Source organism: Nostoc sp. DedQUE07, from assembly GCF_034530975.2.
Classification (GTDB): Bacteria; Cyanobacteriota; Cyanobacteriia; order Cyanobacteriales; family Nostocaceae; genus Nostoc.
The window spans coordinates 1-45,104 of sequence record NZ_JAVRCC020000058.1; the positions used below are offsets into that span (position 1 = coordinate 1).

Sequence of the window (45,104 nt, forward strand, 5' to 3'; positions counted from 1 at the left end):
AATTGGTTTACAAATTGCTGCTACTGTACCTCATAAGCTCCGAATATGCTGTATTTACAGCAGCAAAACTCTGGTAATTAGCTACAAAACCCCAAAAAAAGGCAGATTTTGTGTATGCTCTGTGACTAAGTGCCTTAACAATACCTTCCGGGAGTAAACATGGAACGCGCTATCTCTGCGTTGGGAATTTTAGTTTTTCTCAGTATATCCTACGCCTTCTCTGTTAATCGTCGTGCGGTGCGTTGGCGCATAGTGGCATGGGGTTTGGGATTGGAGTTTGCATTTGCACTTGTGATTCTTAAAACTCCTTGGGGTTTAAATGTGTTTAAATCTCTGGGAGATATTGTCGGTCAATTTTTAGCATTTTCTGATGTTGGGGCAAAATTTGTCTTTGGAGAAAATTTTAAGGATCATTTCTTTGCCTTCCAAGTGCTGCCGACAATTATCTTTTTCTCTGCCTTCATTAGCGTCTTGTATTACTACGGTATTTTACAGCGAGTCGTAAATGTGGTGGCGTGGATAATGATGAAAACAATGAAAACATCAGGTTCTGAATCTTTATCCTGTGCGGGTAACATCTTTTTGGGGCCAACAGAGGCGGCGCTGATGGTTAAACCTTATATAGCGAATATGACGCAATCAGAACTCCATGCCGTGATGACGGGTGGTTTTGCCACAATTGCGGCGGGAGTACTAGGAGCATATCTTTCCTTTGGCATCCCAGCAGAACATCTGATTGCTGCTTTCTTTATGACTGCTCCCACATCGTTGGTGGTATCAAAATTACTTTACCCAGAAACAGAAATATCAGAGACGACTGGCAAAGCAAAAGCGTATATAGAAACCAATTATGTAAATGTAATTGATGCTGCTACCACCGGAGCAATTGACGGCGTGAAGCTAGCAGTTAACGTTGGGGTGATGATTATCGCCTTTTTGGGATTATTAGCTGCCCTGAATGCCCTTTTGGGATGGTTGGGGGCATTTGTGGGCTTACAGCAACTTTCATTACAGTGGATTTTGTCTTTTATTATGGCTCCCGTGGCGTGGCTAATGGGCATACCTTGGGCTGATTGTCGGCAAGTTGGGGCTTTATTGGGTACAAAAACAATCCTCAATGAGTTTATTGCTTTTTTGGATTTAAAAGCATTAATTGAGAGTGGAAAAATCTCTCAACGTGCAGTAATTATTACAACTTATGCATTATGTAACTTTGCAAATATCGGTTCAATTGGCATTACCATTGGCGGCATTGCGGGGATAGCACCTAATCGCCAGCATGACTTAGCTCGTATGGGTGTAAGGTCAATGATTGGCGGATTGTTAGCGGGTTTTATCACCGCTTGTATTGCTGGGGTGTTGATTTGAAAAAGTTAGAGAGACGCGATAAATCGCCGTCTCTACTCTTAATTTATCCATCAATTATTTATCGTAAATTCAAGGGTTCAAGACCCCGACCATTACACGTAGTATCAATTGAGTTGGGGTTTAAATCCCCGACTCCAACTGTCTTTAATTTTGAAGTAATGAGTAATAAGTAATGGGTATTACTCATAACTCATAACTCATAACTCATAACTCATAACTCATTTATTGACATACTACTCATCTGTAGAGTATAACTGTTGGGCGTAAAAACGGGCATACCGTCCTTCCTGAGACAGGAGGGAGGCGTGGGTACCAGCTTCAACCACCTGTCCTTGTTCGATTACGAGAATGCAGTCAGCTCGACGAACGCTGCTCAGGCGATGGGCGATAATAAATACGGTACGATTTTGCATCACTCGCTCCAGTGCTTCTTGAACTAGCGCTTCTGATTCAGAATCTAGGGCAGAGGTAGCTTCATCCAGGATGAGAATTCGGGGATCGTTGGCAACTGCTCTAGCGATCGCTAATCTTTGGCGTTGTCCTCCCGATAGGTTAACTCCACGTTCGCCTAACCAGGTATGATAACCCTGAGAAAACTGGGTGATAAATGAGTGGGCGTTGGCAATCTCTGCCGCTTCTTGAATCGCTGCTAAATCTAATTTTTCCTGACCGTAACCGATATTTTCTGCGATCGTCCCGGAAAAAAGGGTAATATCTTGGGGAACAATGCCAATTTGATGGCGCAAACTGGTGAGTGTGACATCACGGATATCAATATCATCAACCAGAATTTGACCCCTTTGAGGGTCATAAAAGCGAAGTAAAAGGTTAATTAATGTCGATTTGCCTGCTCCAGAAGAACCAACTAAGGCAATGACATCACCAGGAGAAGCGCCTAAGCAAAGATCCTTAAGAACTGGCTGGTCGGGATTGTAGGCGAAATCGACATGACGATACTCAACCTTGCCGATAACTCGTGGCATTTCCTGAGCATTCGGTTTTTCGCTGATGTTAGGTTCCTTCGCCATCAGTTCAAAGATGCGTTCCACAGAAGCTTCGGTCTGTTTGTATTCGTTGTAATTGCTAATCAACAAGTCGATTGGCTGAATCAGTAAAGCCACAGCAGCTAAGAAACTGATAAACCCTTGAGCAGTCAGCTGATTCTGAGAAATTTGCCATCCTCCCAATAAAAACAGCAGCATAATACTAACTGCTTCCAAAAAACCGACAACGGGAAACTGAATGGATTTAAGTTGTAGAGCGCGATACTTAGCTTGGCGATTGATTTCTGCTTCTTTATTGAATCGCTTCACTTCATATTCTTGGGCTGCAAAAGCTTGAACGACGCGAATCCCGCTAAATACCTCAGTTAGCATCGCCGACAAATTGGAAACTTGATTTTGGCTCTGGCGAGATAGCACGAGTAATCGCTGACCAAATTGCCCGATCAACCAAGCCATTAAAGGAGCCAAAATCAAACCCGCAAGAGTGAGGGGCCAATTCAGATAGAGCATGTAAATGGGAATTGCAATTAACTGCAACAAATTGGAAAGAAACTGATGAGATAACTTGTCTACAATCTCGCCGACGCGATCGATATCTTCAGTCAGGCGATAAGTTAAGTCTCCCGTCTGTGTGGTTTCAAAGTAATCTAATCCAAGTTTGTGCAGGTGGGCATAAACCCGCTTACGCAAGTTTAAAACCATGTTCAGGGCGGCAGCGATCATAAAGACATTCTGCCCGTATTGACAAAGCCCTCGAATCAAAAATACTAAAGTAGCTAGTCCGAGCCAGTAGGCAATCTGGTTTACATTTCCCTGGCCAAGATAAAAAGCGACCTGACCTGCTAAATAGGGTACTGCTAGGGTAAATAACACAAATCCTAAGATACAAGCCAATCCCCGGATTAACAGCGGCCATTGGGGCCAAAGATAAGGCAACAGTTGCCAGTAACTAGAGCGGACTTTCATAGGTAAGTAAGAATTCAGGAGTTAGGAGTTAGGAGTCAGGAGTTAGGAGTTAGGAGTTAGGCGCATTAAGGCGTTAGCCTACCACACCATGTTACCCAACCGTGCTGACTCCTAAATTCTGACGCAATTTTTACTCAGTTTCTCCTAGAGAGTTTAGTATAAAGCGGGCAATTCTCTCAGATGCGCCGGGTGGGCCAAATCGCTCAGGGCCATTTTCTTTGCACTTAGCGAGGTAGTCTGAATCTTCTAAAGTTTCAACGACTCGTTTCGCTGCTTGCTTGAGAATTTCAGGGGTTGCTGGCTTAGTGCCGATGGTTTGAGCCGAAATGCCCAACAGCCGCGTTTGCGCTTCTGCAAATTGATAGGTAAATTGAGGGCCTTCTCCGGGAATCTGGATAATCGGTTTGCCGATCGCTACAGCTAAATCCACTGCCAACCCTGCCATCCCAATAACGAGGTCAGAGTAATATACGATATCACTGAAGGCATCTGAATAACATCTCACTTCTACAAGCGGTGATTCCTCAGCCGAACTTCCTGGAGGAGAATAGGTGAGTATACCTTGATTGAGTTGCCAGCCTTGACTTTTAGCAATGTCGTCTAATTGCGCCATCAAATTTGGTACTAAGGCGGCGCGAAACTGGAATCCTGAAGGCATTACCTTGGCGATTTCTATCACCAGTTGCAACTGCAAACTGAAATTTCGCGCGGCTTCCGGCATCCGCGATCCTGGTAAAAGTGCGATCGCCGGAACGTCTGGTTTCAAGTACAAGTCTTTGCCAGTGGGGACGAGGCGATCTAAAGCCGGAATCCCACCAAACTGAGCCTTAGCTATACCTTGCCGTTGGAGATCGAAAGCCGTATAGGAATCTCTGGTAAAAACTGTCAGACATCGAGAAGAATTAAGGTCGTGCCACAGCAGTGGATTGATACGCAATCGCCCTTCATAGAGGGCAGAAAGACAAGAGATAAACGAAACGAAAGGACGCTTTGTTAAGTAAGCAAATGTCTGGGAGATAAAATCCCCGGTAGACATAATTAAATCGCAGTTGGGAGCATACTGCAACACCGCTTGTAATTGTCGCCACGTTAACCCAATCAATCCCGATTGAAAATCTTTGAGCAAATAGAGGCGCTTCATGTAAAAGAATCCGCCGGAGGGCATTGTTTGTGTGGGCCCAATAATGGGAATATCCAAGCTACGGTAAGCTTTTCCTTCTCCCACAATCGGCATTGCCGCCATCTCAATTGAAGGACACAATTGGCGCAGGGTTTGAATAACATGAGAGGTGTGGTTGTCCTCTCCGTGGCCGTTACTGATAAACAAGATTCGCTTAGAAGGCATCTTGGGGTTTGGATAGGTCTAAAATGCTTGTTTGGTGAGATTTTTAACCTACATTGGGTGAGTAGGCTAAGAGATTGATAGTATTTTTACTATTGAGAGTTTGTAATTTTATAGACAAATCTACAAAGTTACTTTTTTAGGTGTCAACCGGAATGGAATTACTGCTAATCCCTGTTTTTGCAAAAGCTAATCTATCAGAGAATACAGTATTGGGAGTACAAGCGCTATGGGTACATCGATCTGAGTTCATAAATTGAACGAGCTATTTTAAGTATCGATCGCAATCAGACAAGGCAACAGAAGAAATGATTTGTTAAAAATCTATCCCCTTGTCACCAAATTCTCTTATCCTTTTCAATGACGACAAAGTTATAAAAAAGTTGTATTGCAATCATCATCTGACCCCTTGAGTGTTCGACATAGAATCAATTTCATCTACTGTCGAGCTATTTTTTGCTGGCTTTAGTCACTGAGCAAATATCCCACCCAGAACTAAAGTTCCGGGCTGATAAGCTAAAGATCCTCTAAAAGAGGACTAAACTAAATTTCTTGTTTAGTCCTCTTTTAGAGGACTTTGGTTATGAGACTCGGAATTTATTCCGAGGCGGGATAGATACACTGCACCAACACTTGTGTGTACACCGTAGCTCCTGGTAGGGGCTGAGGGAGAGGTCAAAATAGCACTCGTTGAACTCCTAAGAAAACGCAGTTTTCTTTCGCCCTTCCCGTAGGTGCGCTTTCGTTGGAGACTCACGTTAAAATTCAAATTTTTTGTAGATACTCAGGTGGCACGCGATCGACTAACCAAACACCATTAGCAGAACAATAGAAGATGTAACCTGCCTGATGCATTGCCGCAGTATTTACAGCAAAAACTACTGGTTTTCCATGTCTTGCACCAACAGTTTGTGCTGTTTCTATATCCTTTGATAAATGGACATGATGTCGCGACATTTTGCAAAGTCCTGTTTGCAGAATTAACTCTACAGATTTGTGTCCCGTGCCGTGATAAAGCCGATCTGGAGGAACAACAGCTTCTAATTGTAAATCGACTTTTACACTATGTCCTTGGTTCGCACGAATCAAATTACCTGTAGAATCAAAAGAAAAGCGTTGCTTCTCGTTGAATTCAACTACCATTTGTAATTCCTGGCGGGTAATCGGAAACTTGTTTTTAGCACAAGCAGTAAGTAAGTCATCAACAGCAACCCAACCGCCAGGAGCAAGTTTAATGCCAATAGCATCCGGTGTATGTCGCAGATATTTGCTGAGATATTTGCTGATTTTGACGAGTCGAGAATCATTCATTTGATTAAGTAGTCATTGGTCATTGGTCATTGGTCATTTGACTCTCATGTTGCAGTTTGATTGTGGTTAATATATTTATACTACAATTATATTTTTTTGTAGCACATAATTTTTATTGATGGTTTTATTTGGTGTAAATTGACAGAATTTGTCTTCCAATCATGGCTAATGCCACTCCAACGATCGCAATAAGTGTCACCTTCCCGCCAGGAACGAGTGGTTGATTTGTGCTATCTGAGTTTTCACGTTGCTTCCAACTCATTAACGCCGGAATAATTCCACCGAGAACTGAAATACTAAATGTTCCAGTGTAATCTAGGGCAGTAAAAAAGATGCTGGGGTTAAGCGTTCCGAGAGTCATGGGAGGGAAAAGAACCAGCGAATATAGCGGTAAGCGGCTAGAAAGTTGCCACTGTGCAGGTAGGAAAATATCTTTGAACAAATCCAGCAACCCGTACACAAATCCAATAAATGAGGTGACGATCGCAAACTCTGAAAAAATGGATACTAGCACTCCTAACCATTCCCCCGCGCCACCTGCTCGGAGAATTTGTAGTGGATCGAAAACACTTGTACCGCCAGAGGTGCTATGTAGCATATCGGGACTGACGCTTCCTAAAATTACGGCATTCCACGCCAAGAACATAATTAGAGGAATTACAGAACCAATAAAGATAGACTGACGAATTTTGCGGGCATCTCCTTCGAGTTGCGTCACAACTAATGGCACAACGTTTTGGAAAAACAGCGCCACAGACATCACTGAAATGGCACTACCGAGCGCACTCCAGTTTTGAAATAATAGTTGGGCACTCTGAATATGCCTTCCTCCCAGAAATAATAGTCCTAAGAAGGAAACAATGACAATTCCGACAAAGGCGCTGTTTAATTTCTCAATAAACTTTTCTCGCCCAAGATACATAATGCCACCAAACAAGAGCGTGAAAGCCATTGTGCCCATCCACATCGGCAATATCTGCATACCCCAAACTTTTGCCGCCGCCGTTCCTAAAATCTCTCCGCCTTCGGTGATGTATGCCACCAACAGAGCATAGTGCATGAATAAATATGCACCGCCAGCAATTCGCGCTCCCACCTTACCAAGGATTTTCTCAACAATTCCTAAAAAACCTATACTTGAAAGCCCTTCTGTTCGCATCGTGTTTAAGGTAACTTCTGCAACCAATAACCCCGAAACTAAAGCGTAGAGCCAAACAGCAATCAGTCCAGATGTGGATGGTACAATACCCGATGGCAGGGTAACGGCTGGTAGGGCAAGAATCCCAGCCCCAACAGTGGTTCCTGCAATCAATGCAGTACTTCCCAATACACTACCCGGTTGATGATTGAGTTTTTTTCCATCAAATTCCAGATGAGAAAACAACCGAGTGACTTGCTCTGAATTTTTTAGAACGGTCTTTATGGAAACCATACTCAATATCCGTACTTAAACCAAATAATATTAACATATGTTAACTTTATTCGTAAAAGCCCTGATGTTTCTGGTTTTTCAAGCAAATTTTTTTGGAAAATAAGCGATCGCCATTTCATTATCAACACAATTTTTGGATTGTAAATGTCATTTGTAGCACTTTATTAATGAAATAGACCACGCAGGAAAAACATTTTCCCTGTATACAGATGTATTTTAAATAAACGAAAACTTGTTTAATAAGACCTTTGAAAAATATTATTGCTAACATTAAAACCTCATAAATCCAACCCACCAAGTAAGCTTTCTCTCTAAGAAAATTCTGCAATCTCTGCTGTCGGCGTTGCAAAAGGAGATGGTAATACCCGAAAGCTTTGATAGCAAACTAGCAAAGCTGATGGAATGTTTGCAATTAAACCGAAGGCAACTTTAGCAAGTTATTTTCAACTTAAGTATTTCACAAACAAACAAGAGCGATCGCCTATATTAACCGCATCATCAAAAGTGCGTAGGTGTAGTCCGTCGTAGACATCGCTAATTTGGCAGCGAAGTGTGCGTAGAAGCTTTGCTTCTTGTCGCCAGACATCGCTTGAGAAAATAAGCTAACTTGAGAACAGCCTTTATATGCAATACTTCCAAAACTTGGAGGTTTTTCCAATGAAATGGACACTTGAAGAAGCCAAAGCACAGCTACCTTCCATAATTAATGCTACAAGTCTTGAACCTCAGCTAATTTATACTCAAGAGGAATTAGTGGCTGCAATTGTAGACCCTGAGCTTTTTAAAGAATTTTTAGACTGGCGGCAAAAAACTGCTAAAACATCTCTAGCTCAAGTCTTTAAAGAACTTCAGCAGTTATGTAGCGAAGAAAACTATAGCTTAGAGATACCACCACGAAGCGATCGCGATAATCCTTTTACGGAAGAATAGGATGAGCCATCTTTGTGACACGAATATAATCAGTGAATTAACTCGCCCAATACCAAATCCAGGGGTGACAGAATGGACTGCTACTGTGACATCTATTAATTTAAGTGTGATTACAATTGAGGAAATTTATTATGGTTTAACAGCCAAGCCTAATGCTAGAATCCAAAACTGGTTTGAAAACTTTCTCTTCACTCACTGTCAAATTCTCTCCATCACCTCAGAAATTGCTAAGTGTTCGGGTGAATTGAGAGGTTTTTTAAGAACTCAAGGTAAACCGCGCTCGCAAGCTGATATATTTATTGCGGCAACAGCTAAAATACATTCTTTGACACTTATTACTAAAAATATTAAGGATTTTGAGGGTTGTGGTATATCCACGTTGAATCCATTTAATTGAATCTTTTTCCAATTTGACACATTTGCTAAGAATGCGTAGGTGTAGCCCGTCGTAGACATCGCTTATTTGAAACAGTTGGTAAGAATGCGATCGCCCACATCAATACCATTGACAGCAGTTGGGCGCGTAACTGTTGCAATTCTCCAATTTAATCAATCAGAGCGGTTAGAAGAACGGGACAGGTTGATTTGGGCAGGGATTATCAGCTAGCTCGTCTATTTTTGTTTGTATCCTTGTCCGTACTTTTATAGGTAATTATTTAAGTTGTTTAAATGCAGTATTAGAAAATTCGATTTTATATTGATTCACTGGCTAATTTTCGTTTAACTTGCTCCCAAGGAATAGGGCCATTTTTATTAATATCTTCCCGTCTTTCATGTAAAGCTTTAATATCCTCTTCGTCTTCTGCTTTACGAATGTCTAAAAGTTCTATGACATCCTCTAAAGTATCTTCATAAGCTTGTTCTAATCGCTCATAAATAGCTTTGATTAAAGCTTGTTTTCTTGTTGTAGTTTCCATTTTTACCTCAATTCCAACATATAGGGACTTTAGCTTTAATAAAGTTACTATAGCCTATCACTATAATTTTACTGTATCAGCCGAGCTGATAGCCGTTTAACTGAATAAATACCCAATTTACGTAGAAAGTTTGCTGGTAATTTAAGTTTTCAATCCAATCCCACAGAAAACAATTTACCAACTTGCGCCAAATCTACATTTCCACCGCTAATGATGACACCAACTCTCGCTTCTGGTGCTGTCACCACACCTTCGAGTAAAGCAGCAGCAGCTAATACTCCAGTAGGTTCAACGACAATTTTCAGACGTTCCCACAAGAAAAACATGGTGCGAAGAATCGCTTCTTCCGATACCGTCACCATATCATCGACGTAATGCAGCACTAAGGGGAAAGTAATTTTACCAAGGCTAGGAGTCCGCGCGCCATCAGCGATGGTATTAGGATTTTTGACTGTTTGCAGAGTTTTGGTGTGAAAGGAGCGGGTAGCATCATCGCCAAGTGCTGGCTCTACCCCAATTACTTTACAATTGGGTAAAAGGGACTTGGCTGCGATCGCACATCCTGAAAGTAATCCACCACCGCCACAACAAACTAATAGTAAGTCCAATTCACCAACTTCCTGGATTAGTTCTAAAGCGGTTGTCCCTTGTCCAGCGACTACATGGGGATGATCGTAAGGGGGAATGAGTGTCAAAGAGCGCTCATGTGCTAAATTTTGAGCTAATTCTTCTCGGTTTGTTTCTTGGCGATTGTACAAAATTATCTCTGCACCATAGCCACGAGTAGCAGTTTGTTTGACAACAGGTGCATCATCAGGCATGACAATAGTGGTGGGAATATTTAGTAATTGTCCAGCTAAAGCGATCGCTTGGGCATGATTTCCCGATGAATAGGTGATAACGCCTGTTTGTTTTTGTGCTACCGATAGTTGGGCTAGGGCATTGTACGCTCCTCTAAATTTAAATGCCCCTGTGCGTTGAAAGTTTTCGCACTTAAAGAATACTTGGTTATTGGTGCGATCGTTAACGATTCTAGATGTTAGTACAGGTGTGCGGTGGGCAATCCCCAAAATTCGCTTTTGTGCTGCTTGCACGTCAGTTATAGTAACGGAATTATGCTGTGACATTGATAACAATATTAAACATTCTTGCTCTTGTTTATATAGATACAGATTTTTATATTTGCATCTAATATCCTGGATTGAAGCATACTCATTTCAGGTGGATAGCATCATTTATTGTCTGCATAAAAATAGCTACAGCAGACATTATATATTGCTGTAGCTAAATTTATAAAAGTTAATTAATTCCAGTTAATCATTTTTGTTACATGAATAAAAAATCTGAAAGTCGGCAAAAAAGAACTGCTCTAATTACAGGAGCGGCTTGTGGCATAGGCTATCAATTAACCCAGATTTTTGCTCGTCATAATTATAATCTTGTGTTAGTAGATAAAAATGAACAAAAACTTACTGAAATTATAGATGAATTGCCGCAAAAATTTGGTATTGCCGTCAAAATTTTTGTTAAGGATTTATCTATCCCCACATCCCCAGAAGAAATTTTTACAGAATTACAGCAAGCATCCATCAAGATTGATGTGCTAGTTAATAATGCTGGTTTTGGTACTTATGGAGCATTTAGCGAAACAGACCTTAGCACTGAATTGAAAATGCTTCAGGTAAATATGGTCAGCCTGACTCATTTAACGAAGTTGTTCCTCAAAGATATGGTCGAGCAAAACTATGGAAAAATATTAAATGTGGCCTCAGCCGCGGCTTTTCAACCGGGGCCTTTAATGGCAGTTTATTTTGCTACTAAAGCTTATGTATTATCATTTTCAGAAGCGATCGCTAATGAATTAGAGGGTACAGGTGTCAGCGTGACTGTTCTTTGTCCAGGGCCAACAGCATCAGAATTCCAACAAAATGCTGCAATGGAAGATTCAAAGATTGCTAGTGTTAACAGAATGATGGATACGGAAACTGTCGCTAGGATTGGTTATCGGGGCTTAATGAAAAACAAAACTGTTGTTGTTCCTGGGATGAGAAATAAGATATTAACTGAAAGCGTCAGATTTACACCCAGAAATTTAGTCACAAAGGTTGTTAGAAGTATGCACGAACTTCAAAAAAAGAGGTAGTTCTAAATTTTAGACTCTTTTCAATAAGACCCGAACAATGGATTTTTTAGAGTAAATAATTTTGCTCTGGCTGGTTAAGAGCCTAAAGGCTTTTAACCCATTCTGAGTGGGCTTCTGCCTCCAGTAGCTTGACAAGAGGCAGAAGCTCACTTTAAATACATTCCCAGCCTGGAGGCCGGGAACAAGGCGATAAGGCTACACAAGCCTTTAGGCTTTTCTTAGTACCATTTATATTAGCCTCTATTACTATTCCAAGGCCCCCAGATAGCTAAAGTAATACCAGGGCTTTGAATGTTAACAAACAAAGAACGACCATCAGGTGAAAAGCAGGCTCCAGCAAACTCACCTGTTTGGAGGGCATTACGTGCAAATTTGTAGATTTCACCACTGGGAGTAATACCAATTAAGAAATTATCACCGTCTCCGTCCTCACAGAGGATAAGATCGCCACAAGGTGCTACGACTATGTTATCGGGCATATCGAGTTCATCTTTAGATTGAGACTCGACAAACAATTCAATCGTCTCTTCACCCGGAATATAGCGCCAGACCTGGCCACCGCCTACAGGGCCACCATCTGTAGCAGTGAAGTAAAATTCTCTTTTGCCATTTTTGCCTTTCTTATCCTTGTTGTTTTCATAATAGATGCCTTCCCCACGGGTAAACTGGGCTGCACCTAAGTTGCGACCTTGCACTCTGACATTATCTGTAGTTGTTGGGTTGGGGTCAGGAATATTCACCCAATCTACAGCTAACTTCTGCCCTACTACGAAGCCAGTCTTGGTGTTGACTCCTGGTCTACCTATAATCCTCAGAGCTTGAAGAATACCTCCTTGTTTTAACCGACCAGGAACTTTTGGGATAAAACGGTAGAAGAGGCTATCTCCTCTATCTTCAGTTTGATAGACATATCCAGTTTTGGGATCTACAGCTATAGCCTCATGATTAAACCGTCCCATCGCAACTAGAGGCACTGGAGCTACAGGAGAGGTGGCGCTAGCTGGAACCTCAAAGTTGTAACCGTGTAACTTTGTGACTCCATTAGTTGCACTTGGTATAGTTGTATCTTCTTCACAGCTAATCCATGAACCCCAAGGAGTTAAACCACCAGCACAGTTACGAATGGTTCCGCCGAGAGAGCTGAACTGTTCGATCAGGTGGCGATCGCGTCCAACAACCAGAGTCGTAGTGCCACCTCTGCAAATGGGATCGTAGGGATTTGGTACTTGTACTCGCGTATCGGAATTGATGCTAAGTTCGTGATTGCGAACCAGAATGGTTGTGTTTTTGGGCCCAGGGAAGGCTGCCATACCATCATGATTGCTAGGCTCTAGATTGCCATCGCTCATCAGGGTTCCAGTGCGAGAGATGACTTGATACTCAAATCCGCTTGGTAAATCTAACAAACTATTGGGATCTGGTAAAAGTGGGCCATATCCTTTACCAAGTTTTTTACCAAAGGCTTTTCTGGCAAGAAGACCTTCCAAAGGAGACACCATCAAAGTGCCGACGGCAGTAGTACCTGCTACTGCAAAAAATTTACGTCTTGAAAGCGTCATGGGGATGATTTGGTTACTTCAGATAATGCTGAAGAAAAAATATTTGATTGTGATTAAGTTTGGGTAATGCTTTATTTAATTTAGGTTAGTTAATCAAAGATGAATTTATATAAATATAGCAAGGGACTGGGGACTGGGGACTGGGGACTGGGGACTGGGGACTGGGTGAAAAGCCTTTTTGTGTCTAAGTTTTATTGTCTGTTGATGTCCTAACCACCAAAGCTTGTGCTATAAGTTTTATCTAAACAGAAATCAGGAGTCAGAATTCATTCTGACTCCTGATTCTGACCAAAGGCGAAGCATCTTTGCTCCGCTCCTGAATTTTGTTTGAATTTAACGCCCACCAATGCGATCGAATGCAGGTGTAGGCCAGCGATCGACTAGTTTGCCCAAGACTGACATTTCTTGAACCAAGCGGTCAAATTTCTCAGGGGTGAGAGATTGAGGCCCGTCAGATAAAGCTTTTGCGGGATTGGGGTGAACTTCTATCATTAAGGCATCTGTACCAGCGGCGATCGCAGCCATTGCCATCGATGGCACATATTCAGACCTACCAGTACCATGACTCGGATCGATCATAATTGGTAAATGGGTAAGCGATCGCAACACCGGAAGCACTGATAAATCTAAAGTATTGCGGGCATATTTACCATCAAAGGTTCTAATTCCACGCTCACAAAGAATTACATTGGGATTTCCAGATGCCAAAATATATTCTGCCGCCATCAGCCACTCGTCAATTGTGGCAGACATTCCCCGCTTCAGCAGCACTGGTTTATCTTGAGCGCCTACCTTTTTCAGCAGCGAGAAGTTGTGCATATTTCGCGCCCCAATTTGGATGATGTCAGCTGTTTTCGCCACTGCTGATAAGTCGGCAGCATCCATCAGTTCTGTGACGATACCCAAACCAGTAGCTTCCCGCGCTGCTGCTAACAAATCTAAAGCGCTTTCACCATAACCTTGAAAAGCATAGGGTGAAGTACGGGGTTTGTAAGCTCCGCCACGTAGAAAGTGCGCTCCAGCTGCCTTCACCCGCTTTGCCGTTTCGACAATCATCGCTTCATTTTCAACAGAACAAGGCCCGGCTACCACTACAATCGGATGATGTTCGCCGAAATAGACACGACCGTTAGGTGTAGGAACAACAACCTCGCTAGCTTCTCCATGACGGAATTCTCGACTTACCCGCTTGAAAGGTTGTTGCACTCGTAATACTTGCTCAATCCAAGGGCTAAATTCCTGAACCTGTAATTTATCAATGCTTGTAGTATCACCAATTAGCCCCAGCACAACTTTATGAGTGCCAACACTTTTTTCTACCGTCACTCCCCAAGTGTCTCTCAGTTCTTGGCTAATGCGAGTAATTTCCTCAACAGGCGTACCGCTCTTAAGTATGATAATCATCTGTTTTTCCTTCTGTATGGTTGTTCTTGATAGTTCCTGGGTGTAATACAATGCGTTCGTAGGGGCACAGCAATGCTCATTGGTGTCAACTTAACGCGAAACCTCACGTCCGCCAGGGATTGTAAATCCCTGTCTCATAGTTAAACTCCTCTGAAGAGGACTAAAGAGCGCGAAAATTTTCAGTCTACTTCAGTAGACTTGAGCAATTAGTCAGGGAATTATATTCCCTGGCGGGTGAACAACGCCTAATCAGTACGCTATTTTTGGCTTAAGTTGACACGCATGAGCAATGCTGTGCCCCTACCTTGGTGATTCATGCAAAAATTCTGCAAGTTGTTCTAGTTTTGTCCAAGCTGCACCGCTTTGGAGAATTTCCTTGGCAAGGGCAATACCTTTAACACAACCTGCTAAAACATCAGTTTCCCCATCAATAGCTTCACCAACTTGCAGGGCTAAGGCTGTATTTAAAGCGACTACATCCTGTTGCGCTTGAGTGCCTTTACCTTGCAAAACTGCCTTCAAGATTTGGGCATTTTCTTGGACATCTCCACCGCACAACGCCGCAGTCGGTGCAAAACCCAAACCTAGTTCTTGAGGATTGAGCGTTAGAGAGCGGACTTTTTTATCTTGGAGTACAGCCAAGTCAGTGACATCTGCCAAACCCGCTTCATCTAAACGTTCCCGTCCGTGGAGGGCGATCGCTTGCTGACATCCCAGTTGGGATAAGGCTTGCACAATCTCTTCTAGTAAAAGCGGGTCGTTGACACCAATAATTTGCCCTGTCGGCCGCATGGGATTTACTAGCGGGCCGAGTAAATTAAAAACAGTCCGCACCTTCAAAGTTTTTCGCAAAGTTGCGATCGCCTTTAGTGCAGGATGCCAACCAGGAGCAAACAAAAAGGTGATTCCAACTTCGCCAACTGCCGCTTGTACTTTTTCAGGAGTGGCGTTAAGATTTATACCCAAAGCTTCCAGCACATCCGCCGAACCAGTCTTGCTGGATGCCGAACGATTGCCATGTTTGGCAACCTTTACCCCAGCAGCAGCGGCCACAAAGGCAACAGCAGTGGAAATATTAAAGGTTGAAGCACCATCTCCACCAGTTCCACAGGTGTCAATTAAGGGGACTGGGGACTGGGGACTGGGTATTGGGGATTGGGTACTGGGTATTGGGGATTGGGAAAACTCTTGCCCAGTCCCTAATCCCCAGTCCCCAGTCCCTAGCCTTTGGGATTGTAAGACGGTGGCCATGCCGACTAATTCTTCGGCAGAGACGCCTTTAGCTTGAATTGCGGCTAAAATCGCTCCTGATAGAACATCGGGAATGGCATTTGTGAGCCAACCTTGCATCAAATCCGCAGCTTGGGAAACCGTCAAGGATTGGCGATTTAGCAACTGTTGCAATAAAGCTGGCCAGTTGTAGAACTCAGAAGGGATGGAGATGTTTTCAGGTTGAGTTTGAGTTATAGCGATCATATTGGTCATTTGTCATTTGTCATTGGGCATGGGGCATGGGGCATTGGGCATTGGGCATTGGGCATTGAGCATTGGTCATTGGTCATTTGTACTGAGAGAACGCAAACAGCGCCTGGTAGAGAAGCTGTTGGCGCAGCCTCTCTAAGAGTTGTATTGGTCATTGTTCATTTACGAAGGACAAAGGACAAATGACAAATGACAAATAACAAATAACAAATAACAAATGACAAATGACGACAAGAAAAAATTAAGGAATTAGGACTTTGGCGACAGTTTGCACATCTTTGTCACCTCTGCCGGAACAATTGATGACGATGCGGAGATTGCCTGTTAACTGTGGACAAAGGGTTTCTAGATAAGCGATCGCATGAGCTGTTTCCAAAGCTGGGATAATCCCTTCTAGTTGGGAAAGTCTTTGGAATGCATCTAACGCCTGTTTATCGGTAACGCTGTAATATTCGGCGCGGCCAAGATCCTTTAAATAACTATGCTCTGGCCCAACACCTGGATAATCTAATCCGGCACTAATTGAATGAGCTTCGATGACTTGACCATCATCATCTTGCAGTAAATAGCTCATGGCACCGTGCAATACACCTATTTTACCTTTTGTCAAGGTTGCAGCGTGTTTTTCTGTATTTACACCTTCACCCGCAGCTTCGACTCCAATTAGGCGCACCGAAGGTTCATGCATAAACTCATTAAATAAGCCGATCGCGTTGGAACCTCCACCCACGCAAGCCAGTAAAATATCTGGTAATCCTCCCCATTTTTCTTGGCATTGAGCGCGAGTTTCTACACCAATTACCGCGTGGAAGTCACGCACAATCATCGGGTAGGGATGAGGCCCAGCAACGGAACCGAGGATGTAATGGGTTGTTTCTACATTCGTCACCCAATCTCGAATTGCTTCCGAAGTTGCATCCTTGAGAGTTCCTGTACCTGCCTCCACTGGACGAACTTCTGCACCCATTAATTTCATGCGAAACACATTCAGGGCTTGGCGTTCCATATCCTGGACGCCCATGTAAATCACACATTTCAAACCAAATCGCGCACACACAGTTGCAGTTGCTACGCCATGTTGTCCTGCACCTGTCTCTGCAATCACCCGTTGCTTACCCATGCGTTTAGCGAGTAACACCTGAGCCAAAGCATTATTAATTTTGTGAGCGCCTGTATGATTTAAATCTTCGCGCTTTAAATAAATTTGCACTCCCGTGCCATCTGGTCTAGCGTAATGAGCTGTCAGGCGTTCAGCAAAATATAATGGGCTGGGTCGTCCTACATAATCACGCATTAAGTTTTGCAATTCTGCTTGAAAACTCGGCTCATTGCAATATTGGTGATACGCCGCTTCCAATTCACTTAATGCAGGCATTAAGGTTTCCGGGACATATTTACCGCCGAATTTTCCAAATCTGCCCAAAGAATCTGGTTGTACAGTTGCAGTATTGATGTTTAGTATGTTTACCATTGGTTAAAATCCTTTCATGTTCAAGTATTTTTTACTCTGGTTCTAACTTTGAATCATCTTTGGGTTTTCCATTCCCAGATTTGGTAGGTATAGCCCAGTTTTTGGTGATTCAAAACGTCTATAGGGCGCACCAAATCGTCAGAGTTAAAATTTGGTAATAGCGAGAGTAAATCTCCTAACGCTGTAGCTTTGGGGGTAGACATACCGCCGTCCCAAGGCCACATTAGGTCTTTAAGGTTGTGCCCGTAAGGTTGACCATTGGCAGGATAAAAATCGCTACCTTGATGACTGTTTTCTTGCCATTCAGCCCAGAGGCGGTCTACGTTGGCATGATGCAACCAAAACACTGGGTCATAAGGCGAACTTGGGATATTGCCCATAGTACCTAGACCCTTAAACTTTATGGGTGTTGTGCTTGCGTCTATTTGTGCCCCACCGACTAAACCATGAATGTAATTGTGTATAAATCCTCCGGGGGTGACTTTACCCTGCTCATCTACAGAGATGAATCCTTCCAAAGCAGGGCGAAATAGAGAATAGTTATTCAGGCGGAGGGCACGCTCAACATCTTTTTTGGGCACAGGATAATCACTGGCAGGAGGTAGTCTGAGAAAGCGGACAAGTGATGTACCTAATGATGTTTGGGTTTCTGGGTCAATATTTAATGCTGGATTCATCACCCAGCCATTTGCAGCCGAAAAAGCCCCAGATACAGCGCCGCCTGTAAAGTTTCCTTGATTTGGAATTTTGATGGTTACTCCTTGACCGTTAGAACCAAGAAAGTCATCATTAAAAATTACATCAAGTGCTTTGGCGTCTGTCCAATCCCAGTATGGGAGAGTAACAGTTGGGTCTACTGCTTGCAGTGCTTGTTCAAATCTGCGGATATATTCTCGATGCCAAGGGAAAAATGCGGCATTTTCATGAGCAAGTTCTTGGACGGAACCATCGGAATGTCCTTTATGATTGTGAATCAAGCGTGTTGCCCCTATATGTATGGCAACGAATTGGTCGTAAATACTAACCTTGCTACCTGGGGGTATGACAGTTTTTAAGGTTTTGATAGCCTTAACGAAGGCTGTTTTCTCTGCTGATGTTAGGTCAGTTACGTTCTTTCTTACAGCTAGGTGAGCGTATTGTCCTGGAAGATTATGATTCCAATGGTATTTGTATTGTCCCTTGTCAAGGCGATCGTGGGCGAAGACTGTAAGGGCACAGCTGCTAACTATAAGTAAGCTATAAATTAATATTTTGACCGATTTCAGCAGTAGTTTCATTGTCTTAATGGAATAAGAGGAGCAGAGGGGTGCTACGTTGTATACACAAGTCTGAAATACTTTACTCACCTGGTTTTACCCCACCCTAACCCTCCCCGTATGTATTGGGGAGGGAACTAGATTCCTGTTTCCCCCCTTTACAAGGGGGGATTAAGGGGGGTAATTTGACTTGTGTATACTCCCCAGGTCTGCGGATGAATTTATCCCACCTCTTGAAGAGATGGATTTTTGCGCTGACTTTTTGTGATGGCTGCTTTAAGTTCTCGACAAAATTCTTCCACGGCTTGCAATCCTTCTGTTGGGCTACCTTCAGCTAAACGTTTGACAAAGGCGCTGCCAACAATCACTGCATCTGCACCCCATTCCATGACTTGATGTGCTTGTTCTGGTGCGGAGATGCCAAAACCAACGCCGATGGGTTTATTGGTGACGCTTTGCAACTCGGTAATTAAATGCTCTACGCGGTTTTGAATTTGAGCGCGGATACCTGTAACGCCTGTAACACTAACTAGATAGATAAAACCCTGAGATTGACGAGCGATCGCAACAATTCTATCTTGAGAACTGGTAGGAGCGACGAGTAAAATTACCTCAATTCCAAAAGAGGCAGCAGTTTGAATTAATTCTTCTGCTTCTTCTAAGGGTAAGTCTGGTACTACCAATCCCTGCACCCCAGCAACAGCAATTTGCGCCAAAAACAACTTAATACCCCGATGCAAAATGGGATTGTAGTACATAAATAGAATTATCGGCGCTTTTAGGCTAGGAATGACTATGTGCAACATCTCTAGCACTTGCTCTAATTTCGTGGCTTTTTGTAAAGCGCGGGTTGCTGCTGCTTGAATCACAGGCCCATCTGCGAGAGGATCGGAGTAGGGAACGCCCAACTCGATAAAGTCAGCACCGTTGCGATCTAAGATGCGTAAGGCTTCGGCAGTAGTTTCTAAGTTAGGATCGCCTGCTGTGATAAAAGGAATTAAAGCACACTGTTGGCGATCGCGTAAAGCTTGAAAGGAATCGGAAATAGAGGTCATGCTGAAAAATAGTTAATGATTGTTTAATAGTTTTAGAATAATTTACACTTAGCAATTAGCGATGCCCATGCTAAATTTTTTGTTAACGAGTCTTTGATACTCGTGAATGAGGCTTTTATCTCCGTTAACGAGGCTTTTATCTCCGTTAACGAGGCTTTGATACTCGTGAATGAGGCTTTTTGCTCCGTTAACGAGTCTTTGATACTCGTGAATGAGGCTTTTATCTCCGTTAACGAGGCTTTGATACTCGTGAATGAGGCTTTTATCTCCGTTAACGAGTCTTTTATACTCGCGAATGAATATCAGAGCTTCATTTTTTTAGATTTACCAATTACGAATTACGAACTTGTACTGAGCGTAGCCGAAGTATTACGAATTACGAATTAGTAAAATCTCACGCACAGCTTGTTCTACATCGCTTTGTTTAACTAAAGACTCGCCAATCAAAACTGCACGTGCGCCAGCCTCAGCGACAAGAGATAAATCAGCAGGTGTATACAGTCCAGACTCGCTGACGACGGTGATATTTAAGCTTTGTAATTGTTGTTGACGCTCTGCTAAAAGTTGCTGCGTAGTTCCTAAATCAAGGGTAAAGTCTTCTAAATTGCGATTGTTGATTCCTACTAAACTTAGGTTATCAAGCTTTAGTACTCGATCTAGTTCAGCTAAGGTATGGACTTCTACTAGCGCAGTCATGCCCAAATCGTGAATTACTCGCAAAAAGTCTTGGAGTTCTCGATCTGATAAAATAGCTGCAATTAACAATACTGCATCTGCGCCTACTGTCCGTGCTAAATAAATTTGATAGGAGTTAATGATGAACTCCTTGCACAGTAAAGGTAATGCAACTTGTTGACGCACCTTTCGCAGATTATCAAAACCGCCCTGAAAGAATTTTTCGTCAGTTAGGACTGATAAACAAGCTGCACCACCTCGTTCATAAGCTTGAGCAACAGCAACAGGGTCAAAATCTGCGCGGATAACCCCACGGCTAGGTGATGCCTTTTTTACTTCAGCAATTAAACTAGGTTGATTGGGATTATCTTGCAAAGCAGTCAAGAAATTTCGCACAGTCGGGGCTGTATTTAACTGTTGTCGCAAGGAGGCTAAAGGCAGTTCTTGCTGCATTTGTGCAACTTCTTGCCTTTTATGCGACACAATTTCTTCAAGAAGATGGCGGGGAGGGGCAACTTGGTTAGTCATAAACTGCTTGGGGGAGTGGGGAGGTTAGGAGTTAGGAGTTAAGAGTTATTAGTTGTTAATTATGAGTTATCTATGAGTTTTTGAGTTAAGAATTTCAGTTTCCAAATTCCAAATTCCATATTCTCAACTCTCAACTCCTAACTCCTAACTCCTAACTAATGATTGCGTATATGCACGCACCACATTTTTAATGATTTTCAGACCGACTTCTCCACCTAGAGTCATGATTGATTCTGGATGAAACTGAACGGCGGCGATGGGAAGTGTTTGATGTTCAATGCCCATAATTACGTCGTCATCAGAAATCGCTGTTACTTTGAGTTCTTTTGGCAAACGTTGCGGTAGGGCAAATAATGAGTGATATCTACCCACTGCAAAGGATTCTGGTAAGTTGTTGAAGGTGACAGAATTGGAATCGGTGACGAAAATTCGTGAGGATTTCCCATGTTGAGGATAGTTAAGAACTCCCAATTCGCCATCAAAAGCTTCAACGATGCCTTGCAGTCCCAGACAAACTCCGAAAATCGGAATTTGGCGATGCAGAAGGGCGCCGACAGTCTCGGAAACTCCAAAATCACTTGGTCTACCAGGGCCAGGAGATAATACAACTAAGTCAGGGCGTTCTGTATCGAATAATGATTCCGAGAAACCATGACGCAGTGTGGTGACGCTTGCACCAGTTTGGCGAATGTAATTGGCTAGGGTATGAACAAATGAGTCTTCGTAGTCTATTAATAAGATGCGTTTGCTAGATTTTACACCTGGAATCTGTTTGCTTAATTTTAGAGAACCAGACTTATCAATTTTCTGACTCGTTTGCTTTACACGGCGAATCGTTTCAAATAAAGCAGCAGCTTTGGTAATTGTTTCTTGTTCTTCTGCTTGAGGTATGGAGTCATAAAGGACAGTAGCACCGACTCGCACTTCGGCGATGCAATCTTTTAATCGAATTGTCCGCAGAATTAAGCCAGTATTTAAATTCCCGTTGAAATTTAAATAGCCGACTGCTCCACCATACCAACGTCGGGCGCTCTTTTCGTGCCGTTCAATAAAATCTATTGCTGCCCTTTTGGGTGCGCCGGTGACTGTAACTGCCCATGTATGCGAAAGAAAGGCATCTAAAGCATCGAATTGCGATCGCAGTGTACCCTCAACATGATCTACTGTATGTATCAGGTGGCTGTATAATTCAATCTGGCGACGACCGATGACTCTTACCGAACCAGGTTCGCAGATTCGGGATTTGTCATTGCGATCGACATCAGTACACATGGTCAACTCAGCTTCATCTTTATGAGAGTTGAGTAACTGGCGAATTTGCACCGCATCGTCAAGAGCATCTTGTCCCCGGCTAATAGTGCCACTAATTGGACAAGTTTCTACCCGCCTACCTTCAACCCGCACAAACATTTCTGGAGATGCACCAATCAAATATTCGCCACCTAAATTAAAAATAAATCCATAAGGACTGGGATTTATTTCCTTTAAGGTATTAAATAGCTTGCTGGGTTCGTCTTCATAGCCTTCAAAAAAGTTTTGACTAGGAACAACTTCAAATAAATCGCCTCTGCGGAAATAATCGAGTGCAACCTCAACTTTTTTCGCATATTCGCCTACTTGATGGTCAGCAGTTTGATTTGGTAAAAGATGTTTGCCGCGATAATCTACAGACTCACCAGTTCTGGGAAGATTCTTGGTATTGCCATGCGCTGTTTTAAAATCATATTGGAAACGAAATGCACGTTGCTGATAATAGTCAACAACAATCAATTCATCTGGCAAATAAAGCACCAAATCGCGCTGATCTGTAGGACGTTCTAGATGTTGAGTAATTGGTTCAAACTGAAAAACTAAGTCATAACCAAACGCACCATACAAGCCTAAATGCTCGTCTTCTTGACTAGAGAAAGTATATAGAATTTCACGGACAACGGTAAATGATGAAGGCTGTTTACTACGTTCCTCTTCAGTAAATAATTTTTTTGTAGCTTTAATAAAGCCGACAATATTGTTATTTTCTTGGGTGATGTTCTCAAGTTGTTCTGACTGGGATAGTTTCTCTACAAGAAATGGTAAAAGTACTTGACCGCGTTCATTCAACGCTATCAAAGTGAAAGAGTTTCCTTGGGTAGTCAACTCTAACGGTGGATTGACAAATCCGATCGCCCATCTTTTGTATCTGCCTGGATATTCGTAGCTACTCCTTAGCAATCCTCCACGCTGAGAATTTAAATGGAACAGAATATCATCGAGGGCAGTGTCCATCTTAACTTCAGTGATGGAGCGAGAAACACTTACACCGCCGAGAGTATTGTAGGAACGTGAATCAAAAACCATGAGTAATTTCTCTAGAATATTTGTTAGTCAATCATTAAGCAGCAACCATTAATCATTATTAGTAGTTATTTTCAAACCTAGAACAGACTTAGATAATCTTTTATCCATCCAAGCCAACATATTCTTTTTAAAAGATGTAATCAAAAACTTTTTGCTTCTTATTTAACAATACTAGATATCAAGCAGATAAGACATTGAATAATTTTTCGATTGGGTGTCAATTTATTCGCTTTTTATACTGCTTTTCTAGTACATTTACCAACAACCCTATAAAAAAAATCCGCCTCCCCCAAAAGTAGTAAATCGCCTCATAAAACCTCTGCGTTCCTTTGCGCTTCCCTCAGCGTCCCTCTGCGTTTAAAATTCCCCCCTCACTTCCTGCAACAGAGATATTGCTTGCCGATACAACAACAAATTCACCTCATGAACCTCAATTCTTTTTCCAATCCCTTTCAACAGCGTCAAAGTCAACTCTCCCCCCAAATGTTCGCGGAATTCAGTCAAACCCCGAAACAAACAATGAGGATCTTCCAATTGTGATAACTTCTCAGCTAGTTCTGGCACATACAACGTGAAACCCAACGCCGATAAACTATTTAATATCCGTTCCCACTCCGAACAATCCAGCAATCCTGCCAAATAAGAATAAGTGCTATCCAAAGCAATACCGATCGCAACTGCTTCGCCATGACGTAAGCGATAATTTGTCAAATGCTCCAGTTTATGAGCCGCCCAATGTCCAAAATCCAGGGGACGAGACGAACCCATCTCAAAAGGATCGCCGCCATTGGCAATATGTTCTAAATGCAATTGAGCGCAACGATAGATAACCTGTTGCATAGTATCCATATCTCGCCGCCTCAAAGCTGCGGTGTGAGAGTGGATAAAATCAAAAAAGCTAGCATCCTTAATCAGCGCCACTTTGACTGCTTCTGCGATTCCAGAACGCCAATCGCGATCGTCTAGGGTTGTCAAAAAGGCAGAATCATTGATAACTGCATAAGGTGGCGCAAATGTGCCAAGAAAGTTCTTTTTACCAAAAGCATTGATGCCGTTTTTTACACCAACCCCAGAATCATTTTGCGCTAACACCGTTGTCGGCACCCGAATTAGCCGGATTCCCCGGTGAGCAGTTGCGGCTGCATATCCTACCAAATCTAATACCGCCCCGCCCCCGATCGCTAACACATAAGAGTGGCGACATAATCCGGCGGCTTCAATCTGTTGCTGGATTTGCTCTAATAAAGTGCGATCGTTTTTAGCAGCTTCTCCCCCCGAAATTATCATCGGTTCGGCTGCGATCGCTAGTACCTCTGCATAAAACTTGGTATACGCGACTAATTGCTTCACCAATTCAGGTTGATACTTTAATATTCCTGCGTCTATTACTGCAACTAATTTCTTTGGCTTTGTCTCCTCATCCGCACCAATCACTTGGGCTAAGGTAGGATTTTTTAACTCAAATAAATTGTGGGTGAAGTAAACTTCGTAATTAAAAGTAACCGAAACACTTTGATGAATTAATCTACTTTTTTGCTTGATGTCAACTATCATATTTTTGCAGGTATATCTAAAAGTGCAGCACGATTCAAAGTTTCCAGGAATACCTCTACCGAGTGAGAACCATTTACCTTAACTTTGTCATTGATGACGAAGAACGGCACGCTGTTGATGCCATTTAACCGAGCAAATGTTGATTCAGCAATAACTGCATCACTCACCGCGCGATTGTTTAATTGCAACTTTAATTCGCTAGCATTCATCTGATACGCTGTACCGATGGCAACAATAACGTCAATATCTCCAATGTTCAAACCGTCTTCAAAGTAAGCTTTATATATAGCTTCGACGACATCGTTTTTTACGTTTGCGGGTGCAAGTGCAATCAGTTGATGAGAAAGCTTAGTATTGACAGCCAAACGGATTTTATCAAAATTTAGCTTAACTCCAGCCGCCTCACCTGCGCGTTGCGTACTATCAAATATCTGTTGTATTTCTTTCGCTTTCATACCTTTTCTATTTTGCATAAAGCTGCGAAATTCGTATCCCTCGGCAGGAACAGTATTATCTAAAAGAAAAGGATGCCAGCGAATATGTACTTTTTGTTCTTGCTGTTGTGCTAGTGCATCAAACAGATGTTTTTTCCCAATTCTGCACCAAGGACAAACAGTATCGTGAAATATGTCTATCAGCATATTTTTGTGGATTTAAATGCTAATATTTGTGTGAATTTTTGGTTGAAAATCTCTTTGGATAGCCATTGTATTTAAAGGCTGGATAAAAGTGTTGATTTTCTCTTCAAAAAAACTTTGAGCCTTTTCAAATTCTTGAATTAATGCGTCTTTGTCTTTCTTTGCTACTAGTTTCGCCAAACGGCTATAAGTATCAGCTAAAAAGCTAATTGTATCACACCTTTCTTCTGTAGCGAGCATAATATCCACACATAAGTGAGGGTTTTGGGAAAACAAACGTTTAACAATGTCAATTTCTTGACGGTAGTTAGGAGTTGACATTGTTAAACTCTGCTCTATGTCCACTTTTACTTCTGCTAAGAAAATGCCAAGACTAAATCTACAGAAATGTTGCGTTGCTTGAACGATCGTCATCATGCGATCGTGTTCTTCAGGCGTACAAACAATTAACTCTCCACCTTGGCTTTTAATAAAGTCTAAAAACCATTGAAATGAATCATCGTTTCTACCTGGACACACTACTACTTTTTGTCCAAAAAACGATTTGATATTTGGCCCAAACATTGGGTGTAAACCCATCACTGGCCCGGAATGGTGTTCGAGCATTGCTTGAGTTGGCTGTGTTTTAATACTCGTAATGTCACACAAAGCGGTAGTTGGGGCGAGGTATTTAGCTGCACGCTTGATAACATCAACTGTATGTTCAATAGGAACGCTGACTAAAACTAATTCTGTCTGACTTAATAGTTGCTCTGCGTATTCCCAATCCTCGGATTCGAGGACGCTAACATTATTACCTACTAGCGAAAGTTGCTCTTTAAATAATTTTCCCATCCTGCCGCGTCCACCGATGATGGTAATTTGTCGGGGAGTGACATGATTTGTTTTATATTTAGGAATCAAACTGGCATGACAACTATTTAGCAAACTTGCCCAAACAGACTCAGGAATACCAGCTTGGGCGAGCAGGGGAGCGACATCAGCCAGTTGTTCATCTAGAGAAGGTTGTTCTGATGCTGCTAATAATGATATGCGATCGCTCAATAAGGCGATCAACCTTTGGTCAGTTTTTTTCAGCCGATCTGAATTTATCATTTGTCACTTGTACTGAGCGAAGCCGAAGTATTTGTCATTTGTCATTTGTCATTAGTCTTTGAGATATCACGCGCACTAGGGGTAAGGTATGTACCAAAAGCTCTTGCTCAACAAGTGATTCTTTAGAACTCAATTTGGGCAAGATATCCAAAGTTGTTGCTCTTTTGGCGATCGCATCATAAAATAACTCTTCATACCGATCTAGCGCTTGCTCAAAGGAGTAGTTTTCTACCGCAAACTTTCTTCCTTCACGCCCTAATTTTGCTGCTAGTTCTGGCTGATTATATAAATCTAATACCGCAGCGGCCAAAGCATCTGCTGACTCAGGCTCAACGATAACGCCGCCGCCGCTTTCTTTGATAGCTTTGGCAGCAGTACCAGTGGCGGGAACAGAACCGACAATTGGGCGACCACTGGCTAACAGCAGTGGTATTTTAGAAGGCATATTGAAGGAAATCACATTGCTCTTTTGCACAATCAACCCAACATCAGCAGCTGCTAACATTTGCGGTAGTTTTTCTCGCGGTTGCAATGGTAGCAGCAAAACGTTATCTGCTCCACAAGCAAGACAATGTTTTTGTAACCTTTCGAGAGCTTGAGATTCACCTGCGATCGCAAAGACAATATCATTAATATGACGCAACCGAGATGCTGCTTCTATTACTGTCTCTAAACCTTGCGTCAGAGCAATATTACCTGAATAAAGTACTACAAATTTATCATCTAGTTGATGAGAAGCTCTCCAGGAGTTATTCTCCTTTGGGAAAGGACGGATAAAATTTAGATTTACCCAATTTGGAATGCAGGCAATTTTATTAGCAGGTACACCTTTATGGATTAAATTATCTACGAAACCATCGGCAATCACGCTAATGGTATGTGCAGTTCGGTAGGCAAATTTTTCTAAAGCTTCCAGAGCTTGAATCATCAACTTATTCTTAATTAGCCCAACACGCACAGCAGCTTCCGGGAGGATATCTTGTACATTCAGCACTACTGGACAGTTGTATAGCCAACTTATTAAAGTTGCAGGTAAGCAAACGAGTAACGGTGGCACTGTTAAGAGAATTAAATCAGGTCGCTCACCTTTGAGAGCTTGTGGCAAACTTGTAAAGACAAAGCTCAACTCTAGCAGTAACCGATCTATAAGGTTAGGTTTAGATTTAATCCGCAGGTAACTACGTTGAATAGTGACACCATTTTTCTTTTCAGTAACGTATAACTTACCCCGATAGCGATCGTAAATCTGACGCTGAGGATAGTTAGGCATACCTGTGATTACCCGCACTTGATGCCCTCGCTTCACCAGCCCTTCTGCTAGTTCAGTCATCAAAGGTGCAATACCAATTGGTTCTGGATGATAGTTGTATGAATAAATCAGAATGTGCATTAACCGTTAATGTGCTAAAAGCACCTTGATAATCTTGGCTTTATTTAGTATTTCCAGTTTTTATCTCCCTGATTCCAGATTTAATGACCTGAAATTTTCGTAAGGTGTGTTACCAAGGGCATAACGCACCCCACGAAACAGAAGTTTTAGATTTTGTTTAATCCACTTCAGCTTCTGAACTCGGAACTTCAGCCTTTGAACTCGGAACTTCGACCTCTGAACTCAGAACTTCAGCCTCTGAACTCGGAACTTCGACCTCTGAACTCGGAACTTCAGCTTCTGAACTTGGAACTTCAGCCTCTGAACTCGGAACTTTGACCTCTGAACTCGGAACTTCGACCTCTAAACTCGGAACTTCGACCTTTGAACTCGGAACTTCAGCCTCTGAACTTGGAACTTCGACCTCTGAACTCGAATTCGGTCACTTTACTGCTACTCAATCATGAGAACTCAGCACTGTTTTTGCAACGTCTTCTCTAAACTGAAGACTGGCTTTTGTTGCCCGCGTTTCCGCAATGTGACGGTAGCAGCCCCAAGCCCAAGCAATGCTAAACCCAATGCTGAACTAGGTTCTGGTACTTGCCTTCTGCCCTCTACGTTTAGCACTTGGACGCGACCTTGGAAGAAATCGCCCACATACAGCTTGCCATCTTTGAGGGTTGTGCCACCAGTCCAGTTAAATCTGCCTGGTGTTAGGTCGAGGGGGTTGCCAAAAGGAGGGCCAGTTAATGCTGGAGGCGGTACAGGATTACCTGATGCATCGCGTGCATTTTCACCGTAGGAAGTCAAGAACTTACCGTTTTTATCAAATACCTGAACGCGGCTGTTGATAGAATCAGCTACATAAACATTCTCTTGGTCATCCACTTCGATGCCAATTGGCTGAAGAAGTTGTCCAGGACCGCTACCTGCTGAACCAAATGCGTACAGAGGTTTGCCATTTGGATCGAGTACTTGAACGCGGTTGTTATACTGGTCAGCTAGAAAGATATTTCCACTGACTGGGGAAATTCTTATACCTGCTACACCTTGAGTTTCTCCTAGTGCAGTGCCTAAAGTGCCACCAATGACACCAATTTGCTTTCCGTCAGGTGTGAATTTGAGGATTCTTTCGCCGTTAAAATCACCTACGTAAACGTTGCCAGTCTTGTCAAAAGTCACACCAGATGGCCCAAAGAAAATCCGATCGTTTACACGAGGAGTAAAATCTCCGTTTGCAAAGGATCTAATAAAGTTACCCTGAGGATCGAATTGATTAATGCGGTTGTTGTAAACATCACCTGCATACAAATCCCCTGTTACGGGATTAAAGTCTACAGTTGTTGGCTCGTCAAACTGTCCGGGCCCTGTGCCGCCGGAACCAATTGCTCCAATATACTGACCGGTGGGACTAAATTTTTCAATTTTGTTACCGAGGTTGTAGTTAGGAGTACCATCTGGGTTAACACCGCGTCCGTTAGCTATGAGGGTATTCCCCGAATCATCTACCGTTATCCCTTGGGGAACAAAAAGCTGCCCTGGCCCGAAGCCAGGACTGCCGATACTTCTGTCGTAAGTTAATGTTACAGCTTTGGCTTGGGCTGCTGTTGCCAACACCATCAATCCAGTACCGAGAATGCCAATTGACAAATTTTTGACTAATCCCATGAGTTTTAAGTCCTGGTTGTATAAGGTATACTCTTTCCTAGACTAATTTTGTTCCCCGTCCTAGTTTGGGAACTCTGAAATTTGGGCTGCTGCCTCTTGTTGGAAATGCAACTTTCTCTTTTGGGCAGCAGCCTATTCTGTAAGCTTTACCTGGTGTCAGGTAAAGAGGGATTTAGACAGTCTCTGCTTCGGTTAGCAACTCTTCACCCAATTTGTGTTGGCGTTTGCGCTTGGCGTAAGCAGCAGTTGCGCCTACACTAGCAAGTGCTAGTAAGCCGACTACTGAACCAGGTTCGGGGACTTTTTCAACAACGACACCATCCACCCGAACAACTTCCCCGCGTTCTGGGCCGACACCGCGATTGGTAATATAAATCTTGCCATCAGGGCCAATATCAATTCCATCAGCCGAATCTAGCCCTTGACCTGCTGCAACAAGTGTTGTGCGAGTGCCATCAGGAGCAACTTGGATGAGAGATCCAGGTAGATTTGTGATGTCACCCCCCAACTGGGACTTGTCGCTGAACTGTAAAACCAGCAAATCACCTTTCTCATCAAAGGTTAGGTCGGTGATGTGCGTAAAGCCATCGAGAAAAACTTCTGGTTTTTGATCTTCGCCAATGCGGAAGATCCGCGATTTACCATCTGGATAAGGAAAACCCGTATATTCACCAACATATAAAGCTCCATCGGGGCCAATTGCGCCACCTGTGGGTACTGATTGAATTGCTATTTTTCCTCCTGGAAGTTCCTCTAATAGCCCAGGAGGTAATTGTAATCCTGGTGGCAAATCTGACTTACTAATAATATTTTTAGGAATTGCGATCGCTTGTGACTTACTTCCGTCAAGCTTGATTTTGTAAGCAGTGTTCCCGCCCCCATCAACGACATAAGCATTATCGCCACTAATAGCCAGATCGTAGGGATTGGTAACTACATCCCCCTTGTCTGGATTTTGGGTGATTTCATTTTTAGCAAAGTCAAAAATACTATTGAGAGATCCGGTGTTCAAGTCAACTTGGTACAGTTGTGCTAGAAGCGGCGTATTCAAAACTTTATCGGGCGTTGATGGCGGGAAAGTAGCAAGTTGCTGTGGTGGGAGTGGGGATTTAGAACCAAGGTTAAGTGTTGCTAGATCGCGGTTTCCTGGATAACCGGCAAACCCTGTCAGCAGATAAGCATTCCCTTTAGAATCGAATTGTATGTCTTCAATACCAGCGCCTTGGTTGCCGGTGGGTTGCTCTGCTAAAGACTGAAAGTTATTAAGTAGACGCTGTTTTGTGCCGTTTGGTGAAACTTTGACCAGTGAACTAGTATTACCAGCACAGATAGGCTGAAATAGAGTACTCGGAGATGGTTGGCAATTTCCGTTACCGCCGATACCTGGCTCTGCTACGTAGAGACTGCCGTCAGGGCCAAAGCTAACACCCCGTGCATTACTAACTCCATCGACAACTGTCGTTAGCGTTGCAGCTTGTGCAGATAGTGTTCCACAAATAGCAGTAAAACAAAATGTAACAGATGTAAGAGCAAATGACTTGAGTTTCATACCTTTGGAGATTGAGAGTTAAATAATTTGTTTGGGGAAACTTTTATGGTTTTAAAGACAACGAATTGCAGTCTTTGAGGAACGCAAGATTGGTTTGAAACTCTTTATTCGAGCGCCACGACTCTATTTATGGGAGGTTTGGTAGCTCTTTCTTCTTATGCAACCAACCAACGCCCAAGACAGCGATCGCTAACACACCTAAAGCAGAATCAGGTTCAGGAATAGACTTGGTATTTTCAATTTTGAGAACTTGTCCAAGTCCAAGGCGATCGCCTCGGTTGGTAACGTATACTGCACCATCAGCACCAATAGTCAGGGCACTAGGCGACTCTAATCCATTGCCACTCAGAAGAGTTGTACGTGTGCCATCAGGAGCTATTTTGATGACAGAACCATCAAAATCACCCTTCCAAGCTGACTGATTGGCGTACTGCAAAGCATACAAATTGCCCGCAGGATCGAATTGCAAGTCTGTAAGTTGGGTAAAACCATCAGCGAAGACTGATGATTTCCCATCAGCACCGACTCGATAGATTTTTGCGCCGCCTTCTGGGAAAGGGAAACCAGTAAATTGGCTGATGTAATAAGCACCATCAGGCCCTTTTGCCACACCCGAAGGTACTGGTTGAGTGGCAAACTGCGATGGGCCTCGCACCGCTTCCCCTTGAGATGGAACCTGTGCCGGTTCATTGGATGGGGTATCAGAAGGTGGAAAGACGGGATTAGTTAATATGTCTTGGGGAAAGGTAGTAAGAGCTTGCAAGTTACTACCGCTAGTATTAACACTGAGTAAGTCGTTTGCACCTGCATCAGCTACAACTAACTTATTGCCATCTATTACAAAGCCCAAGGGATTGCTACCGACATCACCACCATCGGGATTATTGGCGAGTTCATAGTTAGCTAAATCAGCAACACTCGTCCAGGAATTGGTCTTAAAGTCGGGAGCAATGATTTTACCGAGGTCAGTGTTACCTAAATTGCGATCGCGAAAGGTTGGATTCGCCCCATACCCAATCAGAACATAAGGTTTACCTGTAGCATCAAATTGGATGTTACGAGGGCCACCGGCTCCAGTACCATCTGGTAATGCTATAGAAGGAAGTCCTGTAAGTATGCGCTCGGTTTTACCATTCTCAATTTTGGTAACTGCCCCACTTGTGCCATAGCATAGAGAATCGCCTTGACCGCTTGCTGGTGGCACACAACTGCCACTTCCCCCGATGCCCGCCTCTGTAACATAGAGATCGCCATCAGGGCCAAAGCTTAGTCCTCCGGCATTATATAGACCGTCGGCGATTACTGAAAAGGATGCAGCTGAGGCAGCTTTCATTCCCGAAAAAGCGGTAACACAAAAAGTTAGGAATGTAATAGTAAGTTGTTTCTGTTTCATATTTCGTCATTTGTCATTTGTCATTTGTCCTTTGTCCTTTGTTCTTTGTCCTTTGTCCTTTTTTTTTGTTAGTTGACCAATGACCAATGACCAATGACTAATGACTATTAACTAGTGGCTCTGGAGCTTTTGGTAGATAGCTCATTCCTCGATCAAATGATTTGAGGTTGCCAGCTTTGGCTTCGAGTAAACGTTTGATGTTCATGCTCTCAGCGCCATAGTCTTCAATTTGAAGTTTGCCGTGGGTTACAGTTCCATCTGTTTTCCAGAATGTAATTCGATGCAAGATAAAACCAGAGGCTTCTGGGTCAGCGAAAGCGTAAGCGGTTGGAATGAGTAACGCTACAGAACGCTGATAATATTCGTAATCTGGATAATAATATTCTTGCTCAAGCAAGTAGTATTTACTCAGACTATGAACGCGCACAGAAACTTTTACCTTCTGGTCATATTCATCTTTGAATTCACCTGAATCAGAAGTAATATCGCCATTCGGTCGCAGTAGATGTGCCCACTCATCTATGTTTTGTAAATCCTTTAAGTATTCAATACCAATTTCAACTGGAGCATCAACATAAATGGTGTCTGTATCAATAAAGTGGCTTCCTTTAGCTGCTGAGGTCAGACCAGCTTTACGTTCCAAATTCCCTTTGAGAGAGCGACATTCAGAAGTATGTACTGTGTGAATTCCCTGCATGATCATCTGAGTCTGCCGTTTAGGATCGACAAAGCTCAACCAGTGAAAGTACACACCTTTTTCATCTGTTCCCGGCTCGATGTAATCTGTAGGAAACAGCAAAACAGGGTAAACCTGAAAATATTTCTGATACTCTAATCCACAGTGCCACTCAATGCCGTAGAAAAGTGGATTTTCTAATTTTTTAACATGATAATAGAGATTTTTGTGATAACCAGACGCAGTTCCCAGCCAGGTATCTTCGTCAATTTGCTCTTTCATCCGGCTATAAAGCGTCCATTCATCCAAGTTTTTTAAACTACAAAGATACTCAAAAGCGCTTTCTGGGGAAGTAGCAATATATGCTGATGTAGCAAAGGTATTTTTTTCCATTTTTCACTCCTGAAGATAATAATAATTAAGCTGCGATCGCTGTAGTTTTACTTCGCTTAATCTTGTCGATCCGGTCTTCTGCTAATCGTCTGGCAGCATCGTTGGTAGTAACTCCTTGCTCTTTAGCAATCTCAAAAATTGCTAATAGCGTGTCATAAATGTTATGCACTTGCTTGAAAGCTTTTTCTTCGTCATAACCAATCATTTCGTTATAAACATTAATTAATCCTCCAGCATTAATTACATAATCGGGACTGTAAAGTATCCCTTTTTTGGCAAGCATTTGACTATGTAATTGCTCATTATCCAATTGATTATTAGCTGCACCAGCAATAATCGAAGCTTGCAGAAAAGGAATTGTATGACTATTAAGAATTCCTCCTAAAGCACAAGGAGAAAAGATATCTACATCAAGTGAGTAAATTTCAGATGGTTCTACAATAGTTGCGCCAAAAAGCCGTTTTACTTCTTCTGCTTTGACTGGATCTACATCGCTAACAAAAAGCTGGACATCATGCTCATGTAAGTGACGACAGAGATTTTTACCGACATTTCCTAAGCCTTGAACTGCAACTTTCATCCCATCAAGTCTTTTGCTCTGCCAACGAGATTCTACAGCAGCTTTAATTCCCAGAAAAACTCCTAGTGAAGTTATGGGAGCAGGCCCGCCAGATTTTTCTGATACCCCAACAACATATTTCGTTTCTTGACTAATTGTCCGCACATCGTCAGGGGTAATATTGACATCTTGTCCGGTAATAAAACGTCCATTCAGGCTATCAACAAAACGTCCATAAGCTCTTAACAAATCATCTGTTTTATTTTCAGGATTAGCTATAATAACTGCTTTTCCCCCACCAGCTGGAATGTTGGCACAGGCAGCTTTATATGTCATTCCACGACTCAGACGAAGTGCGTCTTTTAAAGCAGCTTCTTCGTTCACATAAGGCAAGATTCTTGTAGCTCCCATCGCTGGGCCCAAGGTTGTGTCATGGATGGCAATAATTGCCTTAATTTCTGGATTTTTACCATGACAAAAGAGAACTTGTTCGTGACCCATTTCTCTAACAGTTTCAAATAGCAGCATCTTGTCCTCTCGATATTGGTTGGAATTGTTTAGAGAAAGTAATGAACATTACAAAATATAAAGATATAGACATAAAAACACTCTTGAATATTAAGATTAGATGAAGTTAAGAAAAGACTTAGGGTTTAAAAAAGAAGTTTTAGATTCCAGCTTTTTGAGTGGAGTTTCTGACTAAAAGAAAACTTTTGTCGCTTCTAAACTCATCCTTTCTCTTTTACTGAATTAACTAATCAAAACTGCGTTGTAAATTCAGCTTGATTGCAGTGTTTTAGTGTCTATAACAATTGAATGAGATTGCAAACTTTTAAAATCAAACCATTGGAAATGAAACCTGCTTGGCTGGATTTTTAGCGGCATTTGATTTAATTCCTTGTGCTGCCAAACTCTTATTACGTCCGCCAGAAGGTGCTGGGCGGTCGGCATCAATCACTACATCAATGAGAAAAGGGACATTTGATGCGATCGCTTGTTGTAATGCAGCTTCAATATCCGACTCTCTGACGACGACGATCGCTTCTGCTCCCATCCCACGAGCAATCATCGCAAAGTTTGTTGGTGGCATTGTTGCATCTGCGCCCTTTAATCCCAAGATTTTCATCCCTTGATGGCACATGTTGTAACGCGCATCGTTGAGTACAATCCAGATTGCCGGAATTTTGTATTTCACGGCTGTGCTGATTTCGTTATTCATCAGCATTGCTCCATCGCCGACAATCCCTACAGCCTTGCTTTTGCTCGCCAGTGCTGCACCCAATACTCCGGTGACGGCGTGGCCCATTGCTCCGACTCCGGTACTGACTCGGTAACGATTGGCTTCGGAAAATTGGAGTAGATGCGTTGACCAAGTAAACGAGTTACCACACTCCGCCATGACTACGGCATCGCTATCTTCAACAATTATCTTTTGAATTGCTGCCATCAATACTTCTGGCCGCACTGGATAATCTACCTCTGTAGCAGGTTCAATTGCTTTGTGTTCTGGACGAGGTAGCGACATTGTAGAATCAGGAGCATCCGGCAATTGCTGCAACAACTCTTTCACAAAAGCTTTGATATCAGACCGAACTGGGAAAGTTTCAACGTGGGGATAGGCTACACCTGGAACTTCCGGGTCAATATCTACATGGACAAAACCTCCTTTTGGAACTAGCGCCGAACTCCAGAAAGAAGTCGGTTCGCCAAGACGGGTTCCTAATACGAGTGTGCGTAGTGGAGGTTGCTGTTCCATATAAGTTAAGACGGAAGCATGACCGCCTAAACCTGTAACACCCACAAATTGGGGATGATCTTCAGGGAAAATACCTTTAGCACGGGGCGAACACATAACGGCTGCTCCGGTTTTTTCAGCCAGTTCCAGAATTTCCTCTGCTGCATCACGCGCACCGAAACCAACCCAGATAGCAAAGGGGCCAGATGATAATAACTCTACAGATTTAGCGATCGCTTCTTTGGAAGCAGTCATCGGAAACGGAGAAATATCTAGCTGGGGTAAAGCTATATTCTCAACTAAACTTGTTTGCACACTGGTGGGAATGCTCAAATGGGCAACAAATCCGCCTGGTTGCGCCATCGCTAATGCAAGTTTACGGAAAATCTGCGGTAGTTGAGCCGCAGATTCAATCGTGACTGCATAGTTGAATAACGCTCCTGGGGTAAAAATTCCTCCACTGGGCAATGTGTAAGTGCTGGTTTCTTGAATAGCCCAACGTCCACGCTGCGGTGCTGAGGTGCAAGCCGACAACAAAATTACCTTTGCACCTTCACCACGAGCCGCAAATAATCCGGTGAGGGCGTTGGTGATCCCCGGCCCTGCTGTGGTAAAAACTACAGTCGGGCGATTATTCGCAAAGTAAGCTTCGGTGGCTGCAAAAGCTGCTCCGGCTTCATGGCGAAAGTTCAACACCTCTATGCTGCTATTGGATAACGCACCCCAAAGGCTGGCCATTGCACCACCTGCGACACCAAAAGCGTAGCTTACTCCCAAATTTTCCAACATTTGAGCGATCGCATCGGCAACTGAGAGCGTTGGGGCTGTTTCATCGTTTAAAAAAGCCTGAATTCCCCCATTATTCTCCGATTCATCAAGCTGACGGGAGTCAGACACAGATTCTACATATCTGTTTGCAGGAAGTTCCTTGTATGGCTCAGTGGTGATGAGAGGATTTGAACCAGTATAGTTTTGACTCATTGGTTTCACGTAATTTCAGAAAGTTATACAAAGGCTTTTTAGTTTACAATCACAGCGCTAGAAATATTTATTACAAACAACTCTGTTGTTTCTTGCAGCGATGACCTAGCTTGGTCAAGAGTAGAAATGGCGAATCGCTGCTGATTGATGCTTGTGAGCGCAGTACCAAAAAATTTTTACCAAAAGCATACAACAGTTGAGGCTGTGCTTCTTGCCACCAGAATAAAGGAGATGAAGACTGTTGTACAATCAAAAATCTTTTGATAAGGATGTCAAATTTTTCGCTTCTATGTGATGACTACAGTATTTAAGTAGATCGGCGGTAGTTCGGTGGGAAAAAACTAAGTTGTGTAAAGGTGTAGAAACTGGTAATTAACCGAAGTTAAGCGTGTCTCAGAATGTTTACAAAACTTAATATAGTTAGCTTTAATAGCACCGATCTAATTAAGAAACGCTTGGTAAGTTTCTTGACCGCTACAATAAAAACCTAATTTACAATGAAAAATCTTTTGATGTATGTGTCAATTTTTTTGCTTTTTTCGTGATTGTCACATTTGCAACTTAGCCACCTGAAAGATTGATATTCTGCAATCGCAGAAGCGGCACATTACCAAATTTGCAATAGGAAATCTTTTGATCTGGGTGTCAATTTTTTTGCTTTAGAACTTACACAATTTTTTATCCGAATTTAAGCATGAGGCGATTAAGCGGTCTTTATATTGCCACCAAAAACTTTTTGAGTCAATTATTTGTAACGATAAAGACATCATTTTTTAACTTTTTATAGTTCCTTTGAGAGATGACAAAGTATTCAGGGCATGAATATCTTTAAAAAAGTGTTTTTGATAATGCATAAATCAACAGTATATACCTAATATACGAATACGGGCTTCATTTTTGACAGAAAACATACAGTAAAATATATATTTTTTACGTATATTAGTAATACAAGTGTACTTCTTGCGACAGATGACTAAGCATATTCTTCTATAGTTAAATTCCTGAGAAGGTAGGTTAAGATAAATTAAGAAAATAAGTTGATAAGTTGAAGTTTATTCATTTAAGCCAGACCCACTACCGCAAATTCATTTATGTTGAAAATCAAAGGACTCTACACAACTAGTTTGCCAAAATTCTTGCTAAGGAAAAGGCTAAAAAAGAAAAATTTTTATTCTTTAACCTTTCCCCAGTGGAAATCCCAGGAATTTTAGATTGGTGAACTCTTATAAAGAGGTAGCACTGCTACATCTTTACAAGGGTTATTGCTAATGCGTAGTTAATTTCTAGAGATGTCTATTAGTTAGTTGTCATACAGGGCTAGGTTAAATTTAAAATATTTTTTTTACTTATAGATTAAGAGCGTTGAACTTTTATCTAACAGGGCTGATTGACCGCTCTAAATTTTGTATATAAAAACTTGTTTAAGTCAATAATTAAAAAAATATTTAGTTTAGTTTTTTAGAAAAATTTGGTTTAATAATTCACCTTTTCCTGGTATGATAAGTTTTATTAAGAATAATTAGTAATATTTTTTAATATACTAACTATTTTGACTATTTTTATTTTTTAACAGCCAAACAGTACACCAAAGATTTTAGTAATTTATGACTATTAACTCTTTAATGGGAATGGTGCTGATTGATTACCAGGAGGAAGTATGAACATGAATTCTGGCGAATATACACTAGCTAGATCGAACAATCAATGGGCACTACAACCAGAAATAGAGATGAAGTTTGCTCACTTCCTAATAAATCACGCTGTAGATGCTGCCTTTTGTTTAGGAGTAAACGGGCAGTTTCTTTACGTCAACGATGCCACTTGCCTGATGACTGAGTATTCCCGTGAGGAATTACTTTCTATGAGGCTGCATGATATAGATGTAGATTTTTCGCAGCATAATTGGTCAGATATTAGCTCACAGGGTTCCCTTACCTTTAAATCTCGCTATCGGGCAAAAGGAGGTCGGATATTTCTGGTAGAAATATCGATGAACTATGTAAAACACCAAGATATGGAATTTGGCTGTGCCTTTGCTCGTGAGAAAACGGATGAAATAGTAGAATTGAGCGTCCAAAAGTGGACCGATGAATTAAAAGATGCCAAAGACAATTTGCAACAAGAATTTTCTCAACTCAAGGACAAAGAAGTAGAACTAGAAACATCTCTTTCTTTACTTCGCTCTACTCTTGAGTCTACTGCTATTGGTATTGTTGCAGTTAACTTTGAGGGAGATATTCTGAGCTTGAATCAGAAATTTGTGGATATGTGGCAGATCCCAGAGTCCCTAATACTATCTAAGAAATGTCCTCGATGCAAATCCTTTTTTGAGAGCCAACTTAAAGATCCACAAGCCTTTAGTCGGCTGATTTGGGAAGTGTCTAGCCAATCTGATTTCGAGAGTTACGACATTCTAGAGTTGAAAGATGGGAGAGTTTTCGCGCACTATTCTAAACCTCAATTGCTTGAGGGTAAAATTATTGGGAGAGTGTGGAGTATTTGGGACATTACTGAATCGAAACAGACTGAAGAAGCATTACGACTGAACGCAACTAGATTTCGGACTTTAGCAGAAACTACAGATGCCGGTACTTTTCTGATTCAAGGTACGCGGCTTTGCTACATAAATCCGGCAGTAGAGCAACTCACTGGCTACACAAAAGAGGAACTACTAACAGGTTTCGATCTTCGCCGACTGATTAAGAGCAAAAAACGCAGGCAAGTACGTAAGCAGGATGAAGCCGCTGATTTTGAATACCAGGAGATGAATATTTTAACAAAAAACGGCACGGAGCGCTGGCTAGCTTGTGCAGTTGCCAAGCTTGACGGAGTGCTAGATTTTGGGGGAAACCCAGTCGAATTAATTGCAGGTATCGATATTACCGATTACAAATATGCAGAATTAGGTCTTAACCAAGCTTTAGAACAAGCCAAACAACTTAGCGAACTTAGAGCGCGTTTTCTTGCTATGGTTTGCCATCAATTCCGAACTCCACTGAATATTGTTTCATTTTCTAATAGTTTACTTAAAGAAGAAGTAGACAAACGTACACAGAAGAAAATCCAACCATTACTCGATCACATTCAAAAAGCCACCGAACAATTGAGCCTGATGTTGGATGATATTTTGTTCTTCTCGAAAGCAGAATCAGCAAAATTAAACTTTGAACCCAAACCGCTTGAATTAGTTCAGTTTTGTGAGGATTTAGTTGCACAAATGCAGATGATTGTTAGCCAAAAAACAATCAATTTTGTCAGTCAAGATAAAACTCTAACAGCATATATAGATAAAAAGTTGCTAGAGCCGATTTTGAAGAATTTGCTTGATAACGCAATTAAGTATTCTCTCTCGAATCTGGCAATTAATTTAGAACTATCTTGCCAAAATGAAAAAATAATTTTCCAAGTGAAAGATAGGGGGATCGGTATTTCAGTAGTAGACCAACAACGAATATTTGAGCCATTTTACCGTGGTAGTAATATCGATCATATACCTGGCACTGGACTAGGACTATCGATTCTTAAAACTCTTGTAGATTTACATCATGGTCAAGTTTCTGTAGAAAGTGAAGTTGATGTCGGCTCTACGTTTACTGTAATGCTGCCATTAATCAAATCAGAGTTGACCTGTTTCGAGTTATGAGTGTTGAAATGAAGATAGTTATTAACTAAAAATTTAACAATCATAACTCTCGGAACGAGTCTATTTAGATATTCAGCAAATAGTTTAGTAATTAGCTTCTGCAAAAAGAAAATTATGTCCGAATCGTCAAAGAAAATTCTCGTTATTGAAGATGATAACGTTACTCGCAATCTTTATTTAAAGGGTCTTGAGGGTAAAGGTTTTGATACAATAGGTGCTGACAACGGTCTTGCTGGCATCCACCAAGCACAAAAGCGTATACCCGACTTAGTGATTTGCGATATCACGATGCCCGATATGGATGGTTATAACGTTTTAACTACACTACGCCAAGATCCTCAGACAGCAATTATTCCTTTCATTTTTCTGACTGGCAGTAGTACTAGAGCAGATGTTCGCAAAGCTATGGAATTGGGAGCAGATGACTATCTTAGCAAACCCTCGACACTAGACGAATTGCTCAGAGCGATCGCTACTCGCTTGGAAAAACAAGCTAATCTTCAATACTGGTGTTCTAGGAAATTAGAGAAAGCTCCAAAATCATCAGCATTTACAGATGATACTACAGCGATCGCTGTCGGTGTTGCCATCGCCTCTGAGAAAGAAGCAAACATTCCTCCTAAGTCAATCTTTCCCAACATTCCGCAATTAAAAGAAGTTTTCGACTTTATCGAGGCCCATTATCATGAAGGAATTACTTTGTGTGATGTGGCTGTTGCTGTTGGTTACTCATCGGCTTACTTAACTAACCGAGTAAAGGAGACAAGTGGAGAGACTGTAAACTGCTGGATTGTCAAACGCCGGATGGCGGAAGCTTGTTTTTTACTCCAAAATAATAATCACACAGTCGAGAAGATAGCGAAAGCATTAGGCTATCAGGATGTGTCTCATTTCTCCCGTCAGTTTCGCCAACATCACGGTTTACCTCCCCAAGCTTGGCGCAAAGAGCATCAGCTTGTATCGCAAAAACAGGTAAAACTGTGGTGAAAGTAGATTTTATACAAATAGTTGTGTAAATTCATATATTAAATCCACCCTACCTTTACGTAACATGGCTGGATCTAATCTTTCAGTAGTATTACAAGTCATCAAGACAACTAACCGTTGCTGCATCTGAATACCAGAATCATCAATTACACTCTGATACAAAGTGCCATCTAGCAAACTTAGAATGTGTTCGGTTTTGTTATTGTATTGCGCTACCTCCGAAGCACGATTTTGCGCTAAATTATCAGCTTCGTTAATAACGATACAAATACGTTCTATGTAAGTCGGTGGGACAAAATTAGCGATCGCATCATGATCTAAAATAAAAATTACATACCCTAAAGGTACAAGAATTTCTTTTGCTACTGCCTGTGTCCAGACTGTTTTACCAGTACCTGGTTGTCCATGTACAACAACCGCTAACTGGTTTTGATTTAAAATCGCTTGCTGTACAGAATCAGTAAAGTTTTGGATATCTGCGGGAAATGTCCGAATGTTAAATTGACTATGAACTTTGCCTACACGACTTTGATATCCACTCAGCATCACTGCTAAGTCGTAAGTTGCTTTGTTAATTAGTGGCGCGAGATTTTTCGCCATTAAAGTATATTGTCGTCGGCCGCGATCGTAAGGATCGATTTGCAACCAAATGTCATACTTAGACCAGTAAGCGTAAACAGTATTAATAACGTCTAAGCGTTCCCAGCTAACAAATTTATCTATCGGAAAGTAAAAATCTCTTTCTGAGTGATACTGAGTAATAATATCAGGATTACCCAATACACCTAAAACTCGCAGTACAGTAATTTCTTGCAGTCGATTTAAAACATAATCAATAGGAATACTACTACGACTGACAAATTGGACAATAGGTGTTTCCGTACTCAAAACATCTTTGTAGCGATGATCTGGTGATTGAGGATCTGGCGTGATGTAATTCCAAAACTTTTCAACTTCGTAGCGGGTATTATCAGATACAACACTCAATAAATTAGCCCACCAAGCATAATTATTTCGTCCTAAAACATCAGCAATATTACTCGCCAAATTCAAACTTTTTTGACTTAATTCGCGGGAGTCACTGTACAACAGTTGCCACAAAAATCCCCAGTCTAATTCTCGATTAAACGGTCGCCAACCGCAAGCAAGTAAGCTTTGCCGAGTATTATTTGTAGGAGTGCCTTCATTGCTTCTAAAATAGTCAAAATCCATATTTATCGGTTATGCAGCGTTAATTCAGTTATTTTGTGTTAAGTAGGAAGTTTTGAAAATTTTTTCTTGTAATCTTAACTAATTGCGTGCAAATGGTAATTTTATTTCCACTGTACTAGCGAGGAAGTCTTTTTAATTTAACTCATTACTATTGTAGCATACTGTATTACACAACAACTACTTGCGTCAACTTTTTTGACAAACCAATTGGTAAGTGAGTGTTTACTTTTAGCGATTGATTTATCTACACTACTTATCCATCTGTAAATGAGGACTTACAGCAGATTTTAAGTTGATGAAGTACACAAGCTAGTCTGAAGGTACAAAGCTTGTTTTACTTTACTTCTGTTAGCACAACGGAGCGTAGCCATTCTGACTCCTAAATTCTGCTGTATATCATGTCTGTGGATATTTTTCAGAAGGTTTTATTTGCTGTTTACCTAGCCAGTCTCGAAAGCTGGAATGATAAAGACTATAATGGGTTTTTGAGGCGATTGGTTTTTGCTGTAAGAACTCTAGCCAATTTTGTAGCACTTCTTCAACTTCATACTCATCAGTATCAATGATTTGTGCGAGCGCTTCCACTGATATTGCTTTTTGCTGCTGTATTAAAACATTTAACACATCTGTGCTATCTTCCGTCTTTTGTTCGGATGGAAACATTTTGTGTAAATGCTGCTGATAATATGCCTCTAAACCAGGCGGGAGTTGATTGTACTGGAAAGGTATCGGGTAGAAATTTTCTGCAACCGCACTTATTACCTGACTGAGATACATAAAATTATTTTCGCTCAAAGTGGTGAGGCGATCGCAAAAATCTTCCTCATTAATCTGGTGATTACTCAACCAAGATTTAAGACTTGACCTCTCCCCCAACCCCTCCCCTACAAGGGGAGGGGAGTAATCTTGTCCCCCCCTTCCCTCGTAGGGAAGGGGGGTTAGGGGGGTTAGGTAATTTTGAATATAAGCTTGAATATCCCGCCGATTTTCTTCTGGATAATCTGCTAAATCAAGACTTTGCGACGGCGTTTCAATTAATAAACCCGACTTGTCCCACAAGAAAGGTCTACGAGTGAGGAGGAAATAGACCTTATCCGGGAGATAGCGGGGGAGATAAAACAGATTTGTACCAGATGGTTGGCTGTTGCGGTCAATGCAATTCAACCCATCAATGGCAATTATCAGTTTTTGATGAGGTTCTAACTCATCGCTGATTTGCTGGAGAAGACTAGAGAAAAACCAACTTCCTTCTGTGGCGTTATTAGGGAGAGAGGTGTAATTAAGGGAGTATTGATTAATGAGTTGCGTGCAGATATTTATGAGAAATTCGTCAGCACGATTTTTACCCTCAAGTTCGGCATTGTAATAAATAACTTGAGGATTGTTTGTCACATATTTGGCGAGAATTGCACTTTTACCGCTACCGGGTGCGCCAATGATAGTGAAGTAACCGTGGCGATGGCGGTGGAGAAAGTTGTTAATAGCCGTGAAGACAAATTCACGACCGACAAAGTTTAGGCTTTTGGCTTGAATAATTTGCTCAAAATCTGTGGGATGTCCTCTGGAATTGATTTTTGTTGGTGGTTTGGGTGGTGAATTCATAATTGTGAGGAATAATTATAAGATGAGGCAACAGTGGAGGTAGTCATGACTGTGCAGTTATTAAGACGAAAATTCACGGTTGAGCAATATCAGAAAATGATTGAGTCGGGGATTCTCACAGAAGATGACCGAGTGGAATTGATACGGGGAGAAATTATAGAGATGTCGCCTATTGGGACAAAACACGCGGCTTGTGTAAATCGCCTGATTAATTTGTTGGTGCAGTTGTTAGGTAAGCGCGTCATAGTTGCGGCTCAAAATCCAGTTGCATTAAACGATAACTCACAACCTCAGCCAGATGTAGCATTACTCAAACTCCGTGATGATTTTTACGCCACTGCACACCCCCAACCCCAGGATATTTTTTTATTAATTGAAGTAGCTGATTCAACTATCGAGTATGACCGGGAAGAGAAAATCCCTTTATATACACAAGCAAACATAATTGAAGTTTGGTTGGTAGATATTAACGAGGAAATTATGGAAGTTTATCAACAACCAACAGCCGCAGGATATCAGCTTATGCAAAAGTTCGCTAGCAGTCAAACTTTATCAATACCAAGTTTCACCGATGTGAATATTAGCGTCAACGAAATCCTCAGCCACTAATATATTGTGTAGTTTCTCAATTACGAATTACGAATTACGAATTATCCTCCGTGTTCTCAAGACGCAAAAAATGCACCCTACCTGAAGCATCTCCAGCCACAATTGTTACGCTGTCTGGTGCAACTGCACAACAATACATGTAACTTTCTCCTGTAAAAGTAGCAATGACCTCCCCAGTGTCCAAATTCCAGATTTTGAGAGTCCAGTCATCAGATGTGGAAATCACCTGTTTGCCATTGGGGGTGACTGCAACTGCATTTA

37 protein-coding genes are annotated in these 45,104 nt (G+C 41.9%); 8 read left to right on the plus strand and 29 right to left on the minus strand.

Features of this window, described 5'->3' with window-relative positions:
- Positions 1–159: 159 nt before the first annotated feature.
- On the plus strand, positions 160–1,368 hold the full coding sequence (locus RMZ95_RS28820) for a NupC/NupG family nucleoside CNT transporter (protein WP_322686305.1): 1,209 nt from the start codon (positions 160–162) through the stop codon (positions 1,366–1,368).
- A gap of 233 nt (positions 1,369–1,601) precedes the next feature.
- Here RMZ95_RS28820 and RMZ95_RS28825 read toward each other — a convergent pair whose 3' ends face one another.
- The 5 genes from RMZ95_RS28825 to RMZ95_RS28845 all read right to left on the minus strand — a co-directional run bounded on the left by RMZ95_RS28825 (position 1,602) and on the right by RMZ95_RS28845 (position 8,093).
- Positions 1,602–3,338 carry an ABC transporter ATP-binding protein gene (locus RMZ95_RS28825; protein ID WP_322686304.1) on the minus strand — a complete coding sequence of 579 codons (1,737 nt, stop codon included), beginning with the start codon at positions 3,336–3,338 and terminating at the stop codon, positions 1,602–1,604.
- 130 nt (positions 3,339–3,468) lie between these two features.
- Positions 3,469–4,683, minus strand: a complete 1,215-nt coding sequence (locus RMZ95_RS28830; RefSeq protein ID WP_322686303.1) for a lipid-A-disaccharide synthase-related protein — start codon at positions 4,681–4,683, stop codon at positions 3,469–3,471.
- A 762-nt stretch (positions 4,684–5,445) separates the two neighbouring features.
- The gene (locus tag RMZ95_RS28835) at positions 5,446–5,991 is read right to left on the minus strand and encodes an RNA 2'-phosphotransferase (RefSeq protein ID WP_322686302.1); all 546 of its coding nucleotides are present in this window, start codon (positions 5,989–5,991) and stop codon (positions 5,446–5,448) included.
- A 124-nt stretch (positions 5,992–6,115) separates the two neighbouring features.
- Positions 6,116–7,423, minus strand: a complete 1,308-nt coding sequence (locus RMZ95_RS28840) for an amino acid permease (protein WP_322686301.1) — start codon at positions 7,421–7,423, stop codon at positions 6,116–6,118.
- A 481-nt stretch (positions 7,424–7,904) separates the two neighbouring features.
- The gene (locus RMZ95_RS28845) at positions 7,905–8,093 is read right to left on the minus strand and encodes a hypothetical protein (protein WP_322686300.1); all 189 of its coding nucleotides are present in this window, start codon (positions 8,091–8,093) and stop codon (positions 7,905–7,907) included.
- Between RMZ95_RS28845 and RMZ95_RS28850 the strand changes: the two genes are divergently transcribed.
- The 3 genes from RMZ95_RS28850 (at position 8,081) to RMZ95_RS28860 (ending at position 8,960) form a co-directional block, all read left to right on the plus strand.
- Positions 8,081–8,353 carry a prevent-host-death protein gene (locus tag RMZ95_RS28850; protein WP_322686299.1) on the plus strand — a complete coding sequence of 91 codons (273 nt, stop codon included), beginning with the start codon at positions 8,081–8,083 and terminating at the stop codon, positions 8,351–8,353. The two genes, RMZ95_RS28845 and RMZ95_RS28850, sit on opposite strands and share 13 nt — an antisense overlap.
- Position 8,354: 1 nt before the next feature.
- Entirely contained in the window at positions 8,355–8,750 is a 396-nt protein-coding gene (locus tag RMZ95_RS28855) for a type II toxin-antitoxin system VapC family toxin (RefSeq protein WP_322686298.1), read from the plus strand.
- A 66-nt stretch (positions 8,751–8,816) separates the two neighbouring features.
- The gene (locus RMZ95_RS28860) at positions 8,817–8,960 is read left to right on the plus strand and encodes a hypothetical protein (RefSeq protein WP_322686297.1); all 144 of its coding nucleotides are present in this window, start codon (positions 8,817–8,819) and stop codon (positions 8,958–8,960) included.
- Between the two features lie 85 nt (positions 8,961–9,045).
- Here RMZ95_RS28860 and RMZ95_RS28865 read toward each other — a convergent pair whose 3' ends face one another.
- Both RMZ95_RS28865 and RMZ95_RS28870 read right to left on the minus strand, forming a co-directional pair.
- On the minus strand, positions 9,046–9,270 hold the full coding sequence (locus RMZ95_RS28865) for a hypothetical protein (RefSeq protein WP_322686296.1): 225 nt from the start codon (positions 9,268–9,270) through the stop codon (positions 9,046–9,048).
- A gap of 149 nt (positions 9,271–9,419) precedes the next feature.
- Complete coding sequence (locus RMZ95_RS28870; protein ID WP_322686295.1) at positions 9,420–10,397, minus strand: threo-3-hydroxy-L-aspartate ammonia-lyase; 978 nt, start codon at positions 10,395–10,397, stop codon at positions 9,420–9,422.
- A 203-nt stretch (positions 10,398–10,600) separates the two neighbouring features.
- On the opposite strand from RMZ95_RS28870, the gene RMZ95_RS28875 reads away from it, so the two are divergent.
- Positions 10,601–11,413, plus strand: coding sequence for an SDR family oxidoreductase (locus tag RMZ95_RS28875; RefSeq protein WP_322686294.1), 813 nt, complete (start codon positions 10,601–10,603; stop codon positions 11,411–11,413).
- Positions 11,414–11,646: 233 nt separating this feature from the next.
- On the opposite strand, the gene RMZ95_RS28880 is transcribed toward RMZ95_RS28875, so the two are convergent.
- From RMZ95_RS28880 to scyA, 19 genes are all read right to left on the minus strand, one after another.
- Entirely contained in the window at positions 11,647–12,972 is a 1,326-nt protein-coding gene (locus tag RMZ95_RS28880; RefSeq protein ID WP_322686293.1) for an alkaline phosphatase PhoX, read from the minus strand.
- 333 nt (positions 12,973–13,305) lie between these two features.
- Entirely contained in the window at positions 13,306–14,376 is a 1,071-nt protein-coding gene (aroF, locus tag RMZ95_RS28885) for a 3-deoxy-7-phosphoheptulonate synthase (RefSeq protein ID WP_322671117.1), read from the minus strand.
- 300 nt (positions 14,377–14,676) lie between these two features.
- Entirely contained in the window at positions 14,677–15,852 is a 1,176-nt protein-coding gene (trpD, locus tag RMZ95_RS28890) for an anthranilate phosphoribosyltransferase (RefSeq protein ID WP_322686307.1), read from the minus strand.
- A gap of 5 nt (positions 15,853–15,857) precedes the next feature.
- Positions 15,858–16,013 (minus strand): hypothetical protein, encoded by a 156-nt coding sequence (locus RMZ95_RS28895; RefSeq protein ID WP_322686292.1) that lies wholly within the window; start codon positions 16,011–16,013, stop codon positions 15,858–15,860.
- Positions 16,014–16,099: 86 nt separating this feature from the next.
- Complete coding sequence (gene trpB / locus RMZ95_RS28900) at positions 16,100–17,329, minus strand: tryptophan synthase subunit beta (RefSeq protein ID WP_322671115.1); 1,230 nt, start codon at positions 17,327–17,329, stop codon at positions 16,100–16,102.
- Between the two features lie 53 nt (positions 17,330–17,382).
- Positions 17,383–18,606, minus strand: coding sequence for a tyrosinase family protein (locus tag RMZ95_RS28905; protein ID WP_322686291.1), 1,224 nt, complete (start codon positions 18,604–18,606; stop codon positions 17,383–17,385).
- A gap of 200 nt (positions 18,607–18,806) precedes the next feature.
- A complete protein-coding gene (trpA, locus tag RMZ95_RS28910; protein WP_322671113.1) occupies positions 18,807–19,640 on the minus strand; it encodes a tryptophan synthase subunit alpha in 834 nt (277 codons plus the stop codon).
- 369 nt (positions 19,641–20,009) lie between these two features.
- Entirely contained in the window at positions 20,010–20,843 is an 834-nt protein-coding gene (gene trpC, locus RMZ95_RS28915; RefSeq protein WP_322686290.1) for an indole-3-glycerol phosphate synthase TrpC, read from the minus strand.
- Between the two features lie 144 nt (positions 20,844–20,987).
- A complete protein-coding gene (locus tag RMZ95_RS28920) occupies positions 20,988–23,180 on the minus strand; it encodes an anthranilate synthase (RefSeq protein ID WP_322686289.1) in 2,193 nt (730 codons plus the stop codon).
- A gap of 357 nt (positions 23,181–23,537) precedes the next feature.
- On the minus strand, positions 23,538–24,734 hold the full coding sequence (locus RMZ95_RS28925; protein WP_322686288.1) for a 3-dehydroquinate synthase: 1,197 nt from the start codon (positions 24,732–24,734) through the stop codon (positions 23,538–23,540).
- Entirely contained in the window at positions 24,731–25,375 is a 645-nt protein-coding gene (locus RMZ95_RS28930; RefSeq protein WP_322686287.1) for a DsbA family oxidoreductase, read from the minus strand. The genes RMZ95_RS28925 and RMZ95_RS28930 overlap by 4 nt, the downstream gene beginning before the upstream one ends.
- 12 nt (positions 25,376–25,387) lie before the next feature.
- Positions 25,388–26,467, minus strand: a complete 1,080-nt coding sequence (tyrA, locus tag RMZ95_RS28935; RefSeq protein ID WP_322686286.1) for a bifunctional chorismate mutase/prephenate dehydrogenase — start codon at positions 26,465–26,467, stop codon at positions 25,388–25,390.
- A 34-nt stretch (positions 26,468–26,501) separates the two neighbouring features.
- The gene (locus RMZ95_RS28940; protein WP_322686285.1) at positions 26,502–27,857 is read right to left on the minus strand and encodes a glycosyltransferase family 4 protein; all 1,356 of its coding nucleotides are present in this window, start codon (positions 27,855–27,857) and stop codon (positions 26,502–26,504) included.
- A 450-nt stretch (positions 27,858–28,307) separates the two neighbouring features.
- The gene (gene scyF / locus RMZ95_RS28945) at positions 28,308–29,504 is read right to left on the minus strand and encodes a scytonemin biosynthesis PEP-CTERM protein ScyF (protein ID WP_322671104.1); all 1,197 of its coding nucleotides are present in this window, start codon (positions 29,502–29,504) and stop codon (positions 28,308–28,310) included.
- A 172-nt stretch (positions 29,505–29,676) separates the two neighbouring features.
- Positions 29,677–31,053: a ScyD/ScyE family protein gene (locus RMZ95_RS28950; protein WP_322671103.1), complete on the minus strand. Its 1,377-nt coding sequence runs from the start codon at positions 31,051–31,053 to the stop codon at positions 29,677–29,679.
- Positions 31,054–31,180: 127 nt separating this feature from the next.
- The gene (locus tag RMZ95_RS28955; protein WP_322686284.1) at positions 31,181–32,446 is read right to left on the minus strand and encodes a ScyD/ScyE family protein; all 1,266 of its coding nucleotides are present in this window, start codon (positions 32,444–32,446) and stop codon (positions 31,181–31,183) included.
- A gap of 97 nt (positions 32,447–32,543) precedes the next feature.
- The gene (scyC, locus tag RMZ95_RS28960; protein ID WP_322671101.1) at positions 32,544–33,515 is read right to left on the minus strand and encodes a scytonemin biosynthesis cyclase/decarboxylase ScyC; all 972 of its coding nucleotides are present in this window, start codon (positions 33,513–33,515) and stop codon (positions 32,544–32,546) included.
- A gap of 25 nt (positions 33,516–33,540) precedes the next feature.
- On the minus strand, positions 33,541–34,602 hold the full coding sequence (scyB, locus tag RMZ95_RS28965; RefSeq protein WP_322671100.1) for a tryptophan dehydrogenase ScyB: 1,062 nt from the start codon (positions 34,600–34,602) through the stop codon (positions 33,541–33,543).
- Between the two features lie 310 nt (positions 34,603–34,912).
- Positions 34,913–36,790 (minus strand): scytonemin biosynthesis protein ScyA, encoded by a 1,878-nt coding sequence (gene scyA / locus RMZ95_RS28970; protein ID WP_322686283.1) that lies wholly within the window; start codon positions 36,788–36,790, stop codon positions 34,913–34,915.
- Positions 36,791–38,453: 1,663 nt separating this feature from the next.
- Between scyA and RMZ95_RS28975 the strand changes: the two genes are divergently transcribed.
- On the plus strand, positions 38,454–40,433 hold the full coding sequence (locus RMZ95_RS28975; RefSeq protein ID WP_322686306.1) for a scytonemin biosynthesis sensor histidine kinase: 1,980 nt from the start codon (positions 38,454–38,456) through the stop codon (positions 40,431–40,433).
- 114 nt (positions 40,434–40,547) lie between these two features.
- Entirely contained in the window at positions 40,548–41,420 is an 873-nt protein-coding gene (locus RMZ95_RS28980; RefSeq protein ID WP_322671098.1) for a response regulator transcription factor, read from the plus strand.
- 9 nt (positions 41,421–41,429) lie between these two features.
- Here RMZ95_RS28980 and RMZ95_RS28985 read toward each other — a convergent pair whose 3' ends face one another.
- A complete protein-coding gene (locus RMZ95_RS28985) occupies positions 41,430–42,632 on the minus strand; it encodes an AAA family ATPase (RefSeq protein ID WP_322686282.1) in 1,203 nt (400 codons plus the stop codon).
- A gap of 396 nt (positions 42,633–43,028) precedes the next feature.
- Positions 43,029–44,234, minus strand: coding sequence for an ATP-binding protein (locus RMZ95_RS28990; protein ID WP_322686281.1), 1,206 nt, complete (start codon positions 44,232–44,234; stop codon positions 43,029–43,031).
- A 45-nt stretch (positions 44,235–44,279) separates the two neighbouring features.
- Here RMZ95_RS28990 and RMZ95_RS28995 point away from each other — a divergent pair, with 45 nt between their 5' ends.
- Positions 44,280–44,843 (plus strand): Uma2 family endonuclease, encoded by a 564-nt coding sequence (locus RMZ95_RS28995; RefSeq protein WP_322686280.1) that lies wholly within the window; start codon positions 44,280–44,282, stop codon positions 44,841–44,843.
- A 34-nt stretch (positions 44,844–44,877) separates the two neighbouring features.
- Here RMZ95_RS28995 and RMZ95_RS29000 read toward each other — a convergent pair.
- Positions 44,878–45,104, minus strand: a 227-nt coding sequence (locus tag RMZ95_RS29000; RefSeq protein WP_409884052.1) for a WD40 repeat domain-containing protein, incomplete at its 5' end; no start/stop codon positions are given.

Excerpts from the sequence above, each read along its gene's own strand:
- RMZ95_RS28835 (WP_322686302.1), bottom strand. The coding sequence starts at position 5,991 with ATGAATGATTCTCGACTCGTCAAAATCAGCAAATATCTCAGCAAATAT.
- RMZ95_RS28850 (WP_322686299.1), top strand. The coding sequence starts at position 8,081 with ATGAAATGGACACTTGAAGAAGCCAAAGCACAGCTACCTTCCATAATT.
- RMZ95_RS28870 (WP_322686295.1), bottom strand. The coding sequence starts at position 10,397 with ATGTCACAGCATAATTCCGTTACTATAACTGACGTGCAAGCAGCACAA.
- trpA (WP_322671113.1), bottom strand. The coding sequence starts at position 19,640 with ATGACCTCTATTTCCGATTCCTTTCAAGCTTTACGCGATCGCCAACAG.
- RMZ95_RS28985 (WP_322686282.1), bottom strand. The coding sequence starts at position 42,632 with ATGGATTTTGACTATTTTAGAAGCAATGAAGGCACTCCTACAAATAAT.
- RMZ95_RS28930 (WP_322686287.1), bottom strand. The coding sequence starts at position 25,375 with ATGCTGATAGACATATTTCACGATACTGTTTGTCCTTGGTGCAGAATT.
- trpD (WP_322686307.1), bottom strand. The coding sequence starts at position 15,852 with ATGATCGCTATAACTCAAACTCAACCTGAAAACATCTCCATCCCTTCT.
- RMZ95_RS28875 (WP_322686294.1), top strand. The coding sequence starts at position 10,601 with ATGAATAAAAAATCTGAAAGTCGGCAAAAAAGAACTGCTCTAATTACA.
- RMZ95_RS28820 (WP_322686305.1), top strand. The coding sequence starts at position 160 with ATGGAACGCGCTATCTCTGCGTTGGGAATTTTAGTTTTTCTCAGTATA.
- RMZ95_RS28840 (WP_322686301.1), bottom strand. The coding sequence starts at position 7,423 with ATGGTTTCCATAAAGACCGTTCTAAAAAATTCAGAGCAAGTCACTCGG.
- RMZ95_RS28855 (WP_322686298.1), top strand. The coding sequence starts at position 8,355 with ATGAGCCATCTTTGTGACACGAATATAATCAGTGAATTAACTCGCCCA.
- RMZ95_RS28975 (WP_322686306.1), top strand. The coding sequence starts at position 38,454 with ATGAATTCTGGCGAATATACACTAGCTAGATCGAACAATCAATGGGCA.
- RMZ95_RS28950 (WP_322671103.1), bottom strand. The coding sequence starts at position 31,053 with ATGAAACTCAAGTCATTTGCTCTTACATCTGTTACATTTTGTTTTACT.
- tyrA (WP_322686286.1), bottom strand. The coding sequence starts at position 26,467 with ATGATAAATTCAGATCGGCTGAAAAAAACTGACCAAAGGTTGATCGCC.
- RMZ95_RS28830 (WP_322686303.1), bottom strand. The coding sequence starts at position 4,683 with ATGCCTTCTAAGCGAATCTTGTTTATCAGTAACGGCCACGGAGAGGAC.
- RMZ95_RS28905 (WP_322686291.1), bottom strand. The coding sequence starts at position 18,606 with ATGAAACTACTGCTGAAATCGGTCAAAATATTAATTTATAGCTTACTT.
- aroF (WP_322671117.1), bottom strand. The coding sequence starts at position 14,376 with ATGATTATCATACTTAAGAGCGGTACGCCTGTTGAGGAAATTACTCGC.
- RMZ95_RS28940 (WP_322686285.1), bottom strand. The coding sequence starts at position 27,857 with ATGCACATTCTGATTTATTCATACAACTATCATCCAGAACCAATTGGT.
- RMZ95_RS28865 (WP_322686296.1), bottom strand. The coding sequence starts at position 9,270 with ATGGAAACTACAACAAGAAAACAAGCTTTAATCAAAGCTATTTATGAG.
- RMZ95_RS28825 (WP_322686304.1), bottom strand. The coding sequence starts at position 3,338 with ATGAAAGTCCGCTCTAGTTACTGGCAACTGTTGCCTTATCTTTGGCCC.
- RMZ95_RS28925 (WP_322686288.1), bottom strand. The coding sequence starts at position 24,734 with ATGATAGTTGACATCAAGCAAAAAAGTAGATTAATTCATCAAAGTGTT.
- scyC (WP_322671101.1), bottom strand. The coding sequence starts at position 33,515 with ATGGAAAAAAATACCTTTGCTACATCAGCATATATTGCTACTTCCCCA.
- RMZ95_RS28895 (WP_322686292.1), bottom strand. The coding sequence starts at position 16,013 with ATGACCAATACAACTCTTAGAGAGGCTGCGCCAACAGCTTCTCTACCA.
- RMZ95_RS28995 (WP_322686280.1), top strand. The coding sequence starts at position 44,280 with ATGACTGTGCAGTTATTAAGACGAAAATTCACGGTTGAGCAATATCAG.
- scyF (WP_322671104.1), bottom strand. The coding sequence starts at position 29,504 with ATGGGATTAGTCAAAAATTTGTCAATTGGCATTCTCGGTACTGGATTG.
- trpB (WP_322671115.1), bottom strand. The coding sequence starts at position 17,329 with ATGGTAAACATACTAAACATCAATACTGCAACTGTACAACCAGATTCT.
- trpC (WP_322686290.1), bottom strand. The coding sequence starts at position 20,843 with ATGACTAACCAAGTTGCCCCTCCCCGCCATCTTCTTGAAGAAATTGTG.
- RMZ95_RS28955 (WP_322686284.1), bottom strand. The coding sequence starts at position 32,446 with ATGAAACAGAAACAACTTACTATTACATTCCTAACTTTTTGTGTTACC.
- scyA (WP_322686283.1), bottom strand. The coding sequence starts at position 36,790 with ATGAGTCAAAACTATACTGGTTCAAATCCTCTCATCACCACTGAGCCA.
- RMZ95_RS28990 (WP_322686281.1), bottom strand. The coding sequence starts at position 44,234 with ATGAATTCACCACCCAAACCACCAACAAAAATCAATTCCAGAGGACAT.
- scyB (WP_322671100.1), bottom strand. The coding sequence starts at position 34,602 with ATGCTGCTATTTGAAACTGTTAGAGAAATGGGTCACGAACAAGTTCTC.
- RMZ95_RS28880 (WP_322686293.1), bottom strand. The coding sequence starts at position 12,972 with ATGACGCTTTCAAGACGTAAATTTTTTGCAGTAGCAGGTACTACTGCC.
- RMZ95_RS28920 (WP_322686289.1), bottom strand. The coding sequence starts at position 23,180 with ATGGTTTTTGATTCACGTTCCTACAATACTCTCGGCGGTGTAAGTGTT.
- RMZ95_RS28980 (WP_322671098.1), top strand. The coding sequence starts at position 40,548 with ATGTCCGAATCGTCAAAGAAAATTCTCGTTATTGAAGATGATAACGTT.